Raw genomic sequence first — 53,682 nt, 5'->3', positions numbered from 1 at the left:
CACCCCGGTGCGGCCCGCCGGGCCGATCCCCCGACCCGCACGATCGGAAGTCCCAACGCCATGGCCCACACCCCCCGTCCGAAGGCCCGGCTGCTCGGCGCGGCCGCCCTGGCCCTGTCCGCCGCCCTCGCGCTCACCGCCTGCTCCTCCTCCGCGGGCGGTGGCACCGGCGCGGCGAAGGTCAGCAAGGAGAGCAGCAGCTCCGCCTACCGGGGCAGCGTGCTGAGCAAGCACTTCGACAAGCCCGACCTCGTCCTGACCGACACCTCCGGGCAGCCGTTCGACCTGCGCAAGCGGACCGCCGGCCGGCCCGTCGTCCTGTTCTTCGGCTACACCAGCTGCCCGGACGTCTGCCCCACCACCATGGGCGACATCGGGGTGGCGATGTCCAAGCTCTCCGCCGAGGAGCAGAAGAAGATCGACGTCGTCTTCGTCTCCACCGACCCGGAGCGGGACACCCCGAAGGTGCTGCGCACCTGGCTGGACTCGATGGGCAAGGGCTTCATCGGCCTCACCGGCGACCTCGCCGAGGTGAAGACCGCCGCCCGGACGGTGGGCGTCGCCGTGCAGGACCCGGTGGTGAACGCCGACGGTTCGGTGACCTCGGCGCACGGCGCCCAGGTGCTGGCCTTCCTGCCCTCCGACGACAAGGCCCACGTGCTGTGGATGGGCAGCAGCACGGTCGAGACCTACAGCCACGACCTGGCGCTGCTGGCGAAGGGGGTGCCGGCGTGAGCCGGGCGTTCCGGCGTTCCGCGCTGATCGGCGCGGGACTGTCCGCGGTGCTGGCCACCGGGACGATACTCGTGGCGTGCGGAACGGGATCCGACGACGGACGGGCCGACCTCAGCATCGTCGGCAGCTACGTCCCGGTGCCGGCGCTGCCCGGCGGGATGGGCGCCGGCTACTTCACCGTCCGCAACGACGGCGGGGCGGCCGACCGGCTCGTCGCGGTGACCAGCCCGGACGCCGGCTCCGTCACCATGCACACCTCTGGCGAGTCGACGATGACCGCGGTCGACAGCCTCCAGGTGCCGGCCCACGGCGCACTGGAACTGGCCCGCGGCGGCCACCACCTGATGATCATGGGATGGCAGAAGCCGCCCGCCGTCGGGGACGAACTGGAACTGGACCTCACCTTCGCCAAGAGCGGCACCATCACCGTCACCGTGCCGGTGAAGCCGCTCACCTACCGGCCCGGGAGCTGACACTGATGCCGAGGAGAGTCGCGGCGCTGCTGGCCGTACTGGCGGCGGCCGTCGCCCTGCTGTTCGGCGGCGCAGGCACCGCCGCCGCGCACGCCACGCTGGTCTCCACCGACCCGGCGCAGGGCGCGGTCACCGCCACCGCACCTGCCGCCGTCACGCTGACCTTCAGCGAGGGCGTCTCGCTGACCGCCGACTCGGTGCGGGTGCTGGACCCGGCCGGCAAGCAGGTCGACAACGGCGACGCGGCCCACGCCGACGGCAAGGAGGCCAGCGCCCGGGTGACGCTGCGCCAGGGCCTGGGCAACGGCACGTACACCGTCGCCTGGCGGGCCGTCTCCGAGGACTCCCACCCGGTGGGCGGCGCGTTCACCTTCTCCATCGGCGCGCCCTCGGACACCACGGTCTCGGCCTCCGCGGTGCAGGGCGCCGAACCGGACGCCGTGGTCGCGGCCGCCTACGGCACCGCCCGGACGGTCGCGTACGCGGCCTTCGCGCTGCTGGTCGGCGCGGCCGCCTTCGTGCTGATCTGCTGGCCGCGCGGGGTCGCCGTGCACCAGGTGCAGCGGCTGCTGATGACCGGCTGGATCGCGCTGCTGGTCTCCACCGTCGCGGTGCTGCTGCTGCGCGGCCCGTACGAGCGCGGCACCGGGATCTCGCAGGCCTTCGACCTGTCGCTGGTGCGGGCCACCCTGGACGAGCGGATCGGGACCGCGCTCGCCGCCCGGCTGCTGCTGCTCGCCGCGGGCGGCGTGTTCCTGTCGCTGCTGGTCGGCCAGCTCGGCCAGGACCGGACGGCCCAGGACGCGTCGGACGCCGACGGCACCGACGGCACCGGGGACGCCGCGGAGCCTGCGGCCGCCGCGGAGCCCGGCACCGAGGAGGGCGAGGAGGCGGAGCTGCGGGCGCTGGAGCGGCGCGCCGCCGACCGACCGCTGCGGGACGCCCGGCTCGGGCTGGGCGTCGGCGGGGCGGTGCTCGCCGTCGCCCTGAGCGCGACCTGGGTCGGCGCCGACCACTCCTCGGTCGGCATCCAGGTGCCGCTGGCGCTGCCCACCGCCGCCCTGCACCTGCTGGCAATGGCGTTCTGGCTGGGCGGTCTGGCCACCCTGCTGGTCGGGCTGCGGCACGGCGTGCCGGCCGCGGCGGTCGAGCGGTTCTCCAAGCTGGCGCTGGCCGCCGTGACGGTGCTGACCGTGACCGGCGTCTACCAGGCCTGGCGCGGTCTGGGCAGCTGGGGCGCGCTGGTCGACACCGAGTACGGGCGGCTGCTGCTGATCAAGACCGGTCTGGTGGCCGGCATGGTCGGCCTGGCCTGGATCTCCCGCGCCTGGGTGGCCCGGCTCCGGACGGCCGGCGCGACCGCGGACGGGACGGACGAGACCGCCGACGAGGCCGCCTCGGACGGGACGGCCTCGGGCGGGAAGGCCTCGGGCGGGAAGGCCTCCGACGGGACTGCGGAGCGGGAGGCCGGCGCCGGGGCGGCCGTCGGCGGCAAGCGGGCGGCAACGGCGGCCGCGGACGGCGGGAAGGGCGGGGACGACCCCGCGCGGCTGGCCCAGCTGGCCCGTCAGCGGGCCGCCCGCGACCGGGCCTCCGAGCGGCGCAGCCGCGACGGCGGGCCGGCCCGGACCGGGCTGCGGCGGACGGTGCTGCTGGAGTCGGCGGTCGCGGTCGCCGTGCTGGTGGTGACCACGATGCTGACCAACTCGCCGCCCGGCCGGGTGGCCGAGGCGGTCGCCGCGACCTCGCAGTCGCCCACCGCCGGGGCGAGTACCGTGCCGGGCCGGACGGTGGAGCTGAAGCTGCCGTACGACACCGGCGGCAGCACCCCGAACGCCAAGGGCACCGCCACCGTGACGGTGAACCCGGTCGCGACCGGGCCGAACGAGGTGACGCTGAAGCTGGACGACAAGTCCGGCAAGCCGGTCTCGGTGCCCGAGGTGCAGCTCGCCTTCACCCTGCCGGACCGGGACCTCGGCCCGCTGCCGGTCACGCTGGCGGCGCAGGGCACCGGGCGCTGGTCCGGCACCGCGCAGCTGCCGCTCGCCGGGAACTGGGTGGTGTCGGTGACCGTCCGCTCCTCGGACATCGACCAGAGCACGGCCACCGAGCAGCTGAAGGTCGGCTGACCACGGCCCATCGCCGGTCGGCCGCGCCCCTCGCGCGGCCGGCCGGGACGGGCGACCACTGGGCGGAACGGTGTCCGGCCGGGCGCCGGGAGTGACTATGGTGGCAGGCCGAGTACTGCTCAGCACCACCGCGTACGGAGGCGGCATGTCGGCGACCCGCTACACCTATCTCGGGCCGGAAGGCACCTTCACCGAGGCCGCACTGCGCACGCTGCCGGAGGCGGCGACCCGCGAGCTGGTGCCGCTCGCCTCCGTCCCGGCCGCGCTGGACGCCGTCCGGGCGGGCGAGGCCGCCGGGGCGTTCGTGCCGGTGGAGAACTCGGTGGAGGGCGCCGTCACCGCGACCAGCGACGAGCTGGCCTCGGGCGCGCCGCTGATGATCTACCGCGAGGTGCTGCTGCCGATCACCTTCGCGCTGCTGGTGCGTCCGGGCACCTCGCTGGCCGACGTCAAGACGGTCACCAGCCACCCGGTGGCGCAGCCGCAGGTGCGGCGCTGGATGGCGGCGAACCTGCCGGACGCCCAGTGGGAGGCGGCGGCGTCCAACGCGGACGGCGCCCGGCTCGTCCAGGAGGGCCGCTTCGACGGCGCCTTCGCCGGCGAGTTCGCGGCCGCGCTGTACGGGCTGGAGCCGCTGGTCAGCGACATCCACGACGCGGCGAACGCGACCACCCGCTTCCTGCTGGTGGGCCGGCCGGGGCGGGTCTCCTCGCCGACCGGGCTGGACAAGACCTCGATGGTGGTCTGGCTGCCGGACGACCACCCGGGTGCGCTGCTGGAGCTGCTGCAGGAGTTCGCGGTGCGCGGCATCAACCTGATGCGCATCGAGTCCCGGCCCACCGGCGAGGGCATGGGCAACTACTGCTTCCTGATCGACTGCGAGGGGCACCTGAGCGAGCGGCGGGTCTCCGAGGCGCTGATGGGCCTCAAGCGGATCTGTCCGCAGGTGCGGTTCCTCGGGTCGTACCCGCGGGCGGACCGGGGCAGTCAGCGGCCGGTGCGGCCGGGCACGACCGACGCGGACTTCTCGGAGGCGGCGGACTGGCTGTCCCGCTGCTTGGACGGCCGCGGGGAGCTCTGACCGGTTCGGTCACGGTGGTGGGAGCGGCCGCGGGGCGGCCGTTCATCCACAGGTCGGACGCTTCGTCCACAGGGTGCACGGGTTCCGGGTTATCCACAGGCCGCGGGTCAAGTCGACAAAACGGTATAGCCACTACCTGAACTGGTCAGATCATCACACTTGGCTGCAGAGGTGACTCATCGCACCAGAGTCACCCTTCTGCCAGCAAATCACCTGTTCGAGCGAGCGAATTCCCTCACCCGAGAAGGCTCATCGAGGTTTCAAACCTCAATTCCTCCGTGAATCGCGCCGCACGCCTCGGCTTTCGGTTCGTCCACAGGGCCGGAGCGGGGCCTGTGGACAAACACCCTCGGACGCGGTTCCCCACAGGAGTTATCCACAGGATCGCGGAGGTTATCCCCAGGGCGTCCGCGGCTCTCCACGGCCCCGGTCGCGCCCCCGGACGGAACACCGCCGGACAGGCTCGCAGAATCCCGAACAGGAAAGGGCAAAGCGGGCGGAGTCGCCGGTCGGTTCCGAAAACAGTGAATCACGGACGGCGGCCTCGACCCTCCCCGGGCACGGGTCGGGCGGGTCGGCCGCGGGGGCGGTGCGGGCCGGGCGGGGATCCGGCGCGAAACCCCGGGAAACCGGTTCCGGTCCGGGGCCCGGCCACCGGTACGCTTGGCCCGTGATTGACCTTCGCCTGCTCCGTGAGGACCCCGACCGAGTGCGCGCCTCGCAGCGCGTCCGTGGTGAGGACGTCGACGTCGTCGACGCCCTCCTCTCCGCCGACGAACGGCGCCGGTCCTCGGGCAGTCGCTTCGACGAGCTCCGCAACGAGCAGAAGTCGCTCGGCAAGCTGGTCGCCAGGGCCCAGGGCGAGGAGAAGGCCGCGCTGCTCCAGCGCACCAAGGACCTCGCCACCGAGGTGAAGGCCGCCGACGCCGAGCAGAACGAGGCCAAGGAGGAGGCGGACCGCCTGCTCCGCTCGCTGGCGAACCTCATCGACCCGGCCGCCCCGGTCGGCGGCGAGGAGGACTTCGTCACGCTGGAGGAGGTCGGCACCCCGCGCGACTTCGCCGCCGAGGGCTTCGAGCCCCGCGACCACGTCGAGCTCGGCCAGATCCTGGGCGCGATCGACACCGAGCGCGGCGCCAAGGTCGCCGGCGCCCGCTCGTACTACCTGACCGGCGTCGGCGCGCTGCTGGAGCTCGCCCTGGTCAACATGGCGATGGCGCAGGCCACCGCGGCCGGCTTCACCGCCATGATCACCCCGGCCCTGGTCCGCCCGGCTGCCATGGACGGCACCGGCTTCCTCGGCCAGGCCGCCGAGAACGTGTACTACCTCCCCGAGGAGGAGCGCTACCTGGTCGGCACCAGCGAGGTCCCGCTCGCCGCCTACCACATGGACGAGATCCTCGACGCGGGCCAGCTGCCGCTGCGCTACGCGGGCTTCTCGTCCTGCTTCCGCCGCGAGGCGGGCACCTACGGCAAGGACACCCGCGGCATCATCCGGGTCCACCAGTTCGAGAAGGTGGAGATGTTCGTCTTCACCTCCCCGGAGGAGGCCGAGGCGGAGCACCGCCGCCTGCTCCAGTGGGAGAAGGACTTCCTCAACGCGCTGGAGCTGCCCTACCGGGTGATCGACGTCGCCTCGGGCGACCTCGGCTCCTCCGCCGCGCGCAAGTTCGACATCGAGGCGTGGATCCCGACCCAGGGCAAGTACCGCGAGGTCACCTCGACCTCCAACACGACCGAGTACCAGTCGCGCCGGCTCTCCATTCGGATGCGCGAGGAGGGCAAGGTCCGCCCGCTGGCCACGCTGAACGGCACCCTGGTCGCCGTCCCGCGCACCATCGTGGCGATCCTGGAGAACCACCAGCAGGCCGACGGCTCGGTGGTCGTCCCCGAGGCGCTGCGGCCCTTCCTCGGCGGCCGCTCGGTGATCGAGCCCGTCGCCAAGTGAGCACCGCCCCCGGTGGCGGCCTGCCGTACCGGCTGGTCGCCACCGACCTCGACGGGACCCTGCTCACCTCCGCCGAGAAGGTGAGCGCGCGGACGCTGGACGCCCTCGCGGGCGCGGTCGACGCCGGGGCCCGGCACATCGTCGTGACCGGCCGCTCGGCGGCCTGGGCGCGCCCGGTCTTCGACGAGATCGGCTACACCGGCATAGCGGTCTGCGGCCAGGGCGCCCAGGTGTACGACGCCGGGGCGCACCGGCTGCTCACCTCGCTCACCCTGGACCGGCAGGTGGCCGCGCGGGCGCTGGCCGCGATCGAGGAGCTGACCGGCCCGCTGGCGGTGGCCGCCAACCAGGACGGCCTGGACGGCCGGGTGCTGGCCGGCCCGGGTTTCCGGCTGCGGATCGGCACCGAGCTGCCGGTGGCGCACGCCGCCCGTGACGAGCTGCTCGTGGAGCCGGTGGCCAAGCTGTACGTCCAGCACCCGGAGCTCTCCGACGACGCCCTCGCGGCGGCCGCGGTGCAGGCGGCCGGGGGGCTGGTCGGCGTGGTGATGGCCGGTCCGGGCGTGGTCGAGCTGCTGCCGCCGGGGCTGTCCAAAGCGACCGGCCTGGCGGTGGCCGCGATGCGGCTCGGGGTGAAGCGCACCGAGACCATCGCCTTCGGCGACATGCCGAACGACATCCCGATGTTCGCCTGGGCCTCGTACGGAGTGGCGATGGCGGGTGCGCACGAGGAGCTGCGGGCGGTGGCCGACGAGGTGACCGCCGGCAACGACGAGGACGGCGTGGCCGTGGTGCTGGAGCGGGTCTTCGGCCTGGCCTGAGCCGGGCCCGTCACCGCCCGTCCGCACGGCGGGCCGCCGGGCCGGTGGTGCCGGCCCGGCGCGGCCCGGTCAGCCGTAGCTGACGTTGGAGCAGGGGTCGTCGTCGGCGGAGCGGGCCTCCTTGGCGACGCTGGACGGCAGGGTGCTGGGCACCGCACCGGCCGCGCCGCCGGACCCGGTCGCGTAGTCCGTGCCGAGCACCAGGCTGACGCCGGCCTTGGTGGAGGACTGCAGGGTGGCGCCGGGGAAGAGCTTGGCCACCTGCTCGGCCTCCTCCTTCTGGCCGGGGCCGTACTGCACGAGCGTCTTCTCGTGGTTCTGCGCGGCGGCGTTGCCGCGGGCCGCGATGGTGAAGCCGGAGCCGGTGAGGGTGGAGGCCGCCTTGGTGGTGAGCCCGGTGGTCAGGGTGCCGTTGTAGACGCCGACCTTGATGCCGGAGCCGTCGACGGTCACCGGGGTGGGGCTGGGGGCGGGGGCCGAGGCGCCGGTGTCGGCGCTGGCGTCCTGGCCGTCCAGGGTGCGGTCGGCCTTGAGGGCCTGCCACAGGGTGTCGACGTCGGGGTGGACGAGGTCGATCCGGGCGCCGGAGAACTTCCACGGCGTGGTCAGGAACTTGATGTTGTGGAGGTCGATGTCCTTCATCTGCATGGCGAAGGAGATCAGCTTGGCCGGGGAGTTGAGGCCCGGGTCGACGATCATCGACTTGGTGGCGGCGTCGGCGAGCGGCAGCAGCGTGGTCGGGTCCATGCCCTTGCTCTTGACGCTCTTGATCAGCGAGGCCATGAAGGCCTGCTGGCGCTTCATCCGGCCGACGTCGGAGCCGTCGCCGATGCCGTGCCGCAGCCGGACGTAGTCGAGCGCGGCCTTGCCCTCGACCTTCTGCTCGCCCTTGGGGTAGAGCTGCTTGCCCTTCCTGCCCAGGTTGGGGTTGAGGTCACCCTCGTAGATGGCGTTGGGGAGGCAGACGTTGACGCCGCCGACCGCCGAGGTCATCGCGGAGAAGCCCTCGAAGTTCACCACCATGGTGTGGTCGACGCGTATGTTCGTGAGCGCCTCCACCGTGTTCTGGGTGCAGGCCGGATTGCCCTCCTCGGTGTTGCCGGTCGAGAAGGCGCTGTTGAACATGACGTCGGTCTTCTTCTTCGTCCACGAGCCGTCGGGCAGCTTGCAGGGCGGAATCTCGACCAGGGCGTCGCGGGGGAAGGAGACGCCGACGGCGTGCTTGTGGTCGGCGTAGACGTGCAGCAGGATCGTGGTGTCCGAGCGGGCACCGCCGTCCTCGCCGCCGCCGAGGTCCTTGTTGTCGCCGCTGCGCGAGTCGGAGCCGATCAGCAGGACGTTGATCGGGGTGTGGCCGTTGGCGTCCGGGCTCGCGGCGTCGGGCCGGTTCTTGCTGAGGCCGTCGCCGTCGAACGCCTTGATGTTGCCGCTGAACTTCAGGTAGAGCGCACCGCCCGCGGCGGTGGCGAGGCCGAGCGTGGCGACCGCGACCCAGACCACGACCTTCTTGCGGCCCTTCGGCCGCTTGCGGGCCCGGCGGGCGGCCGCCCGGCCGCCGCCGGAGCCGTCGTCGCCACCGCCACCGCGGCCGCCCTGCTGACCGCGCCGCGCATCGGCGCGGCCGCCCTGGCGGGGCACCCGCGGGTCCTGCTCCTCGCTGCGGCGCGGCCGCGGTGCCGCGGGTCGGCCCGGGGGCGCGGTGAAGGCGTCGTCGCGGCGCGGGGCGTCGTGGCGGTAGCCGTCCTGGTACGGGGCATCGTCGTGCCACCAGCCGGCGTCGTGGTCCGACGCCCCCGCCCTCTGGCCTGACATTCGTACACCTTCCACCGGCGCAGCCAACACGTGCCGCAGCAACGCACCCTGGTGGAGTACTGCCGCGTGAGCTTCTGCGGAGCATATAAAGGCATCATTGAAGAGTCACGGTCCGGGCCGCCGATTGCACAATCGGACAAGTCCCGTGGCCGACTCTCGAAGGAGATGCGACGAACTCGGGAGTAGCCGATTCTAGGTCGGTTGCCGCACCAGTCCAGTTGTAGGATGACTGGGCAAGCCGACCTCCGGCTCGTGAAGGGAGCCCCGCCATGCCCGGCCGCACCGACGGACTGCACGCCGCAGGGCGCCGCTCCCTGGTCGACGAGACCATCGAGCAGCTGCGCGAGCAGCTCGGCGCGGGCGTGTGGCCGGTCGGGGAGCGCATCCCCACCGAGCACGAACTGGCCGAGCGCCTGCAGGTCGGGCGGAACACCGTGCGCGAGGCGATCCGGGTGCTGGCGCACTCCGGGATGCTGGTCTCCCGGCAGGGCGAGGGCACCTTCGTCCGCTCCACCACCGACCCGGGCGCGGTGCTGCGCGGCGTGCAGCGCTCCGGCGTCCGGGACGTGCTGGAGGTGCGCGCCGCGCTGGAGGCGGAGGCCGCCCGGCTGGCCGCCGTCCGGCACACCGCCGAGGACGTCGCCCGGATGCGCGCCGCGCTCGCCCGGGAGGCCGAGGTGATGGCCGCCCACCCCGACCGGGCCGGCCGCGAGGCCACGGTCGAGCACGACCTGGAGTTCCACACCGCGGTGGTCGAGGCCGCCCACAACCCGGCGCTGGCCGAGCTGTACCGCTACTTCGGCGCCTCGGTGCGCGAGGCGATGCGGACGGCCTTCGGCGACCACGATATGCCCGAGGTCTCGCTGGAGACCCACGAGGCACTGGTCGACGCGGTGGAGAGCGGCGACCCGGACCGGGCCGAGGCGGCCTGTCGCGCGCTGCTGGCGGGGCCGACGGCCGCCGTCGAGCAGCTGATCGCCGCCATCGCGGCCCGGAAGTGACGACGGGGCCGAGCGCCCGCCCCCGCACTCCCGACCTCTGACGCACCGACTTCGAAAGAGCTCTGCCAACCATGGCGGTCACCCGCGCCCCGCAGCCCGTCGCCACCCCGGTGGTCCGTACCCGCACCGCTCTCGCGCACCCCGCGCTGATGCTCGCCGGCATCCTCCTCGTCGCCCTGAACATGCGGGCCTGCCTGGCGGCGATCTCACCGATGGTCGGGGAGATCCAGCGCTCCCTCGGCCTCTCCGCCACCGCGAGCGGCCTGATCACCACCGTGCCGGTGCTCTTCCAGGGCGTCGGCGCGCCGCTCACCCCCCGGCTGACCCGGCGCTTCGGCGCCGAGCGCGTCGTCCTCGGCGCGGTGCTGGTGCTCGGCGCGGGCGTGCTGCTGCGGGTGCTGCCCTCGGCGGCCGCGCTGTACGCCGGGTGCGTGGTGATCGGCGTGGCGATCGCCGTGCTGAACGTGTCGATGCCCGCCCTGGTGAAGCGCGAGTTCCCGCACCGGGCCGCCGCGATGACCGGCGTCTACTCCACCACCATGCTGGTCGGCGCCACCCTGGCGGCCGGGGTGTCCGTCCCGCTGGAGCACGCGCTCGGCGGCGGCTGGCGCGCCTCGCTGGGCGCCTGGTCGCTGCTGGCGCTGGTCGCGGCGCTGGCCTGGCTGCCGCAGCTGCTGCACGCCCGCCGGGCACCGGCGCCGGCCGTCCCCGCGGCCGCGCCGCGGACGGCTCACGGCACGGCGGGCCGCGGCCCGTGGCGCTCCGGGGCGGCCTGGCAGATCAGCGCCTTCATGGGGATCTCGTCGCTGCTGGTCTACAGCCTGGTCGCCTGGATGCCCACGGTGCTGGCCGACCACGGGATGGACCGCGGCGAGGCCGGCCTGGTCTTCGCCTTCTCCAACCTGGTGCAGGTGGCCGGGGCCTTCCTGGTGCCGCTGGTCGCCGGCCGGATGACCCGCCAGCGGGCGCTGGCCGCGGCGATGGCCGTGCTCAACGGCGCCGGCATCGCCGTCCTGCTGCTCGCCCCGGTCTCCGGGGCGTGGGCGGCGGCCGCCGTCCTCGGCGTCGCCCAGGGCGGCTCGCTCGGTCTGGCGCTGGCCTTCATCGTGCTGCGCACCGACAGCGCGGCGGGCGCCGCCCGGCTGAGCGGGATGGCGCAGGCCGTCGGCTACCTGGTGGCGGCGGCCGGGCCGGTCGGTGCCGGTGCGCTGCACCAGGCGACCGGCGGGTGGACGGTGCCGCTGGCCCTGCTGCTGGTGCTGGCGGGCGCCGCCGCCGCGGCGGGCTGGGGAGCGGGACGGGACGTCACCGTCCGCTGACGTCCCCGTCCCCGTGCCGCGGCTGCCTCACTCCTCCCCGGCGAGGGTGAGGCCGCCGAGGCGGACGGCGGCCAGCAGGGTGGAGGCCACCGCGACGACGACCAGCAGCGGGACGGCGACCGTGAGCGCCACGTCCGCCTCGATCGAGCCCCGGGCGGCGATCGACTTCGCCACCGACAGGCCCCACTGCTGGACGCTCAGCGTCCGGGCGCCGGGCACGAAGTTGCCCACCAGGCTCTCCCAGACCAGCGCGTAGCCGAGTCCGGCCACCACCGCGTGCCGGGTGGCGACGCCGAGCAGCAGGAAGAGCGCGCTGTACGCGGTGCCGGCGACCAGTGTGCCGGCGGTGTAGGCGACGGCCAGGCCGTCCCGGGTGCCGCAGAGCACCAGGCCGGCGATCAGGGTGGGCACGGCGGCGAGCAGCCAGGTCGCGGCGACGGCCACGGTCAGCTTGGTGGTGATGATCCAGTGCCGGGGCAGCGGCTTGGCGAGCAGGTAGACGATCGAGCCGTCCTCGATCTCGGTGGCGATCACGCCGGTGCCGACCACCAGCGCCAGGATCGGCAGCAGGGTGCCCATGCCGAGCCGGCCGAGGACGGTGGCGGCGAGGTCCTCCGGGGTGTCGGCGGTCAGCCGGGCGATGACGGCGACGAGCAGCAGCAGGGCGGGGACGACCAGCAGCAGGATGCCGCTGCGGCGCCCCAGCAGGCCGCGCACGGTCAGCCTGGCGACGGTCACGTTCACGGTTCGGCCTTCCTTCGGGCGTGGTTCGGGCGTGGGTGCCGGCGGGTCCGGCCGGTTCGGGGACTGTCCGGGGATGTCCGGGGACGGTCCGGGACGGCTCAGGAGGCGACGAGGTAGGAGAAGACGCTCTCCAGCGACTCGTCGGCCGGGGAGACGGTGTAGAGCCGGATGCCGGCGTCCTTGGCGACCCGGGGGAGCAGGGTGGTGAAGCCCTGGAAGTCGACGGCCTGGATGCGCAGGGCGCGCTCCTGTCCGTCGAACTCGATGCCGGCGGTGGAGCCGTCCGCGATCAGTGCGGCGGCCAGCCGGCGGTCGTCGCTGGAGCGGACCAGGTAGCGGTGCGGGCGGCTGGTCATCAGCCGCCGGATCCTGCGGAAGTCGCCGGATGCCGCGTGCCGTCCGGCGACCACGACCTCGATGTGCCGGGCGAGCTGCTCGACCTCCTCCAGGATGTGCGAGGAGAAGAGCACCGTGCGGCCCTCGGCGCCGAAGCGGCGCAGCAGCTCCATCAGCTGGAGGCGCTGGCGCGGGTCCATGCCGTTGAACGGCTCGTCGAGCAGCAGCACGGCGGGGTCGTGGACGAGCGCGGAGGCCATCTTGACCCGCTGCTTCATGCCCTTGGAGTAGGTGCCGGTCTTCCGGTCCTGGGCGTACTCCATCTCGACCAGGCCGAGGGCGCGCCGGGCGGCGGCGGCCGGGTCGGCGAGGCCGTGCAGCTCCGCGTTGGCGAGGACGAACTCCCAACCCGTCAGGTAGTCGTACATCGACTCGCGCTCGGGGACGAGTCCGATCGCCCGGTACGCCTCCTGGTTGCGCCAGATCGGGACGCCGTCGAGGGAGACCTCGCCGGCGGACGGCGGCAGGAAGCCGCTCATCATGTGGATGAGGGTGGACTTGCCGGCGCCGTTGGGGCCGAGCAGGCCGGTGACGCCCGGCCCGATCTGCATGGAGACGTCGTTCACGGCGACGACGTTGCCGAACCAGCGGGAGACCCGGTCGATGGTGATGACGGCCATGGCGAGCTCTCAGATCTTCCGGTAGCGGCGGTCGGTGAACCAGTAGCAGGCTGCGGCGAGCAGCAGGATCTCGGCGCCGAAGAGCAGGGCGGCACCGGCACCGGGGGCGTGCACCACGCGCGAGTTGGCGACCAGGCCGAAGACCTGGTTGGTGAAGCCCTCGACGAGCCAGCTCGGCGAGAGCATCGCGGCCCAGTTGGCCTTCTCCGGGACCTCCGCCCACTCGCCGCCGGCCAGCACGTAGACGATCCGGGCGATCACGCTGCTGACCGCCATCACGCCCATGATCGACGCGACGCCGAAGCCGCGGCGCGGCGTGCTCGCCGCGATCAGCAGGCCGATCGCGGAGTAGACGACCGCGTAGAGCAGGGCGGTGACCAAGCCGTAGAGCAGGTGGACGGTGTGGTGGCCGAAGTCCATCCGGCCGAGCAGCGCGCCGAGGTAGAGCACCAGCAGCGGGCCGGCCATGACGATCATCATCGCGCTGGTCATCGCCGCGAACTTGGCCCGCACGTAGTCGGCGCGGGTGATCGGGCGGGAGAAGTACAGCGGGACGGTGTGGTGCCGCAGGTCGCGGGAGAGCAGCACCGGCGCCTGGGCCGCGAGGAAGATCCAGGTCAGCACGCCGATCCAGCCCAGGAGCCCGGTGTAGTCCAGGATCGGCTTCTCCATCTTCATGAAGATCTGGATGGCGGCCACGATCAGGGCGAGGAGCAGCGGCAGCGCCAGCACCACCATCGGCAGCACCTTGGAGCGGCCGGAGCGGCCGAGTCCGAAGGCGGCGCGCAGGCTCTGCTGGTACAGCGAACGGGTGGCGTAGCCGCGGCCCAGCCTGGGGCCCTCGTAACGGCGGTAGCCGATGTTGTGGATCACTCCGCCGTCGGCGGCGGTGCGGGCGTCAGGAGACGGATGCATCTGCGGGACCTCCTGTCCGCTCGGCGCGGTCGGCGGGCTGGGTGAAGATCTCGGCGACCCGGTGGCGGCGCTGCTCCAGGCGGACCAGGCCGAGACCGAGGTCGGCGACGGTGTCGCGGACGGTGTCGTAGGTGCTGTCGTCCTGGATCTCGACGAGCAGGATCCGGGAGCCGTCCATGGCGACGGAGAGCCCGGCCGCGGCGAGCCGCTCGCGGACGGCGGCGTCCGGGTCGGCGAGGGCGTCCTGCGGGTGGTCGGTCACCTCGACCGCGAGGACCTGGGTGGCCTCGGTGAAGGAGGCGGTGGAGGAGGACCGCAGGAGCCGGCCCCCGTCGATCACCACCAGGTGGTCGCAGGTGCGCTCCAGCTCGCCGAGCAGGTGCGTGGTGACCAGCACCGAGATGCCGAAGTCGGTGTGCACCCGGCGGATCAGGCCCAGCATCTCGTCGCGGCCGACCGGGTCGAGGCCGTTGGTCGGCTCGTCGAGCAGCACCAGCTGCGGGTCGTGGACGAGTGCCTGGGCGAGCTTGACCCGCTGCTTCATGCCCGTCGAGTAGCCGCCCATCGGGCGGTAGCGCTCCTCGTACAGGCCGACGTGGCGCAGGATGTCGGCGGTGCGCTCGCGGGCGGCCGCGGCGGGCAGGCCGGCCATCCGGGCCATGTGCACCACGAACTCGGTCGCGGAGACGTCCGGCGGCAGGCAGTCGTGCTCGGGCATGTAGCCGACCCGCTCGCGGATCGCGGCGCCCTCGGTGGCGATGTCGAGGCCGAGCACGCGGCCGGTGCCGGAGGTGGCCGGGGAGAGCCCGAGCAGGATCTTGATCAGGGTGGACTTGCCCGCCCCGTTGGCGCCCACCAGGCCGACCACCCCGGGCTGCACCTCTACGGTCAGCTGGTCGAGGGCGGTGACCCGGGGGAACCTCTTGGTGAGGCCGTCCGTTGCGATGACTGTGGACACGCCCCTCAACGTAGTGGTGCGGCGCCCCCACGGGAATGAGCTGGGATGACGAGCCCGGCGTGATCCTCCGGTATGACGGGGCGGCGACGTCCCCTAGGGGTCGCCGCCGCCCGTGACCTGCCCGGACGGGATCGTCGGCCAGGCATCAGCCCGGCATCAGCCTGGAATCACCGCAGCATCTGCGACTGCAGCAGGGTCACCTGCCGGTAGGCCTGCAGCGGCACCCCGGCCGGGTTGGTCATCACGATGCTCACGGCAACGTCGCCCTGGGCCAGGAAGGCCGCGCGGGCGGTGGGCTGCCCCTTCGCCTTCTCCTCGGACGCCCGCACGGACAGGGTGGCCACGCCGAGCGACGGGTCGACCTCGACGTCGGAGAAGCCGAGTTCGGGCACGCCCGCGGGCAGGGACGAGCCGAGCTCGGCCAGCATGCCGCTCGCCTCCCCGCGCGAGCCGAACCGGAACAGCCAGATGTCGGTGCGGGTGCCGTCGGCCGCCGTCCAGGTCCTGCGGGTGGCCGCCCGGCAGGCGAACTCGGTCATTCCCGCGTCCAGCCGGGCCTTCGCCGCGTTGCCCGCCGTGTAGTCGGCGCAGGCGACGAAGGACACGCCACCGGCGGCACCGGCAGACGGGGCACCGGCGGACGGCGCACTGCTCGCCGAGGTACCGGGGGACGGGGCACCGCTCGCCGGGGCACCGCTCGCCGGTGCTGCCGGTGCGGGCGCGCCGGCGGCGGGCCGCTCCGGCACCGCGCCCTCGGGCAGCGGCAGCAGCAGACCGCGCAGGTCCGCGAAGTGGCGGCCGTACGAGGCCGCGTCGTCCGGTGCGGGTTTGCCCGACGGAAGCGGAGGGAGCGTCAGCGGCGGGAAGGCGTACCGGCCGTCGTTGGGGGTGGCCAGGCCCGGGATGTCGGTGCGGTCCGGCGCGGCGACGGCGAGCGCCGCCCCGGTGCCGGACAGCAGCAGCACGAGGGCGGCCGCGCCCCAGCGGAGCAGGGTGGCCCGGCTGCGGGGGCGGTCGGCGCCCGCCGACTCCAGCAGTTCGGGAGCGCGGCCCCAGGCGTCGCCGGGCGCGGGCGTCCCGGCCACGGACGCCTCGACGGCGGTCATCTCCGTGGTGGGATTTTCCGTGGTGGGGGCTTCCGGGGCGGGTTCCGGGGCCGGCGGCACGGGGGCGGTGGTGTCGGTCATGCGGACGCTCCGGGGATGGCCAGCCGGTCGAGCTGCTGGGCGAAGAGGGGGACGATGCGGTCCTTCGGCAGCGGGGCGATGCCCTGCACGCTCAGCACCACCCGCAGGTCGCCGACCGCGGCCGAGCACTCCAGCTCGTCGATCTCCGCGCCCGGGGCCAGGTGCGGCAGGTAGCAGTGCGCCTCGGGGTGGCCCGGGATCTGCGGTCCGCCGCGGAACAGCCCGGAGTCCGAGCCGAGCGCCGCCACCCAGGCGTCGTGCGCCCGGACGGCGTCCTGGTGGTACTGCAGCAGCCAGACGGTCACCTGCAGGCTGCCGTCGTCGGACGCCAGGCCACGCACGCCGCCGCCCTTGAGGACGGACTGCTGCCAGGCCTTGCGGACGCCGTCCTGCAGCTTGGCGGGCAGGCCGCGGACCTCGTCCTCGACCCACGCCTTGCGCTGTTCCTCGGTCAGTTCGGTGTCGTTGCCGAACTGACCGGAGTCCGGGCCCAGGTGGAAGCCGGCCGGCACCGGGAGCAGCAGGTCCCGCATGGAACCGAAGTGGCTGCCGCCCTGCTTGGCGCCGAAGGACGGCGTGGCCGAGGCGGACGGCGCACCCGAGGGGGCCGCGGACGCGGACGCCGCGGGCCGCTCGTCCTGCTCGGTGTGGAGGATGCCGAGACCGATGCCGACGCCGAGCAGTGCCGCGGCCGCCACGGACGCGGTGGCCCGGACGGCGAACGGCACCCGCGCCCGCCCCGGCCCGGCGGATGCCGGCGGTGCGGTCGGTGCCGGCTGCACGGTCGGATCGGGCTGCACGGTCGGATCGGGCTGCTCGGGGGGTGCCGGCGGCAGCTCGGCGGCGGGCTCCGCTGCGAGCTCGTGGGCGGCCGGGTTCATGGTGGTGTCGCTCACTTCAGCCGCTCCCACTGACGGATCGCCAGGTTCTTGATCTCTTGGCCGTCGACGGGCTTCGGGGAGAACATCTCGATCCGCATGACGACGGATCCGCGGACGGCCGTCGCCTGGGCGGAGTAGTACTCCTCGGTGCTGTCGGCGTAGTGCTCCGGCTCCGCGGGGGCCTCGTAGTGGCCGTTGACGGTGCCCTCGATCGTCCCGCCGTTCTTCGGGACGACGATCGTGAACGCCGAGGCGGCCGATCCGATGTCGTCCGCGCCGAACTGGATGAGCTCGATCCGGTAGTGCACGTCGCCGCGGCGGTAGGCGAGCAGTGCGTCCCGCCGGAAGTGGTGCTGCATCAGGCGGCGGAACTCGCCGGCCGAATCGCCGACCATCATCGCCTTGTCGCCGGCGCTGAGCCAGCCCACGCCGGTGTCGCCGTAGCCGTAGTTGTCCCACTCCTCGGCGTCGGCAGGGCGCCCGATCAGCAGCTTCCGCAGGTCGCCGTCGATGGCGAGCGGCTTGGGTTCGGCGGCCGCGGCGGCGGCCGGGTCGAGCGGCTGCGCCGGGTAGTGCAGGGCCTCGACGGCGAGCGGCGGCAGCGGCGTCTCGGGCCTGGCGGCCTGGACGGCGTAGCCGATGCCGGCGCCGAGCACCGGCCCGAGCAGCACGGCGGCGAGCAGCAGCCGGGCGGTCCGCGGGGCCCGGCCGGGCACGACCGGGGCCGCGGCTTCGGTGTCGGTCTCGGTGCCGGTGTCGATGCCGGTCTCGGTGCCGGTGTCGGGGGACGCCGGGATGTCGGTGGTCACGGGGTGCTCCTGCTCGGAGGGGGAGGTCGCCGGATCCGTCTCCGGCCTGGGCTCAGCCACCGGTGGCCAGCCGTTCGCGCTGGCGCTTCATCGCGTCGACCAGCAGCGCCCTGTCGGGCGTGCCCTTCACGTACACGGTGATCTCGTACTGGACGTCACCGGAGAAGGAGACGCCGACCATCTTCCCCGTCCAGGCCTCCTGTTCGGGCTTGAGCATGATGCCCTTGGCGTTGTCGTCGCCCGCGATGTCGAAGGTGTCGCCGTGCTTGAAGCTCAGCCCGTCGGCGAACTCCTTGGCCATCTGCCGGCTCTTGAAGCGCAGCAGCCGGACGTACACCTCCTGGGTGCCGTCGGCGGTGCGGTAGCGGCGATCCGCGGCGTCGTCCTTGTAGCCGTACGAGCGGAGGATCTCCGGCATCTCCGACGCGTTGCCGAACTGCCCGGCGACGTCGTCGGTGCTCAGCGTGGTGCCGTCCGAGGCCCCGTAGGACTCGGCGCCGGCCGGCAGCGGCAGCAGGAAGTAGCGGATGTCGCCGCCGTGCGTGGAGCCGTCGACGGTGCCGTGCACGGTGCTCGCCGGGGAGGGCGTCGGCGAGGGCGTCGGCGAGGGCGAGGGCGCCGCCGGGGACGGCGCCGGGGACGGCGCCGCGGAGGGGGTGGCGGAGACCGTGGCCGCCGGGGCGGCGGACGGTGCCGCGACGGCCCGCGGCGGGTCGTCGGACCGTCCGACGGCCACGGTGGCGGTGGCACTGGCCGCCGTCACGGCGAGCAGGCCGACCGCGGCCAGCACCACCCGGGCCGCGCGCGGAAGCTGCCGCACCGTCACGGCGCGGGCCGGAACGGCCTGGCCGTCAGAACCCTCTGGGGCAGCGGCGGGTGCGGGCATCTCGGCGCCCGGTGAGGCCGGAGCTTCGGGCGCGGCCGGAGCTCCGGCGGGTTCGGGCGCGGGCGCGCTCTCGGGCACGGGCGCGTTTTCGGGCGCAGACAAGGGACTCCCCGTAAAAGGCAGGCGGATTGCCGCGCGCGGGCTCCGGACGGGCACCCCCGTTCGCCGCCGTCCGAGCCTCTGACCACGCGTGACACGGAATTATGAGAGCGCGGCGACCCGGCCGACAATCGAGTTCCCGGAGACATTCCGCGCGAGGTCCACCCATGTCCGACACGTCGTGATCGAACCGCAACGAGCGGCGGTTCTGCCGGTGTCAGTCCTCGCCGGGCTCCTGCTTCCCCGTCGGCCCGTCCGCCGGGGGCCCGTCCGCCGCGGGCCCGTCCGCCGCGGGCCCGTCCGCCGCAGGTCCGGCCGGGGCGGGTTCGGCCGGGCCGGGTCGTTCGGCGGCGGGGGCGCCGGGCTGGCCCGGAACGTACGCGGCCGGCCGGGCGGACAGGCCCGCCGCCTCGGCGAGGGCGACGTCCAGGCTCTCGCGCCGGATCCGGCGGTCGATGTACAGCAGGCCGTTGGTGAGCGGGGTCAGCGGGACGGTGAGTGCGGTGGCGAGCACGACGCCGATCACCGTGCAGAAGGCGAAGGTCACCAGTGCGGCCACGCTCGGCGGGGACGCCTGCGCGTACGGGTCTCCCGCCGCCGTGCTCCCCATCGAGGCGAACAGCACGAACATGCCGACCACCATGCACGGCACCGCGACGATCTGGGCGGCGAACGAACCGACCAGTCCGACGATGTACGGGATGCCCAGGCTGCGCCACCAGTTGCCCTCGTTCAGCCGCCAGGCGCGGCGGATCGCGGCGACCGGCCGGGCGTCCTCCAGAACCAGGACGGGCACCTCCAGGACCAGGCGCACCTGCACGTAGACCGCGCCCACCCAGCCCGGGAGGAAGAACAGCGCGCCCAGGACGATCCCCGCCTCGGAGCCGAACAGCAGCCCGGCGAGCACCGGGAGCACGAAGGAGACCACGAGGACGCCCGCGCAGATCAGGCCGGTGAGCAGCTGCGTCGCCAGCACCCGCCACAGCATCGGCCGTGCCTCGGCCCAGACCTCCCGGGTGGAGATCCTGCGGCCGATCACGGCGTACCGCACCACCACCGTGGCGGTCGCCGAGGAGACGGCGGAGAGCGCCGTCAGGACCACCAGGAGGAGCAGGAAGGCGCCGGCGACGGTCGCCGCCACGGCGACCGCGTCCGCCGTGGAGGGCAGCTCGTCGTTGTGGACGGCCTGCCACGGCCCGTCCAGTGCGACGGCGGCGACGGCGGCGAACGCGCCGAACGCCGCGACGGCGGCCAGGGCCGTCCACATCACCGGCACGAGCAGGGCGGCCGGGTAGCGCTGCACGGTCGTGAAGACGCCCGAGATGATCTCGCCGACGCCCAGCGGCCGGAGCGGCACCACCCCGGGCTTCGGCGCCTCCACGACGTACCCCCGGGGCACCCCGCCCGGAGCACCGGGCCCGTGGTGCGGCCCCCGCCAGTCCCCGCCACTGCTCATTGCCGGTCCCCTCCCTCGACCCGCCGCGGCCGCGGCGCGAGACCGAAGCGTAGAAGGCGCCGCCGACGCCCGCCGCCGGGGGGTCGGGGACGAAGGACCGGGAGCGGGCCGAGCCGTCACGTGCTGCGGTGGAGACCTCCCGGCGAGCCGGCTCCTCAGGTCACCGGGCGCTCAAGGTCGGGAGCCGTCCTGGCCCGTCCGCGACCGGGCGACCCAGAGCGCTCCCTGTCCGATCATCAGGACTCCTGCCAGCTGGGGCACGTGGCGTACGAATGGATCGTCCCCCAGCGGGAACCAGCCCAGCGCGGTGCCGACGATCAGCACGATTCCGAGGACGGCGAGTGCCCCACCGCGCATGAGCCGGAACGTGCCGTTCGGCGATCGACGGACGGACTCCTCGCGTCGACACCGTCAGGAAGATCATGATCACGCGGAGTCATGTCGTGATCCTGCCTTCTCCGATCGTCCGTCAATCTTTTTGATTCGAAGGCTTTGACGTCACGCGCCGGCCCGCCGATCGCACTTCGTCGACCGGGAGCCGAACCCGGCCGTCGAGAGGGACGACCGTGCCTCGTTCGCAGCGGTGGTCGAGCACCTTGCCCGCCGACCTCGCGGCCGCCGCCACGGCTGTCGCGCCGGGGGTCCCGTAGGGTCGAGGGCATGCGCTTGAGCACCGTGATCCTCCCCATCCACCGGTGGAGCGAGGGGCAGAAGATCTGGCGGCGTGCCGAGGACCTCGGCTTCCACGCCGCCTACACGTACGACCACCTGTCCTGGCGGTCGTTCCGGGACGAGCCGTGGTTCGGGTCGGTCCCGACGCTGACGGCCGCCGCGACGGCGACCGAGCGGATGCGGCTCGGGACGCTGGTGACCTCGCCGAACTTCCGCCACCCGGTGACGCTGGCGAAGGAGCTCATCACGCTGGACGACGTGTCCGGCGGCCGGATGACGCTGGGCATCGGGGCCGGCGGGATCGGGTTCGACGCGACGGCGCTCGGGCAGGAGGCGTGGTCGCCGAAGGAGCGGGCGGACCGGTTCGGCGAGTTCCTGCCGCTGCTGGACGAGCTGCTGCGCGAGGACTCGACGACCAGCGCGGGCACGTACTACTCGGCCGTCGAGGCCCGGAACATCCCCGGCTGCGTGCAGACGCCGCGGCTGCCGTTCTACGTGGCGGCGACCGGCCCGCGCGGGCTGCGGCTCGCGGCCGAGTACGGCCAGGGCTGGGTGACGTACGGGGACCCGAAGGGTCCGGCGGACGTTCCGGTGGAGCAGGCGCCCGCGGTGATCGCCGCGCAGCTGGCGAAGCTGACGGCGGCGTGCGAGGCCCGCAGCCGCGACGTGGCCGAGCTGGAGAAGGTGCTGCTCCAGGGCTCGACGGCGGAGAAGCCGCTGCAGTCGCTGGGCGCCTTCGTGGACTGGGCCGGCACCTACCGCGAGATCGGCATCACCGAGCTGGTGATCCACTGGCCCGTCCCCGACTCGATCTTCGAGAACGACCTCGCCGTGTTCGAGGAGATCGCCACCGAGGGCCTGGCCCAGCTGGGGTGAACCGCGGCGCGCCGGGGCGCACGCGCCGTCGCGCGAAGTGCGCCCCGACCGCCTGCGACGATCGCAAACCGTTACCCACCGGGGCGATCTGATGATGATTTAGTTGTCCTCCGTGACACATCCATTCATACGAAGGACAACCGCTGTCTGCGGGCTCGCTTCCGTCCTCCTGCTCTCCGCGTGCAGCGGGTCCGGTTCGAGCGGCGCCGCTGCCCCCTCGTCCACGACCGCGACCGCCGCACCGTCCGCCGCCGCGCCGTCCGCCACGGGGGCGGCCGGCTCGAGTGCGCCCGCGGTGCGGGAGGCCCCCGACGCCCCGGCGCTCGCCGCCTCGGTGGCGCTGAAGCCGCAGGAGTGGGCGGCCGGGTTCGTACCCGGCGATCCCTACGAGGTGGCCGCCCTGGCCGAGCGGATGGTCGACACCTCCTGCGCGTACGTGCCGAACTCCCAGGGCACCGGCCTGATCGGGGCGATGGCGCGGACGGTGCGCCGGTCGGCGGCCGGCGCGAACGCCGCGGTGCTCGGCCGTTCGGCGGCCGAGGTGTACGTGCGGGCCGAGGACGCGCACGAGGCGGTGTCCGCGCTGCGCACCGACGCCCGCCGGTGCCAGGAGGTGACCGACGACCAGTACGGCCGGAAGTACCGGGCCACCCGCGAGGTCGCCCCGCCGCGGACCACCGCCGCCGACGAGGTCTACGCCGAGGAGGGGCAGACCTCCGCGCTGAGCGGCGGCGCGGCCGAGTTCCCGTTCGTCCACGTCGCGGCCCGCCGCGGGGCGACGGTCGTCGAGGTGTTCGTGGCGGTGGAGCAGGCGCAGGGCGTGGCCGCCGCCCGCGAGCAGTCCCGCACGGTGCTGGCCGCCCTGCTGGGCAAGCTGCCTCCGCAGTAGTCCGCGGCGGCGCGGGCCGGCCCGCCGTGGAGTGTCCGCACCGGCCGCCGATACGGGGAGGGGGTATCGTCGGCCGGGACGGGACACCACGGCGGAGGGGGGCGCAGTGCACGGCAGGACGACCGGTGCCAGGACCGCCGTGCTCTGTGCCCTGCTGCTCGGCCTCTTCCTGATGCACGGCAGCCCCGCCTCGGCGGCCGACGGCTGCCACACCGACCGCCGTACGGGCGTGCCGGCCGTCGCCGCGCACCCCCACGGGTCGGCCGTCCGGGCTGCCGGGGGACCGGCCGTCCGGGCGCCGCAGCCGTACGGCACCGGCGGCCACTGCGTCTCCACCCAGGCGCGGGGCGGCGCACCGCTGCCCGCGCCGGGTCCGGCCCCGCTGTGCGGGGACGGTGCGGCGGCCGGACCGGACGGCCCGGGTGCCGCACCCACGGCCGGGGAGAGCGGACGGGCGCCCCCGGACGGCGGGCGCGGGCTGCTGCTGAAGGTGTGCGTGGCGCGCAGGTGAAGGCGCCACCCGGGTCCCGGCGGGGATCCGGGCGCTGCCGTCCGCCCTCACCGGGCCCCGACGGGGCCCGCACACCTCGGAGCACACCTGTGACCATGAAGAACCGCCGAACCCGCGTGCTCGCGGCCGCCCTGCTCGCCCTCGCCCTGACCGGCTGCGGCTCCGCCGCGAGCGGCGACGGCATGTCCGGCATGGACCACGGCTCGGGCGGCCACGCCCACGCCACGGCCTCCGGCGCGGCCGGAACCGGAGACACCACCGGCCACGACATGCCCGGACACGACGCGGGCGGCCACGAAGCGGCCGCCGGCGACGGACTCGCCGCCGAACAGGGCGGCTACCGGCTGGACCTGGCCGCGGCCGAACTGCCCGGCGGCTCCCCCGCCGAACTGCGGTTCACCGTGGCCGGCCCGGACGGCGCCCGGCTGACCGCCTTCCAGCCCGAGCAGACCAAGCCGATGCACTTCTACGCGATCCGCTCGGACCTCACCGGCTTCCAGCACCTCCACCCCGCGATGGCCGCCGACGGCACCTGGACGGCGCCGCTCGCCGGGCTGCGGCCGGGCAGCTGGCGGGTGTACGCCTCGTTCGTGCCGGACGCCGGCCCGGGCAAGGGCGCGGGCCTCGTGCTCAGCCGCCCGGTGACCGTGCCGGGCACCGCCGCCGACACCCCGCTGCCCGCCGCCGCGGCCACCACCACCGTCGACGGCTACACGCTGACCGTGGCGGGCACGCCCACCGCGGGCACCGCCACCGAGCTGAAGGTCACCGTCAGCAAGGACGGCCGGCCCGTCACCGACCTGCAGCCCTACCTCGACACCTTCGCCCACCTGACCGCCTTCCACGCCGGCGACCAGGCCTTCGCCCACCTGCACCCGCAGGCGGCCCGGGGCGCGGCGGGCGGCCCCGAGCTGACATTCCACGCCGAACTGCCGAAGCCGGGCGACTGGCGGCTGCACCTGCAGTTCCAGACCGGCGGCACGCTGCACACCGCCGCGCTGACCCTGCGCGCCGCCTGACCGCCCGTCCCGGGAGGGCCCGCCCCGGCCCTCCCGGGACCGCCCCCTCCCGGGGCCGCCGCCCGGTACGCGAAGATGGACCGGTGACCCCCACCACCCCTCGCCCCCGCCTGATCGCCACCGACCTGGACGGCACCCTGCTGTGCAGCGGCGGCACCGTCTCCGACCGGACGGCGGCGGCCCTCGCCGCGGCCGAGCGGGCCGGCCTGCAGGTGGTCTTCGTGACCGGCCGCCCGCCGCGCTGGATGGCCCAGCTCAGCGGACACATCGGCGGCCACGGGGTGGCCATCTGCTCCAACGGCGGCGCGGTCGTCGACGTCCGGCGGGGCGAGCTGCTGGAGACCTTCCCGCTCGGCACCGAGGAGGCCCTGGCGGTGGTCCGCGCGCTGCGCGAGCGGCTGCCCGGCACCGCGTTCGCCTTCGAGTTCCCCGGCGGGTTCGCGCGGGAGCCCGAGTACACCCTGGTGATGTGGGAGTCCGACAAGGAGCACCCGGTCGCGGACGCCGAGAAGCTGATCGCCGACGGCCGGGTGGACGGCCTGTTCAAGCTGCTCGCCAAGCACCCCGACCTCGACCCGGACACCTTCCTCGTCCGCGCCCGCGAGGCCGCCGGGCACCTCGCCGAGATCACCCGGTCCAGCCCGGTCAGCCTGCTGGAGATCAGCGCCGCGGGCGTCACCAAGGCCAGCACCCTGGCCCGCTGGTGCGGCGAGCAGGGCATCGACCGCTCCGAGGTGGTCGCCTTCGGCGACATGCCGAACGACCTGGAGATGCTCGCCTGGGCCGGCGCCTCGTACGCCGTCGCCAACGCCCACCCGGACGTGCTCGCCGCGGTGGCCCAGCACACCGTCAGCAACGAGGACGACGGCGTGGCGGCCGTCATCGAGACGCTCTTCTGAGAAGCGGGCGGCGCTGCCGGGGAGGTCAGAGCCTGGCCGACCAGCGGACCCGGGTGCCGCGGCCGCGCGGGCCGGGCTCGTGCCAGGCGTCGCCGCCCAGCGCCTCCGCGCGCCGGGCGAGGTTGCGCAGCCCGCTGCGGCGGCCGCCCTCCGGGATGCCGACGCCGTCGTCGGTGACCGTCAGCAGCACGCCGGGCCGCCCGCTCTCCAGCACCTCGGGATCGCCGGTGAGCGGCCGCCCCTCGGCGTCCAGGTGCACCGTCGCGTCGACCTCGACCGCCACCCGGGACGCGCGGGCGTGCCGGGCCGTGTTGGACAGCATCTCCCGCAGCGCGGCCAGCAGCTGACGGCCCGTACCCGCCCCCACCAGGCTCTCCACCGGCCCGGTGAACCCGACCGACGGCTTGAACCCGAGCGCCGCCGCGGCCTGGCTGGCCTCCCGCAGCACCCGGGTGCGCAGGGTGTCCGGCTCGTTCCCGGTGTCGTGCTGCAGGGCATAGATCGTGGTGCGGACCTCCTGGATCGTCGCGTCCAGCTCGTCCACCGCCTTGCCGATGCCCTCCCGCACCTCCGGGACGACCGCCCGGCGGGCCGCCCCCTCCAGCATCATCCCGGTGGCGAACAGCCGCTGGATCACCAGGTCGTGCAGGTCACGGGCGATCCGGTCGCGGTCCTGGAACACCGCCAGCCGCTGCTGGTCCCGCTGGCCCTCGGCGAGCCGCAGCGCCAGCGCCGCCTGCGAAGCGAAGGTCTGCGCGAGCTGCTTCTCCCCGTCGGTGAACGGCGCCGCCCCCCGCGTCCGCCACACCACCAGCCCGCCGAGCACCCGGCCCGCCGACACCATCGGCACCGCCAACGCAGGACCGAACCGGCGGGCCAACCGGATCACCACGTCCGGATCCGTGGACATGTCCTCGAAGTAGACGCTCTCCCCCGCCAGCAGCCGCCCGGCGAAACCGCCCTGCGGCATCAGCTCCCCCCGGACGAACTCGGCGGCCTCGCCCGAGGCGTGCGCCACCCGCAGCCGGCCGTCCGAGGTCGGCAGCAGGATCATCCCCAGCGCGCCGTCCGCCAGGTCCCGGACCTGCTCGGCGGCGACCGTCAGCGCGACCTCGGCCTCGTCCGTGGAGAGCAGCGCCGTCGTCACCGCCGCCGCACCCGCGATCCACCGCTCCCGGCGGCGCCCCGCCTCGTACAACCGGGCGTTCTCGATCGCCACCCCGGCGGCCGTCGCCAGCGCCTGGACCACCTGCTCGTCCTCCGGGGTGAAACCGCCGCCGCCCTGCTTCTCGGTCAGGTACAGATTGCCGAACACCTCACCGCGGACCCGGATCGGCACCCCCAGGAACGAGGTCATCTGCGGGTGGTGCGGCGGGAAGCCCGACGACCGCGGATCCTTCCGCAGATCGGCCAGGCGCAGCGACTCCGGGCGGTCGATCAGCGCGCCCAGGATGCCGCGGCCGGCCGGGAGCTCGCCGATCCGCGCCGCCGTCGCGTCGTCGATGCCGACGTGGATGAAGTCGGAGAGGCCGCCCTGCGGGGAGACCACGCCGAGGGCGGCGTACTCGGCGTCGACCAGCTCGGCGGCGCCGGCGGCGATCCGCTGCAGCGTCACGTGCAGGTCCAGGCCCGCGCCGACCGAGACCACGGCCTCCAGCAGCCGCTGCATCCGGTCGGTGACCGCGGCGGCCGACTGCAGGCGCTCGGACACCTCGCTGACCAGGGTGTCCAGGCCCAGCGAGGAGATCTCCGAGATCCGACCCCGGCTCCGGTCCCGGTCCCGGTCCCGGTCCCGGCCGGCAGGCGACTCCATGCAGCCGAGCGTATGCCGCACCCGACTGGCCCGCAGGACACCCCGGAGGACACCCCCGGAGGGCACCCCAGGGGCGCAGGTACCTGCGGAGGGCACCACCTAGGGCGCGGGGAACTGCGCACGTCGGATGCGGGCCACCGTGCGAACCGAGGCCAGGCCCGGTTCAGTCGGTGCGCCACCCCCGGCCTGCGCAGTTCCCCGCGCCCCTGTCTTGGCTGCCCCCGACCCGCAGGTGTGCCCGGCCCCGGACTGCGCAGTTCCCCGCGCCCCTGATGTGGCTATCGCCGTCCCGCGGGGGTGAGTTCGTGGTGGGCGAGGGTGGCGAGGTGGGAGCCGGGGCGGGTGATGAGGTCGGACCAGCGGCCGCGTTCGGCGATGCGGCCGTGGTCGAGGACGATCACCTCGTCGACGGTGGTGTCGTCGAGGCCGGCGAGGCGGTGGGTGATGAGGAGGGTGGTGCGGCCGACGGTGGCGGCGAGGAGGTCCGCGGTGAGGGCGTCGGCGGTGGGCAGGTCGAGGTGTTCGGCGGGCTCGTCGAGGATCAGTACGGGGAAGTCGGCGAGCAGGGCGCGGGCGAGGGCGAGCCGCTGGCGCTGGCCGCCGGAGAGCCGGGCGCCGTGTTCGCCGACCATGGTGTCGAGTCCGTCGGGGAGGGTGTCGACCCAGGGCAGCAGGCGGGCGGCGGCGAGCGCCCCGCGGAGGGCGTCCTCGTCGGCGTCCGGCCGGGCGAGCCGCAGGTTCTCCCGCAGGGAGCTGTCGAAGACGTGGGCGTCCTGCGCGCAGAGGCCGATCACCCGGCGGACGTCCTCGCCGGTGAGGGTGCGGGTGTCGGCGGCGTCGGGCCCGAGGGTGATGCTGCCGGCGGTCTGGTCGAGGAAGCGCAGCAGGACGTGGGCGAGGGTGGTCTTGCCGGAGCCGGAGGGGCCGACGACGGCGATCCGGCGGCCGGGGGTGAGGTCGAGGTCGATGTCGTGGAGGGCGTCGGTGTGCTGTCCGGGCCAGCGGGCGGTGAGGCCGCGGACGGCGACCGGCAGGGGGGCGGTGGGCAGCGGGCTGGGTTCGGCGGGTTCGGTGACGGGTTCGGGGGCGGTGAGGACCTCGTCGAGGCGGGCGCGGGCGGTGCGGCTGCGCTCGCGGAAGCGGACGGCGGTGGGCATCCCGGCGACGGCCTCGAACGCGGCGAGCGGGGTGAGGACGACGACGGCGAGGCAGACCCCGGGCAGGGCACCGGTGCTGACGCCGTGCACGCCGACGGCGGCGGCGAGGACGACGGTGAGTCCGGTGACGAGGGTGGTGAGTCCGGCGCCGAGGGCGGTGCCGGCGGCGGAGCGGGCGGCGAGGCCGGTGAGCCGGTCGTCGGCGTCGCGGGCGGCGGCGAGGCGGCGGGGGAGGGCGCCGGCGACGGTGAGTTCGGCGGTGCCGGTGAGGGTGTCGAGGACGGCGGTGGTGAGGGCGCCTCGGGCGGCGGCCTGGCGGCGTTCGGCGCGGCCGGAGATCCGGGCGGCGAGGGCGGGGACGGCGGCGCCGGCCAGCAGCAGGCCGAGGGCGAGGACGGCTCCGGCGGCGGGCAGCAGCAGGCCGAGGGCGGCGGCGGAGCCGGCCGAGACGAGCGCGGCGACGGCGGCGGGCAGCCGCCAGCGCAGGTGGTGGTCCTGGACGGCGTCGACGTCGGCGACGAGCCGGGCGAGCAGGTCGCCGCGGCGGTAGGCGGGCAGCCCGGCGGGGGCGAGCCGTTCGAGGCGGCGGTAGACGGCGACCCGGACGCCGGCCAGCGCCTTGAGGACGGCGTCGTGGGAGACCAGCCGTTCGGCGTAGCGGAAGACGGACCGACCGATGCCGAAGGCGCGGACGGAGGTGACGGCGACCATCAGGTAGAGCACCGGCGGCATCTCGGAGGCGCGGGAGATCAGCCAGCCGGAGGTGCCGAGGAGGGCGACCGCGCAGCCGAGGGCGAGGGTGCCGAGCAGGACGGCGCCGGCGAGCCGGGGCCGGGTCGGCGGGTGGGGCGCGGGTCCGTCCTCGGTGGCGGGCCGGACCTGCACGGGTCGGACGGCAGCGGGCTCGGCGGGCAGCGGTTCCGCCGGGGCGTCGGCGGCGGGGCCGGGCAGGTGGTGGACGCGGTCGGCGGCGGCCAGCAGGGCGGGCCGGTGGGCGACCAGCAGGACGGTGCGGGTGCCGTGCAGGGCGCGGACGGCGTCGACGACGGCGGCCTCGGTGGCGTTGTCGAGGTGGGCGGTGGGCTCGTCGAGGACCAGCAGCGGCCGGTCGGTGAGCAGGGCACGGGCGAGCGCGAGGCGCTGCCGCTGGCCGGCGGAGAGGCCGGCGCCGCCTTCGCCGAGCAGGGTGTCGGGGTCGGCGAAGTCGAGGGCGTGGGCGGCGGCGAGCGCGGCGGCGACCTCGCCGTCGGTGGCCCCGGGGCGGGCGAGCCGGACGTTCTCGGCGACGGTCCCGGCGAAGAGGTGGGGGTGCTGGGGCACCCAGGCGATCTGGCGGCGCCACTCCTCGGGGTCGAGGTCGGCGAGGTCGTGGCCGCCGACCCGGACGGTGCCCGCGTCGGGCCGGACAAAGCCGAGCAGTGCGGCGATCAGGGTGGACTTGCCGGCGCCGCTGGGCCCGGTGAGGGCGGTGGTGGTGCCGGGTTCGAGGGTGAGGGTGGCGCCGTCCAGGGCGGGGGTGCTGCGGCCGGGGCGCAGCACGGTGACCGCGTCGAGTTCGACCGGGGTGTCGGCGAGCGGCGGGACGGGGCGGGTGCCGGCGGCGGGCAGCGGGGTCTCCAGCAGGTCGAAGACCTGTCCGGCGGCGCTGAGTCCTTCGGCGCTGGCGTGGTAGAGCGCGCCGACCTGGCGGATCGGCAGGTGGACCTCGGGGGCGAGGACGAGGACGAGCAGCCCGGTCTCCAGGTCGAGGGTGCCGTCGACCAGCCGGAAGCCGACGGAGACGGCGACCAGGGCGACGGAGAGGGTGGAGAGGAGTTCCAGGGCGAAGGAGGAGACGAAGGCGATCCGCAGGGTGCGCAGGGTGGCGCGGCGGTGCTCGTCGGTGATCCGGGCGATGGTCCGGGCCTGGGCCCTGGCCCGGTCGAAGACCTTGAGGGTGGGCAGGCCGGCGACCACGTCGAGGAAGTGGTGGGAGAGCCGGGCGAGCTGCTGCCACTGGCGGTCGGTACGGGCCTGGGTGGCGAGGCCGATCAGCACCATGAAGAGCGGGATGAGCGGCAGGGTGACGGCGATGATCGCGGCGGAGACCCAGTCGGCGCCGAGGATCCGGGCGAGGACGACGGCGGGGACGACGACGGCGAGGGCCAGCTGCGGGAGGTAGCGGGCGAAGTAGTCGTCGAGGGCGTCGATCCCGCGGGTGGCGAGGGCGGCGAGTTCGCCGGTGCGGCGGCCGTCGAGGGCGTCGGGGCCGAGTGCGGTGGCGTGGTCGAGCAGCCGGCCGCGCAGGGTGGACTTGACCCGGGCGACCGAGCGGTGGGCGGTGAGTTCGGTGAGCCAGGCGACGGCGGCCCGCCCGGCCGCGGTGGCGGCCAGGGCGAGCAGCGGTCCGGTGAGGTCGTACCGGTGCTGTTGGAAGGCGCGGACGACGATCTCGGCGATCAGGCCGGCCTGGACGACGACCAGGACGGCCCCGGCTCCGCCGAGCAGGACGGAGCCGGCGAGGAAGGCGCGGGTGGCGGCGGCGTACCGCAGCAGCCGGGGGTCGACGGGCTTCATCAGTGGTGCACTGCCGCGGGGATGTGCTGGACGCCGATCCGCCGGCGGAACACCCAGTACGTCCAGCCCTGGTAGAGCAGCACGATCGGGGTGAAGACCAGGGCGACGACGGTCATCACCTTGAGGGTGTAGGCCGAGGAGGCGGCGTTCTCGACGGTGAGGCTCCAGGCGGGGTTCAGGGTGGAGGGCATCACGTCGGGGAAGAGCGAGAGGAAGAGCATCGCGGTGGCGGCGGCCACGGTGGCGCCGGAGAGGGCGAACGCCCAGCCCTCGCGGCCGACCTGGTTGGCCGCCAGGGCGCCGAGCAGGGCGAGCACGGCGACGACGAGGGCGGCGAGGCTCCAGCCGTCGCCGGAGTCGACCTGGGTCCAGATCAGGAAGGCGGCGGCGAGGACGGCGGTGGCGAGCCCGAGCCGCAGGGCCTGGGCCCGGGCCCGCTCGCGGATCTCTCCGACGGTCTTGAGCGCGGTGAACACGGCGCCGTGGAAGGTGAAGAGCACCAGGGTGGTGAGCCCGCCGAGGATCGCGTACGGGTTCAGCAGGTCCCAGAAGGTTCCGGTGTAGTTCTTCTGCGCGTCGATGTCGACGCCGTGGACGATGTTGGCGAAGGCGACGCCCCAGAGGAAGGCGGGGATCAGGGAGGTCCAGAAGATGGCCAGCTCCCAGTTGCGCTGCCAGTTCTCCTCGGTGCGCTTGGCCCGGTACTCGAAGGCGACGCCGCGGACGATCAGGCAGACCAGGATGACCAGCAGCGGGATGTAGAAGCCGCTGAACAGGGTGGCGTACCAGTCGGGGAAGGCCGCGAAGGTGGCGCCGCCGGCGGTCAGCAGCCAGACCTCGTTGCCGTCCCAGACCGGGCCGATGGTGTTGATCAGGACGCGCCGCTCGGCGGTGTTCCGGGCGAGGGTGCGGGTGAGGATGCCGACGCCGAAGTCGAACCCTTCGAGGAAGAAGTAGCCCGTCCACAGGACGGCGATGAGGATGAACCAGAGGTCGTGGAGGTGCATGCCGTTTCCGTCCTCAGTAGGCGAAGGCGAGGGGCTTGTCGGCGTCGTCGCCGTCGGACGGGCCGCGCAGCACCGGGTCCTTCGCGGGCGGCCGCTCCGAGGTGTCGGGGCCGGGCTTGGCGTACTTGACGAGGAGTCGGACCTCGACGACGGCGAGGATCGCGTAGAGCGCTGTGAGGGTGATCAGCGAGCCGGTCTGCAGGCCGACGCCGACGCTGGGGGAGGAGGCGTTGGCGGTCTTCATCAGGCCGAAGACGACCCAGGGCTGGCGGCCCATCTCGGTGAAGATCCAGCCGAAGCTGTTGGCGATCAGCGGGAAGCCCATGGTGAAGATGCCGATCCGCCAGCTCCACCTGGTGAAGTAGGTGTTCATCTCAGCGTTCTTGGTGAGCATCAGGCGGGGCGGTTCCTCCTCGCCGGTGCGGTACTCCTCGGCGAGCCAGAACCTGCGGCGGGTGGTCCACAGGCCGATCAGCGCGGCGACGAAGGACGTCATGCCGAAGCCGATCATCAGGCGGAAGCCCCAGTAGGTGACGAAGATGTTCGGGATGTAGTCCTGGGGCTGCCCGCCGTACTTCGCGGCCTCCGCGGCGGCGGTGTCGTTGATGCCGGGGACGGAGCTGGAGAAGTCGCTGTGGGCGAGGAAGGACAGTATTCCGGGGATCTCCAGCTCGACCGAGTTGTGGCCGCGCGAGACGTCGCCGACCGCGAAGATCGAGAACGGGGCGGGCGACTGGGTGTCCCAGAGGGCCTCGGCGGCGGCCATCTTCATCGGCTGCTGCTCGAACATGACCTTGGCCAGGGTGTCGCCGCTGACGGCGGTGCCGAGGCCGGCCACCACGGCCATGGCCAGGCCCACCCGGAGCGAGGTTCGCATCGCGGCGGTCTTCCGGCCGTCGGTCTCCTTGCCGCGCTTGGCCCGCCACAGGTGGTACGAGGCGATGCCGACCACGAAGGCGGCGCCGGTGAGGAAGGCGGCGGTGAGGGTGTGGAAGGCCTGGACGAGGGTGGTGTTCTGGAAGAGCACCCGGGCGATGTCGGTGAGCTGCGCCTTGTGGGTGGCCGGGTCGACCCTGTAGCCGACCGGGTGCTGCATCCAGGAGTTGGCGGCCAGGATGAAGTACGCGGACAGCACCGTCCCGAGCGCGACCATCCAGATGCAGGCGCAGTGGATCTTCTTCGGCAGGCGGTCCCAGCCGAAGATCCACAGGCCGATGAAGGTGGACTCGAAGAAGAAGGCGATCAGCGCCTCCATCGCGAGCGGGGCGCCGAACACGTCGCCGACGAAGCGCGAGTAGTCGGACCAGTTCATGCCGAACTGGAACTCCTGCACGATGCCGGTGACCACGCCCATCGCGATGTTGATCAGGAAGAGCTTGCCCCAGAACTTGGTGGCGTGGAAGTACTTCTCCTTGCCGGTCCGGACCCAGGCGGTCTCCAGGCCGGCCACGGTCGCGGCCAGGCTGATCGTCAGCGGGACGAACAGGAAGTGGTAGACGGTGGTGATGCCGAACTGCCATCTGGCGACCGTCTCGTGCGCGACTGCCAGGTCCACAGCGCTCTCCTCAAATCCGCCATCATCCGGACAAACGGGTGTCTAGCACGCATCCACGCCGAAGCATCCCAAGCTTGTCCGCTTGTGAAAGTGAACACGTTCACAAGCGCAGTATGCACCACTCCTACATCGGCAGATGAGGCGGGGGTGTGGTTGTGCGTCCATCGGATGATCCGACGGAACGCGACGCGGTCACAACCGGCGGCCAGGCGGGTCGGTTCGACGACCTGGCACTTGACAGGAGGCTCCGGCGTCCGGCGCGCTCAGAGCTGGCGGGGCAGCAGCACCCGGAACGCGGCGCCGTCGCCCGGCGCGGTGTCCAGGCTCAGGGTGCCGCCGTGCGCACTCACCAGGGCCGAGGCGATGGCCAGGCCGAGGCCCGCTCCCCCGCCCTCCCGGCGGCTGCGCGAGGCGTCCACCCGGTAGAACCGCTCGAAGACCAGTGAGGCCTGGTCGTCCGTCATGCCCGGTCCCCGGTCCGCGACCTCCAGCAGGCAGCGGCCGTCCACCGACCCGACGCCGATCCGCACCGCGGTGCCCGGCGGGGTGTGCTTCACCGCGTTGCCGACCAGGTTGGTGACCACCTGGCGCAGCCGCGCCTCGTCGCCCATGACCGGTGCGGCCTGCGGCGCCCCCGCACCCGCCGGGCCGGTGAGCGAGACGGGCCGGCCCGGGTCCAGGGCCGTCAGGTCGTGCAGGGCGTCCGCGGCGAGGGTGCGCAGGTCCATCGGCGCGAGGTCGAGCGGCCGCTCCTCGTCGAGCCGGGCCAGCATCAGCAGGTCCTCGACCAGGCCGCCCATCCGGACGGCCTCCGCCTCGATCCGGTCCATCGCCCGGTCGGTGTCCGGCAGCGCACCCATCCGGTGCAGTTCGGCGAAGCCGCGGATGCCCGCCAGCGGGGTGCGCAGCTCGTGCGAGGCGTCGGCGACGAAGCGGCGCATCCGCGCCTCGGACTCGGCCCGGGCCGCGAACGCCGCCTCGATCTGCGCCAGCATGCCGTTCAGGGCGGCGGACAGCCGGCCGACCTCGGTGCCGGGCGCGAGCTCGGGCATCCGGTGCGACAGCTCGCCGGAGGCGATCCGGGCGGCGCCCTCCTCGATCCGGCGCAGCGGGCCCAGCCCGGCCCGGACGGCGAACAGGCCGAGCACGGCGATCAGCAGCAGCACCACGCCGCCGATCGCCAGGAAGGCGGTGCGCAGCCGGTTGACGGTGCTGCGGACGTCGTCCAGGGAGACCGCCACCAGCACGTAGGCGGGCAGTTGGGTGCCCTGCCCGGTCGCGGCGGCGCCGGAGCTGCTGCCCGGCATGCCGACCGAGGCGCCCGGGTCGACCGGCAGCACCAGGACGCGCCACTCCCCCGCGTCGTGCTCGGCCGGAACGTCGAAGGCGGTGCGCTTGCGGGCCTCCAGGGTGCCGCCGGTGAGCCCGCCGAGGTACGGGGCGCCGTCGGAGTCGGTGACCGGCTGGCGCAGCACCATCTCCACCGCGCCGTCCCGGCCCAGGTACTGGACGACGTACTGGCTGGGCAGGAACTGGTTGATCCGCCGGCCTGCACCGCCCCCGCCGCCCGCCCCGCTGCCGTCGGCCTGGCCGGCACCCGCACCGCCGGCCCGCTGACCGCCGCCCTGACCGGTGCCGTTCTGACCGCCCTGACCGGTGCCGCCCTGACCGTTCTGACCGCCCTGACCCGCGCCCTGGCCACCCGCCTGGCCACCGGACGGCATCCGGCCGGGCACCCGGCGGGAGAGCGGTTCGCCGAAGCGCTGCAGCTGCTGGTCGGTGCGCTCGACCAGCTGCGACTCGACGGTGGCGATGACCAGGGTGTCGCTGACCACCAGGCCGGTGGTGACGAGCAGCAGGGCCAGCACGAGCAGCCGGACGCGCAGGGAGAGTCGGGCGAGCAACGGTCAGGCCTGCGGCGGGCGGCGCAGCGCGTAGCCGATGCCGCGGACGGTGTGGATCAGCTTGGGCCCGTGCACGGACGCGCCGGAGTCGAGCTTGCGCCGCAGGTAGGAGATGTAGGACTCGACGATGGAGAGGTCGCCGCCGAAGTCGTAGGCCCACACGTGGTCGAGGATCTGCGCCTTGGACACCACCCGGCCGACGTTGGCCATCAGGTAGTGCAGCAGCTTGAACTCGGTGGGGGAGAGCGAGACCGGGCGGCCCGCCCGGGTCACCTCGTGCGCGACCGGGTCGAGGGTGAGGTCGGCCACGATCAGCCGGCCGTCCTCGGCGGGGCCGCCGGCCCGGCGGAGGATCGCCCGGATCCGGGCTATCAGCTCCTCCAGGCTGAACGGCTTGGTGACGTAGTCGTCCGCGCCGAGGGCCAGGCCCTGGACCTTGTCGCCGGTGGCGTCCCGGGCGGTGAGCAGCAGCACCGGCACGTGCTCGCCCGCGGCGGGCCACCGGGTCTGGTCGCGCAGCCGCTCGACGACGGTGAAGCCGTCGAGGTCGGGGAGCATCACGTCGAGGACGACGAGGTCGGGCCGTTCGGCGGCGACGGCGGGGCCGAGGCCACCCGGAAGCCGGAGAACCGCAGGCTGGCGGAGAGCAGTTCGCGGATGTTCGGTTCGTCGTCGACGACCAGTAGGAACGCCTCACCGGGAGCGGCCGCCCCGCCTGCGGTCTGTACTGTCCCTGACACGTGCGCTACGCCTCCCGGTCCTCACGAAATCTTCTCATCGGACGATAGCCCGGGAAGGCTATGCGGGGTTGATGAAAGTTGGATGATGCCGCCCCCGCCATCGTAAGCGCTCCGCCCGGCTACCCGGCGGTCACCGCCGAAGCCGCCGCGGCCGCCGCGCCGCGGGCCCGGGCGCGCTTGGCGTAGAGCACCGTCCACAGCACCAGGAGGCCGGTGACGCCGTAGGAGAGCACCGAGTTCACCGCGACCATCGCGCCGGTGGACAGCACGTAGGTGAGTCCGACCCGCAGGAGCGCCTCGGCGACGTAGCCGAGCCCCCAGCCGAGGGTCAGGTTGCGCTGTACCCGACGGAAGCCCTCGAACTGCCACAGGCCGTTCCACCGGGCCAGGCCCTCGGCGCTGCCGTCGGTGCCGAACTTGCGGCCGAAGTAGAACATCAGCGGCCGGGGCGCGGCCAGCGAGGCCAGGCAGACCACCCCGAACAGCCCGGTCACCAGCGAGTCCTTGACCAGCAGGAGCCGGGCACTGTTCGGGCCGGCCACGGTGACCAGCACGGTGATCGCCAGGAACACCAGGGTGATCGCGGCGAACTCGTCGACCCGCCGGTGCCAGGCGAGGTAGACGATCACGTCGACCACCGGCCACAGACCGGAGAGCAGCAGGGCGGTGACCTCGCTGTGGCCGTGGTCGACCAGGTTGTTGTAGGTGAGCAGCGGCGCCACCACGTTCAGGCCGATGGTCAGCACCCAGCCCAGCGCGGTCGCGCCGCCGCCACCGCGGGCAGGCTTGTTCTCCGACACGGTTTCCCCCGATTTCTCTGTACATGTCGAGCCCGGACAGCCTAGTGAGGCCGTGTCAGGTCCGCCATGAAAGAAATGGTCAAGGAGCCGGCCGGGGACGGCGGAGGGTCAGCGGCTGCCGGTGCCGCCGGCCTGCGAAGCCCCGGTACCCGTACCGCCGTTGCCGGTGCCGCCGCCGCGTCCGCCGAAGCCGCCCGCCGCCCCCTCGGTGAGCTGGGTGGCGGTGTAGGAACCGTCCGAGCCCTTCTGGCCCAGCACGGTGACGGTCTGTCCGGGCTGCAGGTCGCCGATCTTGCCCTCCTTGTTGAGGGTGACCTTGGTGCTGTCGGCGGTGGTGACCTTGACGGTGTTGCCGGAGGCGTCGGTCAGGTAGACGGTCGTGCCGTCCACCGAGGCGACGGTGCCGCGGGTGAAGCCGGCGCCCTGGCCGCCCGGCGCGTTGCCGCCGGCCGCGTTCCCGCCGCCGTTCCCGGCCCGGCCGCCGTAGCCGCCCGCACCGCCGCCGTAGCCGCCGAAGCCGCCCGCCCCGGCGCCCTGGCGGCCGGCCGCCGCCTGTCGGCCGGCGCCGTTGCCGTCGCCCTTGGCGTACCAGGCGCCACCGGCGAAGGCGGCGGTGGCTATCACCGCGCCGGCCAGCACCAGGGTGGGCCAGGGCAGGCGGGGGCGGGGCGGGGCGGCGAGTTCCGCGGCGATGTCGCGGGCGTCGGGCGCGGTGTTCAGCAGCTCGGTCGCCTCGACCGGGCCGAGGGCGCGGCCGGGCTCGTTCTCGCTGGTCATGTCGGATGCTCCTGGGTCACTCGTGGCGGAGGGCTTCGATCGGGCGCAGCGAGGCGGCCCGGCTGGCGGGGTAGCTGCCGAAGAACAGTCCGATGGCGACGGCGATGCCGAAGGCGCCGAGGACGGACTCCGGGATGACCACCGGCTCGATGCCGACGATCGTGAAGTGCGAGCCGATCAGGCCGGCGGCGACGCCGAGGCCGGCGCCGGTCACCGAGAGCAGGGTGGACTCGGTGAGGAACTGGCCGAGGATGACCCCGCGCGGGGCGCCGAGCGCCTTGCGGATGCCGATCTCCCTCGTCCGCTCGGTGACGGTCACCAGCATGATGTTGGTGATGCCGATGCCGCCGACCAGCAGCGAGATCGCCGCCACCGCGCCGAGCAGCACGGTGAAGGTCTTGGTGGTGGACTCCCGGGCGGTGAGCAGCGAGGTCTGGCTGCTGATCCGGAAGTCGACCTTGGTCACGTCGGTGATGGCGTGGGTGCCCATCAGGATCCGGGTGATGTCGCTCTGCGCCTCGGTGGTGGCCTCGGCGGAGGCGGCCTGCACCATGATCTGGTTGACCGAGCCGAAGCCGGTGAAGGCGTTCTGCACGGTGGGCAGCGGGGCGATCACCACGTCGTCCGGGTCGTTGAAGCCGGTGGAGCCCTTCGGGGTGAGCACGCCGACCACGGTGAACGGGGTGCCGCCGATGGTGATCCGCTTGCCGACCGGCTCCTCGGTGTCGAAGAGCTGCTTGGCGGTGGTGGCGCCGATCACGGCCACCTTGCGGGAGTTGAGGACGTCGTCGTTGGAGAAGTAGTCGCCGTCCTTGACCTTCTGGTTGGCCGTCTCGAAGTACGCCGGGTAGGTGCCGATGATCGAGCCCGGCTGGTACGAGATGTTCCCGTATAGCGCGGTGCCGGTGGTGGTGACGACCGGTGCCACCGACTTGATGGACGTGCTGTCGGCGTCGGTGGCGAGCGCCTTGGCATCGGCCACGGTGAGCGCCTTGGCGGCCGTGGCGGACCCGCGGCCGGCGTTGGAGGAGACGGTCAGCGCGTTGGTGCCCAGCGAGGTGATGGACGCCTTCACCGCCTCCGAGGAGCCGTTGCCGACCGCGAGCAGCAGGATCACCGAGGCGACGCCGATGAGCACGCCGAGCATGGTGAGGGCCGAGCGGACCTTGTTGGCGACCAGGCCGCCGACCGCGAAGCGGATCATCTGCCAGAAGATCATGCGGGCACCTCCGCGGCGAGGGCGGGCGGCGGCCCGTCCACCGGCGCGCGGCGGACGTCGTCCACGATCGCGCCGTCGACCAGCCTGAGCACCCGCTTGGCGTGCAGCGCGACCTCGTCCTCGTGGGTGATCACCACGACGGTGCGGCCGGAGGCGTTCAGCCGGTCGATGATCGCCAGCACCTCGGCGGTGGAACGCGAGTCGAGGTTGCCGGTCGGCTCGTCGGCCAGCAGCATGGCGGGCGCGGTGACCAGGGCGCGGGCGACCGCGACGCGCTGCTGCTGGCCGCCGGAGAGCTCGTTGGGCTTGTGCCCGGCGCGGTCGGCGAGGCCGACCAGCTCCAGCGCGGCCAGGGCCCGGCGGCGCCGTTCGGCGGCCCGCACCCCGGCGTAGGCGAGCGGCAGCTCGACCTGCGCCAGGGCGGTGGTGCGGGGCACCAGGTTGAACGACTGGAAGATGAAGCCGATCTTGCGGTTGCGGACCAGCGACAGCCGGCTCTCGTCGAGGTGGCCGACGTCGGTGCCGTCGAGCAGGTAGCGGCCGGAGGTGGGCACGTCCAGGCAGCCGAGGATGTTCATCAGGGTGGACTTGCCGGAGCCGGAGCTGCCCATCACCGCGACGTAGTCGCCCTCCTCGATGTCGAGGCTGACGCCCAGCGGCTCGCCGGTGCCCGGTGCCGACGGGCCGCGCAGCGCGTGCACGGCGGAGTCGCCCTGGCCGTACGACTTGGTCACCCGGCTGATCCGGATCACCGGGGGCTTGGTGGCGGCCATCAGCGGGTGCCGCCGCCGGTGCGGGTGCCGCCGGTGGTGCGGGCACCGCCGCCGAAGCCGCCGGCTCCGCCCGCGGCGCCGAGGCCGCCGGCCGCCCCGCCCGCGCCCGGGAAGGCACCGTTCGGGAAGCCGTTGCCGGTGGCGGCGGTGGTGGAGGTCAGTTCGACCTTGTCGCCCTCGGCGAGTCCCTCGACCACCTGGACGGTGGTGTCGCCCTCGATGCCGACGGTGACCGACACCCGCTCGGTGGAGCCGTCCTCGTGGACGAGGGTGGCGGTGCGGGAGCCGCCGGTGCCGGCCAGTGCGGCGGTGGGCACCGAGAGCGCGTTGTCGGCCTCGCCGACGGTGACCGAGATGGTCGCGCTCAGACCGGTGCGCAGCTTGCCGGTGTCGCTGGTGATCTGCAGCACCGCACCGTACTGGACGGCGCTGCTGCCGTTGCCGCCGGAGGAGCTGGGCAGCGAGCTGACGGACAGCACGGTGGCGTTCAGCTTGGTGTCGGACTGCGCGTTGAGGGTGACGGTGGCGGACTCGCCCTTCTTGAGCTTGAGCGAGTCGAGCTCGGAGAAGTTGGCGGTCACCTGCATGCCGCTCGGGTTGGTCAGCACCACGAAGCCGGTGGGGGTGGTGGAGGAGGACGTGCTGCTGCCCGTGCCCGTGCCCGTGCCGCTGCTCTTGCTGCCGGTGCCCGAGGCGCCGCTGCCGGAGGAGCCACCGGTGCCGCTCACGGTGTCGCCGACCTTGCCGGCGACCGAGGCGACCGTGCCGTCCGCGGTGGCCTTGAGGGTGGTGCCGGCGAGGGCCGTCTCGGCGTTGGTGAGGGCCGTCTCGGCGGAGTCCACCTGCTGCTGGGCCTGGGCGACCTGGGCGGCGTCGACCTTGGTGGTGGTCGTGGTGGTCGGCGTCTGCTGGGCGCTGGTGCCGCCGCGGCCGCCGGTGGTGCCTGCGGTCGAACCGCCGGAGCCGCCGGTCGTGGTGGTGACGGTCTCGCCGGCCTTGGCCTTGGTGAGGTTGGCCTTGGCCGTGGACAGGGCGGACTCGGCGGCGTCGACGTCCTGCTGGGCGGCGGTGGTGTCGACGGTGGCCAGCACCTGGCCCTTGGTCACGGTGTCGCCGACGGCGACCTTGACCGAGGTGAGCTTGCCGCCGGTGACGAAGTCCTGCCCGGTGTCGGAGGGCGAGGAGAGCGTGCCGGAACCGGACACGGTGGCCAGGACCGTGCCCTTGGCGACCGTGGCGGTCCGCACCCGCGTGCCGCTCGCGGCGGAGCTGGTTCCGGAGTCCACGGTGGTGTACGCCAGCGCGGCCCCGCCGAGCAGGGCCACACCGAGCGCGGAGTTGACGAGGACGGCACGGCGCCGTCGCGGGAGCACCTTCATGGCGACAGCTTCGCCCCGTGCTCTTTCCGGTTGCTGGCGCCTTCCTGGGAGCCACCTGGAACCGTCAATCCGGACAATCCACGCACATCACGGCGCCAGGGTGGCTCTCTCTACTCCTTGGGGATGAAGCGTTGATCCGCCTCCCAGGAAGTTCCCAGTCTTTACGTCCGAGCTTCTGAACTTGCCGGGGTGCCGGAGGGCCCGGACGGGGGCATGCGGCGGGCCCGCCGCCGTCGCCGGCAGCGGGCCCGTCGGGGAGCCTCGGGGAGACCCGGACTCAGAGCTCCTTGCGGAAGGCCTCCGCGGTCGCCAGGAAGATGTCGTTGCCGGCCGTCTCGCCGATCGACACCCGGACGCCCTCGCCGGGGAACGGGCGGACGACCACGCCGGCGGCCGCGCAGGCGGCGGCGAAGTCGACGGTGCGCTCGCCGAGCCGCAGCCAGACGAAGTTGGCCTGCGAGTCGACGACCGTCCAGCCCTGGGCGCGCAGCCCGGCCAGCACCCGGCTGCGCTCGGCGACCAGCGACTCGACCCGCTCCAGCAGCGCCTCCTCGGCGCGCAGCGAGGCGACCGCGGCGTCCTGGGCGAGCTGGCTGACGCCGAACGGCACCGCGGTCTTGCGCAGCGCGGTGGCCACCGGCTCGTGGGCGACCGCGAAGCCGACCCGCAGGCCGGCCAGGCCGTAGGCCTTGGAGAAGGTGCGGAGCACGCAGACGTTCGGCCGGTCGCGGTAGACGTCGATGCCGTTGGGCACCTCGGCGTCGCGGATGAACTCGATGTAGGCCTCGTCGACCACGACCAGGATGTGGCCGGGCACGGCGTCGAGGAAGCGCTCCAGCTCGGCGCGGTGGATCACGGCGCCGGTCGGGTTGTTGGGGTTGCAGACGAAGATCAGCCGGGTGCGGTCGGTGATCGCGGCGAGCATGGCGTCGAGGTCGTGCTCCTCGTCCGCGGTCAGCGGCACGGGCACGGGGGTGGCGCCGGCCACCTGGGTGATGATCGGGTACGCCTCGAAGGAACGCCAGGCGAAGATCACCTCTTCGCCGGGGCCGGCGGTGGCGAGCACCAGGGACTGGGCGACGCCGACCGAGCCGGTGCCGGTGGCGATGTGCTCGACCGGGACGCCGAAGCGGGCGGCGAGCTCCTCGGTGAGGCCGGTGACGGCCATGTCCGGGTAGCGGTTGAACGAGCCCGCGGCGGCGGTGGCCGCCTCCAGCACGCCGGGCAGCGGCGGGTAGGGGTTCTCGTTCGAGGACAGCTTGTACGCGTCGGCACCGGCCGGCTTGCCCGGCTTGTAGGTGGGGATGCCGTCCAGGGTCGGCCTCAGCCGGGGCCCCTGCGCTGCGGTACCGCTCACGGTCGTTCTCCTTCTGTGCTGTCTTGGGCGCGCGTGCCGGGCCGCGCACACCGGGTTCGCCGGTCCCGCGCCGCCCCTCGCCACACACCCGCGCCACCCCGGTCGGGTGCCCCGCACGATACCGGCCGGGCTCACCCATGCGGGTGAGATGCCCGATCGGGTTACGGGTGCAGATCAGCCATTCTGCCGCGTTCCCACGGCACATGTCAGAGGTAACAGGCCCGGATCGGAGCGGGTATCGAAGGGTGTGATCCGTTCCGACTCTTGGAGAAACGTATCTTCAGACCAATGGCCGGGGCCGGTCACAGCCTGCTGTCATGCGCCATACGATCGGTCCGCCATGACAGCAGCAGCCAACCAGAGCGGACGGCGGTCCACCTCGCGGCGCCTGGAGCGGGCCGGCATCCGGGACGTCGCGGCGGCGGCCGGAGTGTCGATCACCACGGTCTCCGACGCCCTCAACGGGAAGGGCCGCCTGCCCGAGGAGACCAGAAGCAGGGTGCGCGAGGTCGCCGAGCGCCTGGGCTACCGCCCCTCCGCGGCCGCCCGCACCCTGCGCACCGGCCGCTCGGGCCTGATCGGCCTCACCGTGACCACCTACGGCGAGGAGCCGTTCACCTTCACCGAGTTCGCCTACTTCGCGGAGATGGCGCGGGCCGCCACCAGCGCGGCGCTCGGCCGCGGCTTCGCCCTGGTCGTGCTCCCCGCCTCGTCCCGGCACGACGTCTGGAGCAACATCGCCCTGGACGGCACGGTGGTCATCGACCCGCCCGACCAGGACCCGCTGGTGACCGAGCTCTACCGGTCCGGCGTGCCCGTCGTCAGCGACGGCAAGCCGGGCAACTGCCCGGTCACCGCCTGGGTCGACAACGACCACGAGGCCGCCGTGCTGGACATCCTGGACCACCTGTCGGAGGCCGGCGCCCGCCGGATCGGCCTGCTCACCGGCACCAGCACCGACACCTACACCCGGCTCTCCACCGAGGCGTACCTCGGCTGGTGCCGGCGGGTCGGCCAGGAGCCGGTCTACGAGGCCTACCCGGCGCACGACCCGGCGGCCGGCGCCGTGGCGGCCGACCGGCTGCTCGCCCGGCCGGACCGGCCGGACGCGGTCTACGGCCTCTTCGACCCGAACGGCACCGACCTGCTGGCGGCCGCCCGCCGGTACGGCCTCCGCGTCCCGGACGACCTGCTGCTGGTCTGCTGCAGCGAGAGCGACGTGTACGCGGGCACCGAGCCGCCGATCACCACCCTCTCGCTCAAGCCGCGCAAGATCGGCACCACCGTGGTCAACCTGCTGATCGACGCCATCGAGGGAGTCGACGCCGGCTCGTCCGGCGGGCAACGCGCCGAGGGGGCGCGGCTCTTCCCGCCGCGCTTCCGCACCGCGGGGACGGGCCCGCCGCCGGGCACCCTGATGCCGACGGAGCTGATCGTCCGGGCCTCCTCGCAGCGGCGCAGCCCCCGCAGGACGGTCAGTCCGCCCCGTTCACCGGGCGGGGGCTGAGCTCCGGCACGGTCCTCGCCGCGCCGGGCCGGGCCCGGGCCGGCCCGCCCCTGCGCGAGGTCCAGACCATCCCAGACCGGGTCGGACCGGGCCGTCCGGCCCGGCCCGGTGACGCTCCGAAGGATTGGATGCCCACCAGGTGAGGACGCCGGGAGAGTGGTCTTCCTATGATGGTCGAATGACACCCGAGGACCGCTTCCCCGGGCCTGAAACGCCCCACTCAGGCCCCCGCCACCACCAGGACCTCGACGTGCTCCCGTACGGCTCCTACTACGAACCCGCCGAGCCGCCGGCCGGCTACGGCTACGACGAGACCTACAGCGGCTACGGCGGCGCGCACTACCTCGAGCAGCACTGGCACGCCCCGGCCCACCACGGTGTGCACCCGGGCGGCCACGACGCCACCGTGCAGCTCGGCACCCTGCACCGGACGGGCCACGAGCAGGCCGTCCACGAGCCGGCCGGCCACGAGCAGGCGCCGCACGAGCCGGCCGTCCACGAGCAGCCGCCGATGGCCGCCGCGACCGGCGACGACCCGCCGACCATCGAGCTCGGTCCCCCGCTGACCGAGCAGCCGGTGAACTTCCCGTACCCGCAGCCCGAACCCGGCGAGGCGCCCGGCCCGCTGTACGTGATCGGCGACGTGCACGGCTACCTCGACGAACTGCTCGCCGCCCTCCGCCAGGCCTCGCTGATCGACGCGGACGGCCACTGGGCGGCCGGCCGCTCCCGGGTGTGGTTCCTCGGCGACTTCACCGACCGCGGCCCCGACGGCATCGGCGTGATCGAGCTCGTCATGCAGCTCGCCGCGGAGGCCGCCGCGGCCGGCGGCTACTGCCGGGCCCTGATGGGCAATCACGAACTGCTCTTCCTCGGCGCCGCCAAGTACGGCGACGAGCCCGTCCAGTCCACCGCGGGCACCGCCTCCTTCCTCGCCGCCTGGCGCCTCAACGGCGGCCAGCAGCACGACCTCGACCGGCTGGAGTCGCACCACATCAGCTGGCTCTCCCGGCTGCCCGCGATGGCGCTGGAGGACGGCCACCTGCTGCTGCACTCCGACACCACCGCCTACCTGGAGTACGGCGAGTCGATCGCCGAGGTCAACGACGCCGTCCACGACCTGCTCGCGGACGAGGGCGCCGACGAGTGGTGGGACTGCTTCCGCCGCTTCACCAAGCGGTTCGCCTTCCGCGGCGAGAACGGCCCGGACGCCGTCCACGAGCTGCTCGGCGCCTACGGCGGCTACCGCGTGGTGCACGGCCACAGCCCGATCCCGTACCTCACCGGAGCGGTGCACGCCGACGACGGCGCGCCGCCGCACGTCCCCGGCCCGTACATCTACGCGGACGAGCTGGCCGTCGCCATGGACGGCGGGGTCACCATGGAGGGCCGCCTGCTGATCGCCCGGCTGCCGGTGAACTGAACGGGCGGCGACTGAACTCCGCCGCACTTTCCTGACACCGCGTCGGCGGAAGCTGACTGAGCGTCGACGAGCGGCCCGGAACGTCCGCCCCGGGCGCTGAAAATCCGGAAAGCGACTGTCTGAGCCTCGGTGGTCACCCCTACCATCGAGGCACCACGCAGCCGCCCGCCCGCCACCGGGCCGCCGCGTCGCACCAGTCCACCTCCGTGAATCAGCGGAACGGGGTCCCCATGACCGACGCCCCGCACCTGCTCGCCGAGGACCGCCCGGACTACGAGCGCATCCTCGACGAAGCACTGCGCGACGCAACCATCCTCGAAGCACTGCGCGACACCGAACCCCATCTCAACACCGAGCAGCTGCGCACCAAGGCGATGCTCAACGCGGAGACGGTGGCCTCGGCCGCCGCACCCGAGTACCGCCACTACCTCGGGCTGCGCGCGGACCTCGGACGCACACCCGCACCCGCACCCGCCCACGGGGGCGGCGGACTCGGCGGCGAGCTCTCCGGCCGGCTGCGCTCCGAGGAGGGCGCCGGGCTGTTCCCGGTGCTCACCGTGCTCGCCCCGATCCTGTCCTGGTCCGCCGCCGCCCTGCTGCTCGCCATCGGGTACGCGCTGCGGGCCGCCCGGCCGGCCCTGCCGCTCGGCCGCAGCGTGGTCACCGCCGGCTGGGCCGCCATCGCGGTCGGCACCGCCGCCATGGCCGTCGGCATCGTCGGCCTGCTGCTCACCGCGCTGCGGGACGGCTCCGCGAACCCGGCCGGGCAGGACCCGAACCTCGCCGCGGACGTCGCCGAGGCCCGCCGGGCCTGGCACACCGCCCTGCGCGAGCGCGCGCTGCTCCCCTACCTGCACGACAACCTCGGCTCCACCCCGGCGCTGTCCCCGCAGCCCGCCGGCCGGCCGGTGCCGCCCGACCTCCTCAGCCCCGGCTACAGCCGGCCCGGGTACAGCAGCGCCGGATTCACCAGCCCCGGCGTCGAGGGGCTCACCGACCAGGAGGGACGCGAGCCGCGGACGGCCGAGTTCACCAGCCCCGGCTACACCCCGCCCGGCTTCACCGGGCCCGACGAGGTCTCCGACTGAGCCGGCGGCGGAGGCGGGGTCCCGACCCGGGACGCACCCGCCGCACCCGCCGTGCCCCCCGCACCCGCAGCTCCGTCACCCCGCCGTCCCCGCCGTCACCCGGACGGGCGGCCGGGCTGGGCCGAGCGGCGCACACCACCCGTGGCACCGGCCCCCGGACGGGCGCGCGGGCCCATCATCCCCGGCATGAGGACCTCCCGGCGGACGGCACGGACCGCGACGGTGGCCGCCGCCGCGCTGGTGATCACCGCGCTCCTCCTGCCCGGCGACGGCGTGCACCGCGGCAGCCTGCGGACGGCCCGCCACACGGCCGCGGACGACCCCGCCGGGGCGGCGTCCACGGGCCTCGGAGTGCTCCCCGAACCGGTGCCCGCCGGTCCCGTACCACGCTGCCCCTCGCTCGCCGTGGCCGGCCACCGCGGTGCCCCGGAGGCCGCCCCGGAGAACACCATGGCCGCCTTCCGGGCCGCCCTCGCGGGCGGGGCGGACTGGCTGGAGACCGACGTGCGGACCACCCGCGACGGCGTGCCGGTGCTGATGCACGACGACACCGTCGACCGGGTCACCGACGGCCACGGCCGGGTGGCCGACCTGACGGCCGGCCAGATCGCCGCCCTGCACGTCACCGCCGGCCCCGGCCCCGCGCAGCCCGTCCCGACCCTCGACCGGCTGCTCCGCGAGCTGTCCGGCACCCGGACGCGACTGCTCATGGAGATCAAGGAGCAGGACAGCCCGGGGAACGCGGCCCGGGCCGCCCGCGCCGCCGCGGCCAGCGGCGCCGACGTGGTGCTGTACTCCTTCCACCCCGCGATGCTGCAGGCGGCCCACGCGGCGGCCCCCGGCCTGCCGGTCGTCCTCGTCCAGGGCGCGGCCGACGCCGAGGACCCGGGCGGGCTGCGGCTTTCCGGCATCGCCCTCGAAGAGGCCCTCGCCACCCCGGAACGGATCGCCCGCGAGCACGCCGCGGGCCGGCAGGTCTACGTGTGGACGCCCGACCGGGAGGCCGACTGGCGGACGGCGGCCGACCGGCACGCCGACGCCCTGATCACCGACGTGCCTGCGGCCGCCCGCGCGTGGACCGACACCCACTGCCCGCCGCTGCTCCGGGGTGCGGCCGGGAACCGCCGGACGGTGTCAGCGCAGGATGCCGGCCTGCCGGGCGGCGACGAGCCAGGACGGGAACTCGGTGAGCAGCCGGTCGTAGAGCTCCGGGTCCGAGATCAGGTCGATGTCGTCCACGGCGAAGAAGCCGACGTTGTCCACCCGGCGGCCGGGCAGCGTGTCGAAGCGTTCCAGCACCCCGTAGTCGGCCTGCCCCAGGCCGACGAACTGCCAGAAGACCGGCTCCTCCACGGCCGCCCGCAGCTCCTGCTCGATGGCCGCGTTCCGGTAGACGCCGCCGTCGGAGAAGAACAGCACCAGCGTCGGGTCCGCCACCGGATGCGCCCGGACGTGCGCACGGACCTCGGCGATGACCTTCTGCTCCTCGTTCTGGATTCCGACGAACCGCATGTCGACCTGGCCCGGCGGCAGACCGCGCCGCGGCTTCTTCGGGCGCCCGAACAGGGTCAGCTCGCCGACCCGGACGTGCGCCGGGATCCACTCCGGCAGCTCGGCGAGGTGCAGGTCCGGCAGGCGGGCCGGGTGGGTGGCGAAGGTCCACGCGTGCATCCGGCCGTCCTCGGCCAGCTGCGCGGCGACCGCGGCCATCCGCTCGACCACCCCGGCGACCGTGCCGCGGCGGTACAGGCCGGACATCGACCCTGAGGCGTCCAGCACCAGCACCACCCGGGCCCGGACGCCGGCCGCGCCGTGCTTCTCCAGGCTCACCGCCACCTGCTGCTTGCGCAGCGAGAGCCGCTTGCGGATGTCCACCGGCAGCGCCTGCTCCGCCTGCGGTGCCGCCGGGGGCCGCTCCTGCTGCGCGGGCCGGTACGGCGGCACGGGAGGTGCCGGGGCCGGCGGTACCGGCGCGGGCAGTACGGGGGCCGGCGGTACCGGCGCGGGCATCGGCGGCACGGGCGGCTGTGCGGCTGCGGGAGGTGCCACGGCCGTCGGCGACTCGACGGCTCCGTGGTCGGCGGTGAGGCCGGCCCAGCCGGTGGCCCAGCCCTGGCCCACCGCGCGGAACTTCCACTGGCCCGACCGGCGGTAGAGCTCGCCGCCGACGACCGCCGTCTCCCGGCCCGCGGCGATCGGGAAGTGCGCCAGCGGCGCGCCCGTCCGGCCGTCCGTCAGCAGCAGCTCCAGGTCGGCCAGTTGCCCGAGGTACCCGTCGTCGACGGTGACGCAGAGCAGGATCCGCTCGACCTCCGGCGCGAGGGCGGCGAGGTCGGCGTCCACCGTGCGGGCACCGCCCTGCCGGACCCGGCCCGAGGGGTCGGCCGGATTGGCCCCGCCGACCGCGGCACCGTCCCCGAGGGCCCGGCCGTCGGCGCCCAGCAGGACCGCCCAGACCCGGGCCACCGGCCCGTCCGGCGCCTGCGCCCAGGAGAACGCGGCCCGTACCTCCGGCACCCCGACCACCACGTTGGCGCCCTTGCCCAGCGAACTCGACGTCATCCCGCCAGTCTGCCAACCGGGCCGGGGCAACGGCAGCCCCACCGCCGCCCTGCCGTGGACGTTCCGCGGGTCGCGCGCCGGATATCACGGGGAATTTGCCGTTGTCCATCACGCACCGGAATGGCTTGACTACGGATCGGGGCGGGCGGTTGGATGTCGCACGTTGCCATCGGCGGGGAATTCGCCGGTATTCGGTCTGCGCCGAGGGGGAGTCGTGCATGAATTCGCCGGGACCGGTCGAATATTTCTCCGCGCTGCCGGTGCGCGGCCTTTTATGACCGTTTCCGATCGCCGCACGGACCGCGGAGCACGGGCGTGACCGCACCCCGCCCCGCGGGCGGCGCCGCACTGCCCGCCGTGGTGCGGACGGACGCCGCCGGGCGGCTGGCCACCGCGCTCGCCGGCACCCCGGACGGGCGCCCCTCGGGCACCCTGACCGTGCTGGGCGACCCCGGCGGGGTGTTCCACCTCGCCTCCGGGGTCGTCACCGCGGTCGACTCCCCCGGCGCCCCGGACGTCGCCACCCTGCTGCTGCGCTCCGGCCGGGTGAGCACCGACGACTGGGAGGCCGCCTGCCGCGCGGGCGCCGCCGCCGACCGGACCGGCGCCGAACTCGTCGCCCGGGACCTGCTCGGCGCGGCCGAACTCCAGCTGATGTGCACGATGGCCGCCCTGGACGGCGCCTTCGCGGTGGCCGCCGGACGGGTCGACGGCTGCACCCTGGCCTGTGGCCCGACCCGGCACCACCTGCCCGCCCCACAGGGCGTGGACCCGGAGTGGCTGCTGCACGAGACGGACCGCAGGCTCCGCGCGCTCGCCGCACTCCGCCCTCCGCTCTGCCCGCTGCGCGACCGGATCGGCCCGGCCACCGGGACGCACCGGGAGGCGGGCGGCGGACCGGCCGGCCGCCTCACCGGCGAGCGCCGGGAGATCCTGCGCTGCGCGGACGGGCGGCGCAGCGCGCGGGACATCGCCTTCCGGCTCGGCCGCGGCCTGTACGCGGTCACCGTGGAGGTCTCCCGGCTGCTGGCCGAGGGCCTGGTGGAGGTCGTTCCGCCCGCCCCGCCGGCGTCCGGCCCGCTGCCCGCGCCGGACGGGCGGCCCGGGGTGACCGCGGCCCGCCGCCCGCCGGACCCCGTGCCGGTGCACCAGCCGGCGGGGCGGCTGCCCGTCCGCCGGCGGGGTGCCAGCGGCATCAACGACGTCCTCGCGTGGCGGTCGGCCGCCGGGCGCCACCGGCGCGCCCGCGATTCCTGACCGGCCCGCCGCGACCGCCGGACATTCGTCCGCGATTCCCGCCCGTCGGCGGGCGGGTTCGGCATGCCCGAGAAATCCGTCCGGCGCCGGCCGGTGAATTCCCAGAACAGGAGAGATGTGAGCAGCGAGAACGGCGAATTGCTCGCCGAAATGCGCGCGCTGCGCGACCGGGTCGCAGGCGTCACCGACCTCGCGGTGGCCGCGGTCGACGGCCTGCTGGTCGCCGCGGACACCGAGGAGGGCATCGACAGCGAGAGCCTGGCCGCGCTCGCCGCCGCGGCGCTCGGCCTGGCCCGCCGGGCGGGGCAGTCCACCGGCAAGGGGCTGCTGCACCGGACGGTGGCGCAGTTCAGCCACGGCTACGTGGTGGTCCAGCCGATCGGCCGGATGGGCCTGATGACCGTCCTCGGCGACTCCGGGATGGACATCGCCCGGCTGCACACCGAGTCGCAGGCCGCCGCCGACCGGATGGACCGTCTGCTGACCGCGCCGCGGTCCTGACGCGGCGTCCCGTCCGGCCGCCACCGCACCACCCGACCACGAGAAGGAGCACCGTGAGCACACCGCAGGGATTCCAGAGCATGTCCGACCGGGTGAACGCCCTGGTCAAGGGCCTCCGCACGGAGGTACCCGAGTGCCTGGCCTCGGGGATCATCGACATGTCCACCGGCATGCTGCTGTCCGTCGAGACGGTCGACTCGCACCCGCCGGAGGTCCTCGACATGCTGGCCGCCGCCACCCTCGACCTCTTCCAGGGCCGCAACGTGGTGATGATCGAAGGCATCTTCAAGGAGCGGCGCGGTGTGGTGAGCGACCGCCACTACTTCCAGGAGATCCTGGTCAACAGCGACAACCTGGCGCACCTCTTCCTCCGGGTGGACAGCGCCGACGACATCGTCGCCGTGGTGGTCTGCCGCAACACCGTGAACGTCGGCATGCTCTTCGCGCAGTCCCGCCGGGTGCTCAAGGACCACGGCCGGCTCTGATCCGGGTACGGGCCTGGCCGACACGTGCGCCGGGTCCGGGAATCCCCCGCCTCGGGGCCCGGACCCGGCGCAGCGGTCATGCGGCCGCGGTCATTCGGCAACGGTCACCGCGGCCGGGGCGGCGGCCGTCTCGGTCAGCAGCAGGACGGCGGACAGCAGGACGATCAGGGCGGCCGAGACGTGGACGCCCAGTGCCGTCGCGACCGAGCCGCCGTGGGTGACCACGGCAAGGGCGTCACCCAGCGGCACGATCGCGTCGATGAGGATGACCCAGCCGAGCACCCGGCGCTGCCCCAGCCCGAGCAGCAGGAACACGGTGCCGCCGAGGGCGAGGTCACGGAACCCCTTCACCACGTAGTAGCCGCCCGCGTTGCCCTGCGGCCAGGGGTCGATGCCGAAGCCGGGGGCCGCGCCACCGGGGTTCAGCAGGAAGTTCAGCCCGAAGAACAGGACGGTGGCGCCGGTCAGCGCGGCCAGTGCGGTGGTGATGTGACGCCTGGTCATGGTTCCCCCTACGAAATGTCCTAGCGGTGCTAGCTCTTGGATCGATGCTAGACCTAGCGAAGCTCAGATGTCTAGCGATGCTAGGATCGAGGCGTGGCAGCACCACGGCGCCGGGAGCGCGGACGAGCGGAACGGCACCGGCTCATCGTCACGGCGGCCCGCGAACTCGCCGAGGCGGAGGGCTGGGGTGCCGTCACCACCCGCCGCCTCGCCGAGCGGGTCGAGTACAGCCAGCCGGTGCTCTACAGCCACTTCACCGGCAAGGACGCGATCGTCGCGGCCGTGGCCGACGAGGGCTTCGAAGACCTGGCCACCGCCCTGCACCGTGCCCGGGCAGGCCACCGGAACGCCCGCGCGGGGCTGCGGGCCCTCGCCGACGCCTACCTGGAGTTCGCCCGGGCCGGGCCCGCGGTCTACGCCGCCATGTTCACGCGCGGGACGGGCCCCGCGCTCGGCACCGCGGCGACGCCGGCCCCGCTGAAGGCCGTCTTCGGCGAGCTCCACGACACGGTGGAACCCCTGGCCACCGCCCGCGGCGCCGACCCGGAGGCCTGCACCGAACTCCTCTGGAGCGCCCTGCACGGCCTGGCCACCCTCACCGAGGGCAGCCGCCTCCGCCCCGCGGCCCACCGCGCCCGGCTCGACCTGCTGGTCGGCCTCGTCACGGCGGGCGCCTGAGCACGGGCGCGCCGCCGCGCCCGACGGCGGGTCAGAACACCGTCCGCTCCACCGGGATCCAGAGCTGACTGGTCGCCTCGGACCGGTCGGCCGTCGGCCGGGTGCGGAGGATCTCCGGGCCCGGCCGGGTGGCGTACGGATTGGACGGGAACCACTCGGTGAAGACGTCCCGCCAGAGGTACTGCAGGGACCGGGGGTAGGGGCCGGTGTTCTCGAAGACGGCCCAGGTGCCGGCCGGGACGGTGAGGACGTCGAGGTCCTCGGGGGCGTCGGCGCCGGTCACCACCGCGTGGTGGTAGTCCAGCAGGACGCCCTCCTCCCGGCTGTCGGAGAGGTGCACGACCGCGGAGACGATGCCCTCGGGCTCCTGGTCGGACAGGTCGGCGATGCGCTGCACGGTCTCCGGCGGGATGCCCCGGACCATCTCGGCGATGTGCGGGTTGACGCCCTCGTGGATCAGGGGGACGCGGGCCTTGCGGCCGACGACCTTGAACTCGGGCTTCTCGACGATCCGGTACTTCATGGTGGTGCTCCCTTCGACGACGAGCCGGAAGGACATCCGGGGCTGGGAGTTCAGGGCCGCGCCCGTCCGCCGGGCCTCGCCCGGGCCGACGCCGTGCATCGCCCGGAACGCCCGCGCGAACGCCTCGGCCGATCCGTAGCCGTGGCGCACGGCGATCTCCAGCAGGGTCCGTTCGCCCGCGAGCACCTCGGCCCCCGCGACGGTGAGCCGCCGGCGCCGGACGTACTCCGACAGCGGGATCCCGGCGAGCGCGGAGAACATCCGCCGCAGGTGGAACTCGGACGTCCACGCGATGCGGGCCAGCTCGGCCGCCTCGATCCGCTGGTCGAGGTGGTCCTCGATGTGGGCCATGACCTGGTTCAGCCGGTCCAGCACTCCGGTCTCCTTCCCTTGCGACCACCACCGTAGGAAGGCCGGAGCCCGCCCGACCCGACTTTCCGTGCCCGTTCCGGTCGGGTGGGACGGGACGGGCGCGGATGGCCGGGTCGGGCGGGCACGGCGGAGCGCTGCCCCGGGAAGCCCCCTCCACCTCCCGGAGCAGCGCGGTCGGTACCGGTCTCAGTCCGCCAGCGGCAGGTAGACCCGGTTGCCCTGGGCGGCGAACTCCGCGGACTTCTCGGCCATGCCGGCCAGCGCCTCGGCGTCGTAGCCGGAGGCGACCGCGGTGGAGCCGTAGCCGTGCTCGTCGCGGATCTCCTGACTGATCTTCATCGAGCAGGGATTCAGCACGAACCCAGCACGTTCCCCGGTGCCCGACGTGCCGACGGCCGGCGTCCGCAGAACCCGCTGAGGAAAGGCCACGAAAGAAGAACCCCAGCCGACGCACGGCTGGGGTTCCTCTGTGCGGAAGTACCGGTCAACAGGTCGAGTCGGGCCCGTTCCTACGTGCCGGCAGACCGCACCCGATCGTGATCACCGCGGACCGGGGGTCAGCGCTTCAGGGTGAGGACGCCGGGCCGGTACGGCAGTCGGTCGTAGGGG

46 protein-coding genes and 2 pseudogenes are annotated in these 53,682 nt (G+C 74.1%); 21 read left to right on the top strand and 27 right to left on the bottom strand.

All coding sequences use genetic code 11. The features are described 5' to 3' along the window. Positions 1 to 60: 60 nt before the first annotated feature. The 6 genes from ABD353_RS16615 to ABD353_RS16590 all read left to right on the top strand — a co-directional run bounded on the left by ABD353_RS16615 (position 61) and on the right by ABD353_RS16590 (position 7,187). Positions 61 to 735, top strand: a complete 675-nt coding sequence (locus ABD353_RS16615) for an SCO family protein (protein WP_344624405.1) — start codon at positions 61 to 63, stop codon at positions 733 to 735. After that, the gene (locus ABD353_RS16610; protein ID WP_344624376.1) at positions 732 to 1,208 is read left to right on the top strand and encodes a copper chaperone PCu(A)C; all 477 of its coding nucleotides are present in this window, start codon (positions 732 to 734) and stop codon (positions 1,206 to 1,208) included. The genes ABD353_RS16615 and ABD353_RS16610 overlap by 4 nt, the downstream gene beginning before the upstream one ends. 5 nt (positions 1,209 to 1,213) lie before the next feature. Then, positions 1,214 to 3,337 carry a copper resistance CopC/CopD family protein gene (locus tag ABD353_RS16605; protein ID WP_344624375.1) on the top strand — a complete coding sequence of 708 codons (2,124 nt, stop codon included), beginning with the start codon at positions 1,214 to 1,216 and terminating at the stop codon, positions 3,335 to 3,337. Between the two features lie 145 nt (positions 3,338 to 3,482). Further along, on the top strand, positions 3,483 to 4,418 hold the full coding sequence (gene pheA / locus ABD353_RS16600) for a prephenate dehydratase (protein ID WP_344624404.1): 936 nt from the start codon (positions 3,483 to 3,485) through the stop codon (positions 4,416 to 4,418). A gap of 670 nt (positions 4,419 to 5,088) precedes the next feature. Continuing rightward, the gene (gene serS, locus ABD353_RS16595; protein ID WP_344624374.1) at positions 5,089 to 6,366 is read left to right on the top strand and encodes a serine--tRNA ligase; all 1,278 of its coding nucleotides are present in this window, start codon (positions 5,089 to 5,091) and stop codon (positions 6,364 to 6,366) included. Continuing rightward, complete coding sequence (locus tag ABD353_RS16590) at positions 6,363 to 7,187, top strand: HAD family hydrolase (protein ID WP_344624373.1); 825 nt, start codon at positions 6,363 to 6,365, stop codon at positions 7,185 to 7,187. The genes serS and ABD353_RS16590 overlap by 4 nt, the downstream gene beginning before the upstream one ends. Positions 7,188 to 7,256: 69 nt before the next feature. Here ABD353_RS16590 and ABD353_RS16585 read toward each other — a convergent pair whose 3' ends face one another. Further along, positions 7,257 to 8,999: an LCP family protein gene (locus tag ABD353_RS16585; protein ID WP_344624372.1), complete on the bottom strand. Its 1,743-nt coding sequence runs from the start codon at positions 8,997 to 8,999 to the stop codon at positions 7,257 to 7,259. Between the two features lie 269 nt (positions 9,000 to 9,268). On the opposite strand from ABD353_RS16585, the gene ABD353_RS16580 reads away from it, so the two are divergent. Together ABD353_RS16580 and ABD353_RS16575 are read left to right on the top strand one after the other, a co-directional pair. Further along, positions 9,269 to 10,000: a FadR/GntR family transcriptional regulator gene (locus ABD353_RS16580; RefSeq protein ID WP_344624371.1), complete on the top strand. Its 732-nt coding sequence runs from the start codon at positions 9,269 to 9,271 to the stop codon at positions 9,998 to 10,000. A 71-nt stretch (positions 10,001 to 10,071) separates the two neighbouring features. Next, on the top strand, positions 10,072 to 11,319 hold the full coding sequence (locus ABD353_RS16575; RefSeq protein WP_344624370.1) for an MFS transporter: 1,248 nt from the start codon (positions 10,072 to 10,074) through the stop codon (positions 11,317 to 11,319). A gap of 27 nt (positions 11,320 to 11,346) precedes the next feature. Here the strand turns inward: ABD353_RS16575 and ABD353_RS16570 are convergent, their stop codons facing one another. From ABD353_RS16570 to ABD353_RS16525, 10 genes are all read right to left on the bottom strand, one after another. Beyond that, entirely contained in the window at positions 11,347 to 12,063 is a 717-nt protein-coding gene (locus ABD353_RS16570) for an ABC transporter permease (RefSeq protein WP_344624369.1), read from the bottom strand. Positions 12,064 to 12,161: 98 nt separating this feature from the next. Then, positions 12,162 to 13,079, bottom strand: coding sequence for an ABC transporter ATP-binding protein (locus ABD353_RS16565; RefSeq protein WP_344624368.1), 918 nt, complete (start codon positions 13,077 to 13,079; stop codon positions 12,162 to 12,164). A 9-nt stretch (positions 13,080 to 13,088) separates the two neighbouring features. After that, positions 13,089 to 13,994, bottom strand: a complete 906-nt coding sequence (locus ABD353_RS16560; protein WP_344624367.1) for an ABC transporter permease — start codon at positions 13,992 to 13,994, stop codon at positions 13,089 to 13,091. Then, positions 13,978 to 14,952: an ABC transporter ATP-binding protein gene (locus ABD353_RS16555; RefSeq protein ID WP_344624366.1), complete on the bottom strand. Its 975-nt coding sequence runs from the start codon at positions 14,950 to 14,952 to the stop codon at positions 13,978 to 13,980. Before ABD353_RS16555 ends, ABD353_RS16560 begins: the two co-directional genes overlap by 17 nt. 167 nt (positions 14,953 to 15,119) lie before the next feature. Beyond that, a complete protein-coding gene (locus tag ABD353_RS16550) occupies positions 15,120 to 16,139 on the bottom strand; it encodes a hypothetical protein (RefSeq protein WP_344624365.1) in 1,020 nt (339 codons plus the stop codon). Then, positions 16,136 to 17,035: a hypothetical protein gene (locus tag ABD353_RS16545; protein WP_344624364.1), complete on the bottom strand. Its 900-nt coding sequence runs from the start codon at positions 17,033 to 17,035 to the stop codon at positions 16,136 to 16,138. Before ABD353_RS16545 ends, ABD353_RS16550 begins: the two co-directional genes overlap by 4 nt. Beyond that, the gene (locus ABD353_RS16540) at positions 17,032 to 17,829 is read right to left on the bottom strand and encodes a hypothetical protein (protein ID WP_344624363.1); all 798 of its coding nucleotides are present in this window, start codon (positions 17,827 to 17,829) and stop codon (positions 17,032 to 17,034) included. The genes ABD353_RS16545 and ABD353_RS16540 overlap by 4 nt, the downstream gene beginning before the upstream one ends. Before the next feature lie 52 nt (positions 17,830 to 17,881). Further along, positions 17,882 to 18,655, bottom strand: a complete 774-nt coding sequence (locus ABD353_RS16535; protein WP_344624362.1) for a hypothetical protein — start codon at positions 18,653 to 18,655, stop codon at positions 17,882 to 17,884. A gap of 376 nt (positions 18,656 to 19,031) precedes the next feature. Continuing rightward, positions 19,032 to 20,195, bottom strand: a complete 1,164-nt coding sequence (locus ABD353_RS16530; RefSeq protein WP_344624361.1) for a DUF7544 domain-containing protein — start codon at positions 20,193 to 20,195, stop codon at positions 19,032 to 19,034. A gap of 246 nt (positions 20,196 to 20,441) precedes the next feature. After that, positions 20,442 to 20,627, bottom strand: a complete 186-nt coding sequence (locus ABD353_RS16525; protein WP_344624360.1) for a hypothetical protein — start codon at positions 20,625 to 20,627, stop codon at positions 20,442 to 20,444. A 303-nt stretch (positions 20,628 to 20,930) separates the two neighbouring features. On the opposite strand from ABD353_RS16525, the gene ABD353_RS16520 reads away from it, so the two are divergent. The 5 genes from ABD353_RS16520 to ABD353_RS16500 all read left to right on the top strand — a co-directional run bounded on the left by ABD353_RS16520 (position 20,931) and on the right by ABD353_RS16500 (position 25,136). Continuing rightward, positions 20,931 to 21,818: an LLM class flavin-dependent oxidoreductase gene (locus tag ABD353_RS16520; RefSeq protein WP_344624359.1), complete on the top strand. Its 888-nt coding sequence runs from the start codon at positions 20,931 to 20,933 to the stop codon at positions 21,816 to 21,818. Between the two features lie 295 nt (positions 21,819 to 22,113). Next, on the top strand, positions 22,114 to 22,707 hold the full coding sequence (locus ABD353_RS16515) for a hypothetical protein (RefSeq protein ID WP_344624358.1): 594 nt from the start codon (positions 22,114 to 22,116) through the stop codon (positions 22,705 to 22,707). A gap of 106 nt (positions 22,708 to 22,813) precedes the next feature. After that, entirely contained in the window at positions 22,814 to 23,218 is a 405-nt protein-coding gene (locus tag ABD353_RS16510) for a hypothetical protein (protein WP_344624357.1), read from the top strand. Between the two features lie 95 nt (positions 23,219 to 23,313). Further along, complete coding sequence (locus tag ABD353_RS16505; RefSeq protein ID WP_344624356.1) at positions 23,314 to 24,237, top strand: hypothetical protein; 924 nt, start codon at positions 23,314 to 23,316, stop codon at positions 24,235 to 24,237. 83 nt (positions 24,238 to 24,320) lie between these two features. Beyond that, positions 24,321 to 25,136, top strand: a complete 816-nt coding sequence (locus tag ABD353_RS16500) for an HAD family hydrolase (protein ID WP_344624355.1) — start codon at positions 24,321 to 24,323, stop codon at positions 25,134 to 25,136. Between the two features lie 25 nt (positions 25,137 to 25,161). Here the strand turns inward: ABD353_RS16500 and ABD353_RS16495 are convergent, their stop codons facing one another. The 12 genes and pseudogenes from ABD353_RS16495 to hisC all read right to left on the bottom strand — a co-directional run bounded on the left by ABD353_RS16495 (position 25,162) and on the right by hisC (position 42,173). Beyond that, positions 25,162 to 26,949 carry a sensor histidine kinase gene (locus tag ABD353_RS16495; protein WP_344624354.1) on the bottom strand — a complete coding sequence of 596 codons (1,788 nt, stop codon included), beginning with the start codon at positions 26,947 to 26,949 and terminating at the stop codon, positions 25,162 to 25,164. A gap of 278 nt (positions 26,950 to 27,227) precedes the next feature. Then, a complete protein-coding gene (gene cydD / locus ABD353_RS16490; protein WP_344624353.1) occupies positions 27,228 to 30,662 on the bottom strand; it encodes a thiol reductant ABC exporter subunit CydD in 3,435 nt (1,144 codons plus the stop codon). Next, positions 30,662 to 31,669, bottom strand: coding sequence for a cytochrome d ubiquinol oxidase subunit II (gene cydB / locus ABD353_RS16485; protein WP_344624352.1), 1,008 nt, complete (start codon positions 31,667 to 31,669; stop codon positions 30,662 to 30,664). The genes cydD and cydB overlap by 1 nt, the downstream gene beginning before the upstream one ends. 13 nt (positions 31,670 to 31,682) lie before the next feature. Then, positions 31,683 to 33,224, bottom strand: coding sequence for a cytochrome ubiquinol oxidase subunit I (locus ABD353_RS16480; RefSeq protein ID WP_344624351.1), 1,542 nt, complete (start codon positions 33,222 to 33,224; stop codon positions 31,683 to 31,685). Between the two features lie 263 nt (positions 33,225 to 33,487). Further along, on the bottom strand, positions 33,488 to 34,633 hold the full coding sequence (locus tag ABD353_RS16475; RefSeq protein ID WP_425555174.1) for a sensor histidine kinase: 1,146 nt from the start codon (positions 34,631 to 34,633) through the stop codon (positions 33,488 to 33,490). A 498-nt stretch (positions 34,634 to 35,131) separates the two neighbouring features. Then, positions 35,132 to 35,868: pseudogene (locus tag ABD353_RS16470) on the bottom strand (response regulator transcription factor). A gap of 119 nt (positions 35,869 to 35,987) precedes the next feature. Continuing rightward, positions 35,988 to 36,668: a VC0807 family protein gene (locus ABD353_RS16465; protein ID WP_344624349.1), complete on the bottom strand. Its 681-nt coding sequence runs from the start codon at positions 36,666 to 36,668 to the stop codon at positions 35,988 to 35,990. 108 nt (positions 36,669 to 36,776) lie between these two features. Continuing rightward, positions 36,777 to 37,445 carry a DUF5666 domain-containing protein gene (locus tag ABD353_RS16460; RefSeq protein ID WP_344624348.1) on the bottom strand — a complete coding sequence of 223 codons (669 nt, stop codon included), beginning with the start codon at positions 37,443 to 37,445 and terminating at the stop codon, positions 36,777 to 36,779. A gap of 16 nt (positions 37,446 to 37,461) precedes the next feature. Further along, entirely contained in the window at positions 37,462 to 38,664 is a 1,203-nt protein-coding gene (locus ABD353_RS16455) for an ABC transporter permease (protein ID WP_344624347.1), read from the bottom strand. Then, positions 38,661 to 39,437: an ABC transporter ATP-binding protein gene (locus ABD353_RS16450; RefSeq protein ID WP_344624346.1), complete on the bottom strand. Its 777-nt coding sequence runs from the start codon at positions 39,435 to 39,437 to the stop codon at positions 38,661 to 38,663. The genes ABD353_RS16455 and ABD353_RS16450 overlap by 4 nt, the downstream gene beginning before the upstream one ends. Then, positions 39,437 to 40,816, bottom strand: a complete 1,380-nt coding sequence (locus ABD353_RS16445) for an efflux RND transporter periplasmic adaptor subunit (protein WP_344624345.1) — start codon at positions 40,814 to 40,816, stop codon at positions 39,437 to 39,439. The genes ABD353_RS16450 and ABD353_RS16445 overlap by 1 nt, the downstream gene beginning before the upstream one ends. A gap of 277 nt (positions 40,817 to 41,093) precedes the next feature. Further along, entirely contained in the window at positions 41,094 to 42,173 is a 1,080-nt protein-coding gene (hisC, locus tag ABD353_RS16440) for a histidinol-phosphate transaminase (protein ID WP_344624344.1), read from the bottom strand. 340 nt (positions 42,174 to 42,513) lie between these two features. Between hisC and ABD353_RS16435 the strand changes: the two genes are divergently transcribed. The 4 genes and pseudogenes from ABD353_RS16435 to ABD353_RS40450 all read left to right on the top strand — a co-directional run. Continuing rightward, the gene (locus tag ABD353_RS16435; RefSeq protein ID WP_344624343.1) at positions 42,514 to 43,680 is read left to right on the top strand and encodes a LacI family DNA-binding transcriptional regulator; all 1,167 of its coding nucleotides are present in this window, start codon (positions 42,514 to 42,516) and stop codon (positions 43,678 to 43,680) included. Positions 43,681 to 43,858: 178 nt separating this feature from the next. Beyond that, positions 43,859 to 45,103 carry a metallophosphoesterase gene (locus tag ABD353_RS16430; protein ID WP_344624342.1) on the top strand — a complete coding sequence of 415 codons (1,245 nt, stop codon included), beginning with the start codon at positions 43,859 to 43,861 and terminating at the stop codon, positions 45,101 to 45,103. A 230-nt stretch (positions 45,104 to 45,333) separates the two neighbouring features. Then, positions 45,334 to 46,191 (top strand): hypothetical protein, encoded by an 858-nt coding sequence (locus tag ABD353_RS16425; protein WP_344624341.1) that lies wholly within the window; start codon positions 45,334 to 45,336, stop codon positions 46,189 to 46,191. 186 nt (positions 46,192 to 46,377) lie between these two features. Further along, positions 46,378 to 47,241: pseudogene (locus ABD353_RS40450) on the top strand (glycerophosphodiester phosphodiesterase); the annotation flags it as partial. An 84-nt stretch (positions 47,242 to 47,325) separates the two neighbouring features. Here ABD353_RS40450 and ABD353_RS16420 read toward each other — a convergent pair. Further along, on the bottom strand, positions 47,326 to 48,753 hold the full coding sequence (locus ABD353_RS16420) for a vWA domain-containing protein (RefSeq protein ID WP_344624340.1): 1,428 nt from the start codon (positions 48,751 to 48,753) through the stop codon (positions 47,326 to 47,328). 315 nt (positions 48,754 to 49,068) lie between these two features. Here ABD353_RS16420 and ABD353_RS16415 point away from each other — a divergent pair, with 315 nt between their 5' ends. The 3 genes from ABD353_RS16415 to ABD353_RS16405 all read left to right on the top strand — a co-directional run bounded on the left by ABD353_RS16415 (position 49,069) and on the right by ABD353_RS16405 (position 50,996). Continuing rightward, complete coding sequence (locus tag ABD353_RS16415) at positions 49,069 to 50,010, top strand: MarR family transcriptional regulator (RefSeq protein WP_344624339.1); 942 nt, start codon at positions 49,069 to 49,071, stop codon at positions 50,008 to 50,010. Positions 50,011 to 50,127: 117 nt separating this feature from the next. After that, the gene (locus ABD353_RS16410; RefSeq protein WP_344624338.1) at positions 50,128 to 50,511 is read left to right on the top strand and encodes a roadblock/LC7 domain-containing protein; all 384 of its coding nucleotides are present in this window, start codon (positions 50,128 to 50,130) and stop codon (positions 50,509 to 50,511) included. 80 nt (positions 50,512 to 50,591) lie between these two features. After that, positions 50,592 to 50,996 carry a hypothetical protein gene (locus ABD353_RS16405; protein WP_344624403.1) on the top strand — a complete coding sequence of 135 codons (405 nt, stop codon included), beginning with the start codon at positions 50,592 to 50,594 and terminating at the stop codon, positions 50,994 to 50,996. Between the two features lie 90 nt (positions 50,997 to 51,086). Here ABD353_RS16405 and ABD353_RS16400 read toward each other — a convergent pair whose 3' ends face one another. After that, complete coding sequence (locus ABD353_RS16400; RefSeq protein WP_344624337.1) at positions 51,087 to 51,500, bottom strand: DUF4267 domain-containing protein; 414 nt, start codon at positions 51,498 to 51,500, stop codon at positions 51,087 to 51,089. Between the two features lie 93 nt (positions 51,501 to 51,593). Between ABD353_RS16400 and ABD353_RS16395 the strand changes: the two genes are divergently transcribed. Continuing rightward, positions 51,594 to 52,178 carry a TetR/AcrR family transcriptional regulator gene (locus ABD353_RS16395; protein WP_344624336.1) on the top strand — a complete coding sequence of 195 codons (585 nt, stop codon included), beginning with the start codon at positions 51,594 to 51,596 and terminating at the stop codon, positions 52,176 to 52,178. 31 nt (positions 52,179 to 52,209) lie between these two features. Here the strand turns inward: ABD353_RS16395 and ABD353_RS16390 are convergent, their stop codons facing one another. Next, complete coding sequence (locus tag ABD353_RS16390) at positions 52,210 to 53,076, bottom strand: GyrI-like domain-containing protein (protein ID WP_344624335.1); 867 nt, start codon at positions 53,074 to 53,076, stop codon at positions 52,210 to 52,212. 183 nt (positions 53,077 to 53,259) lie between these two features. Next, positions 53,260 to 53,412, bottom strand: coding sequence for a thiamine biosynthesis protein ThiC (locus ABD353_RS16385; protein ID WP_344624408.1), 153 nt, complete (start codon positions 53,410 to 53,412; stop codon positions 53,260 to 53,262). Between the last annotated feature and the right edge of the window lie 270 nt (positions 53,413 to 53,682).

Source organism: Kitasatospora arboriphila, from assembly GCF_039528095.1.
GTDB lineage: Bacteria > Actinomycetota > Actinomycetes > Streptomycetales > Streptomycetaceae > Kitasatospora > Kitasatospora arboriphila.
The sequence above is the reverse complement of the archived record's forward strand: the minus strand, read 5'-3'. Positions and strand labels throughout refer to the sequence as shown.

Bases quoted from the DNA above. Each gene is read 5' to 3' on its own strand.
- ABD353_RS16560 (WP_344624367.1), bottom strand. From the start codon at position 13,994: ATGCATCCGTCTCCTGACGCCCGCACCGCCGCCGACGGCGGAGTGATC.
- ABD353_RS16425 (WP_344624341.1), top strand. From the start codon at position 45,334: ATGACCGACGCCCCGCACCTGCTCGCCGAGGACCGCCCGGACTACGAG.
- ABD353_RS16400 (WP_344624337.1), bottom strand. From the start codon at position 51,500: ATGACCAGGCGTCACATCACCACCGCACTGGCCGCGCTGACCGGCGCC.
- ABD353_RS16580 (WP_344624371.1), top strand. From the start codon at position 9,269: ATGCCCGGCCGCACCGACGGACTGCACGCCGCAGGGCGCCGCTCCCTG.
- ABD353_RS16420 (WP_344624340.1), bottom strand. From the start codon at position 48,753: ATGACGTCGAGTTCGCTGGGCAAGGGCGCCAACGTGGTGGTCGGGGTG.
- ABD353_RS16385 (WP_344624408.1), bottom strand. From the start codon at position 53,412: ATGAAGATCAGTCAGGAGATCCGCGACGAGCACGGCTACGGCTCCACC.
- ABD353_RS16565 (WP_344624368.1), bottom strand. From the start codon at position 13,079: ATGGCCGTCATCACCATCGACCGGGTCTCCCGCTGGTTCGGCAACGTC.
- ABD353_RS16495 (WP_344624354.1), bottom strand. From the start codon at position 26,949: ATGGAGTCGCCTGCCGGCCGGGACCGGGACCGGGACCGGGACCGGAGC.
- ABD353_RS16430 (WP_344624342.1), top strand. From the start codon at position 43,859: ATGACACCCGAGGACCGCTTCCCCGGGCCTGAAACGCCCCACTCAGGC.
- ABD353_RS16450 (WP_344624346.1), bottom strand. From the start codon at position 39,437: ATGGCCGCCACCAAGCCCCCGGTGATCCGGATCAGCCGGGTGACCAAG.
- ABD353_RS16520 (WP_344624359.1), top strand. From the start codon at position 20,931: ATGCGCTTGAGCACCGTGATCCTCCCCATCCACCGGTGGAGCGAGGGG.
- ABD353_RS16505 (WP_344624356.1), top strand. From the start codon at position 23,314: ATGAAGAACCGCCGAACCCGCGTGCTCGCGGCCGCCCTGCTCGCCCTC.
- ABD353_RS16575 (WP_344624370.1), top strand. From the start codon at position 10,072: ATGGCGGTCACCCGCGCCCCGCAGCCCGTCGCCACCCCGGTGGTCCGT.
- ABD353_RS16445 (WP_344624345.1), bottom strand. From the start codon at position 40,816: ATGAAGGTGCTCCCGCGACGGCGCCGTGCCGTCCTCGTCAACTCCGCG.
- ABD353_RS16455 (WP_344624347.1), bottom strand. From the start codon at position 38,664: ATGATCTTCTGGCAGATGATCCGCTTCGCGGTCGGCGGCCTGGTCGCC.
- ABD353_RS16605 (WP_344624375.1), top strand. From the start codon at position 1,214: ATGCCGAGGAGAGTCGCGGCGCTGCTGGCCGTACTGGCGGCGGCCGTC.
- ABD353_RS16615 (WP_344624405.1), top strand. From the start codon at position 61: ATGGCCCACACCCCCCGTCCGAAGGCCCGGCTGCTCGGCGCGGCCGCC.
- ABD353_RS16435 (WP_344624343.1), top strand. From the start codon at position 42,514: ATGACAGCAGCAGCCAACCAGAGCGGACGGCGGTCCACCTCGCGGCGC.
- ABD353_RS16460 (WP_344624348.1), bottom strand. From the start codon at position 37,445: ATGACCAGCGAGAACGAGCCCGGCCGCGCCCTCGGCCCGGTCGAGGCG.
- cydD (WP_344624353.1), bottom strand. From the start codon at position 30,662: ATGAAGCCCGTCGACCCCCGGCTGCTGCGGTACGCCGCCGCCACCCGC.
- ABD353_RS16525 (WP_344624360.1), bottom strand. From the start codon at position 20,627: ATGCGCGGTGGGGCACTCGCCGTCCTCGGAATCGTGCTGATCGTCGGC.
- ABD353_RS16405 (WP_344624403.1), top strand. From the start codon at position 50,592: ATGTCCGACCGGGTGAACGCCCTGGTCAAGGGCCTCCGCACGGAGGTA.
- ABD353_RS16585 (WP_344624372.1), bottom strand. From the start codon at position 8,999: ATGTCAGGCCAGAGGGCGGGGGCGTCGGACCACGACGCCGGCTGGTGG.
- pheA (WP_344624404.1), top strand. From the start codon at position 3,483: ATGTCGGCGACCCGCTACACCTATCTCGGGCCGGAAGGCACCTTCACC.
- cydB (WP_344624352.1), bottom strand. From the start codon at position 31,669: ATGCACCTCCACGACCTCTGGTTCATCCTCATCGCCGTCCTGTGGACG.
- ABD353_RS16550 (WP_344624365.1), bottom strand. From the start codon at position 16,139: ATGACCGACACCACCGCCCCCGTGCCGCCGGCCCCGGAACCCGCCCCG.